The organism is Cellulomonas jepli, from assembly GCF_047229345.1.
Lineage (GTDB): Bacteria > Actinomycetota > Actinomycetes > Actinomycetales > Cellulomonadaceae > Cellulomonas_A.
In genome coordinates, this window is record NZ_JBFTER010000015.1 from 1 (window position 1) to 57267 (window position 57267).

The following is a 57267-nucleotide window of genomic DNA, read 5'->3' on the forward strand; positions in this document are numbered from 1 at the left end:
GCGTCGGCCCGGCGCACCGACGGCCCGGGCGCCGACGGCCCGGGCGCCGGTGGCCCGACCGGCTCCGCGAACGGGACCACCTCCGGCACGGTGCCCCGTGCGTCGTCGGGCGCCTCGCCCACCGCCGCTGCGTCCACCAGCCACGCGCCGGCGACCGAGCCCGCGCCCGCCCCCGAGGGAACAGCCGACCCCGCGACCGCGTTGGGCATCTTGCGCGAGGCGGTCGCCGACCGGGCGCAGGTGTGGCTCGAGCTCGTCGACCACCACGGGGTCCCGCAGCGCCGGCTCGTGCGGCCGCTCCGGGTCGACGCAGGCCGCCTGCGTGCGGTGGACCCGGCGAGGGACGCCGAGCTGACCGTCGCGGTGCACCGCATCGCCTCCGTGACCCGGGTGCCGACCGCCCCCGAGCCACCCGCCGCCTCCGACCAGGCGGAGCACGACGAGCACGACCCGCCGGCCCCGCCCGGCACCCCGACCGAGGAGACGCATGACTGACGGCCCCCTGATCGTGCAGAGCGACAAGACGCTGCTGCTCGAGGTCGACCACGACCAGGCCGAGGCGTGCCGCCGGGCGATCGCGCCGTTCGCCGAGCTCGAGCGCGCGCCCGAGCACGTGCACACCTACCGGCTCACGCCGCTGGGCCTGTGGAACGCGCGCGCCGCCGGCCACGACGCCGAGCAGGTCGTCAACGTCCTGCTCGACTACTCGCGCTACCCGGTGCCGCACGCGCTCCTCGTCGACATCGCCGAGACCATGGCGCGCTACGGGCGGCTCCAGCTCATCCAGCACCCGGTGCACGGGCTCGTCCTGCACGCGCTCGACCGCGCCGTGATGGCCGAGGTGCTGCGCTCCAAGCGCACCGCCGGGCTCGTCGGGACGCGCATCGACGACACCGACGTCGTCGTCCACCCGAGCGAGCGCGGCCACCTCAAGCAGGTGCTGCTCAAGCTCGGCTGGCCCGCGGAGGACCTTGCGGGGTACGTCGACGGCGAGGCGCACGCGATCGCGCTCGACACCTTGGGCGAGTCGAACCTCGGCCCGGACGGCCAACCGAAGCCGTGGGACCTGCGCCCGTACCAGAAGCAGGCCGTCGAGGGGTTCTGGCACGGCGGCTCGGGCGTCGTCGTGCTCCCCTGCGGCGCGGGCAAGACGCTCGTCGGTGCCGGGGCCATGGCGCGCTCGCAGACGACGACGCTCATCCTCGTGACCAACACGGTCAGCGCGCGGCAGTGGCGCGACGAGCTGGTCAAGCGCACCACGCTCACCGCCGACGAGATCGGCGAGTACTCGGGCGCCCGCAAGGAGATCAAGCCCGTCACCATCGCCACGTACCAGGTGCTGACGACCAAGCGGAAGGGCGTCTACACGCACCTCGAGCTGCTCGACGCCCGCGACTGGGGCCTCGTGCTCTACGACGAGGTCCACCTGCTGCCCGCGCCGATCTTCCGCATGACCGCGGACCTGCAGGCGCGCCGCCGCCTCGGGCTGACCGCGACGCTCGTGCGCGAGGACGGCCGGGAGGACGAGGTGTTCAGCCTCATCGGCCCCAAGCGGTTCGACGCGCCGTGGAAGGACATCGAGGCGCAGGGCTACATCGCGCCCGCCGACTGCGTCGAGGTCCGCCTCACGCTGCCCGAGCGCGACCGCATGCTCTACGCGACCGCCGAGCCCGAGGACAAGTACCGCCTCGCGGCGACGGCCCCGGGCAAGAACCGGGTGGTCGAGCAGCTCGTCGCGAAGCACGAGGGCGAGCCGACGCTCGTGATCGGCCAGTACCTCGACCAGCTCGAGGAGCTCGCCGACCACATCCAGGCCGACGTCATCACGGGCGCGACCTCCGTCACCGAGCGGCAGCGCCTGTACGACGCCTTCCGCTCGGGCGAGATCACGAAGCTCGTGGTCAGCAAGGTCGCGAACTTCTCGATCGACCTGCCCGAGGCGTCGGTCGCGATCCAGGTGTCGGGGTCGTTCGGCTCCCGCCAGGAGGAGGCGCAGCGGCTCGGCCGGCTCCTGCGGCCCAAGGGCGACGGGCGGACGGCGCACTTCTACGCGGTCGTCGCGCGCGACACGGTCGACCAGGACTTCGCGGCGCACCGCCAGCGCTTCCTCGCGGAGCAGGGCTACGCGTACACGATCCTCGACGCCGAGGACCTCGCGGCGGGCGAGCCCGCGGCGGACTGACGCCGCTCGGGCTGCCGGGCGCGGCCGCCCCGGTGCAACCGCACCGGGGCGGACGCGCGTCACCGCTGCCGCGCGTCACCGCCTCCCGCACCTCACCGCTGCCGCGCCACCGCTCTCACCCTCCGGCGCGCGCTCCGGCGACGCTCGCGACCAGCTTGTCGAGGGTCTGCTCGAGGCCGGCGAGGGACATCTGCTGGGGCACCTCGGACGTGTAGCCGTGCTCGGTGACGGTCAGGCGCGTGAGGCCCGAGGGCAGCGCCTCGAACGTCAGCACGTGCGGCACCGGCACCGGGATGCCCGGCGGGAGGCCGAGCTCCGTGGGGTCGACGACCCGGCCCGTCGCGTCGCAGAACTCGAGCGCGAAGTCGAGCCGGTGCGGGGCGTCGACGGCCGAGTACGTCCACAGGTTGTGCATGTCCTGCCCGTCGGGCGACCGCATCGTCACCCGCGACGAGCCGCCGACCCGCACGTCCATGACGGCCTCGGGGCACGTCCAGCCCGCCGGCCCCCACCAGGCCCGGACGCCCTCGGGCTCGGTCCAGGCGGCCCAGACCCGCTCGAGCGGCGCGTCGACCGTGCGGCTCGCGACGACGTCGAGCGGCGGCGACGCGTGCGCCGGTGCCGCCGGTGCCGACGCCCGCCGCACCACGGCGTCGAGCCGGTCCGTCGCGTCCCGGATCCCGGACTCCATGTCGGTCGGCACCCACCCGTCACGGTCCTCGACGGACTGGAACAGCACCACGCTCGTGAGGGTCGTCGCGCCGTCGTGCTCGGCGAAGGTGTCGGTCGTGAGCTGGAGGTAGCCGGGGCCGCCCTGCTCGAGCTCGAAGGTCGCGACGATGCGCTCCCCCGGCACGACGTCGTGGTAGACGCCGCGGAACGCGTACTCGGTGCCGTCGGTGCGGTGGGTCGTCACGAAGCGCCAGCTGCCACCCCGGCGCACGTCCATCTCGTCGACGCGGGTGTCGAACCGGGAGCCGCCCCACCACGCGGGGACGCGCACGGGGTCGGTGTACGTGGCCCAGACCAGGTCGGCGGGTGCGTCGAACGTCCTGCGGATGACGAGGTCCTGCCGGCCGGGCTCGACGATCAGCTCGGTGTCAGTCATGGTCTGCCCCTGTCGTGTCGCTCTTCAGTCGTCGGATCTCGCGGTCGAGCAGGTCGAGCCGCTCGGCGAAGGCGTTCCGGTACCGGTCGAGCCACTCCGACGCGGTGTCGAGCTGCGCCGGCTCGAGCCGGCACGGTCGCCACTGCGCCTCGCGGCTGCGGCTGATGAGGCCCGCCTGCTCGAGGACCTTGAGGTGCTTGGACACGGCGGGGAGCGTCAGGTCGAACGGCTCGGCGAGCTGGTTGACGGTCGCCTCCCCCTCGGCGAGCCGGGCGAGGATCGCGCGGCGCACCGGGCTGGCGAGCGCGGCGAACGTCTGACTGAGCGGATCGGTGGGCACGACCCCACTATACCGCTCGGTTAATTATCTACTATGGAAAGTACGCGCGCTGCGTCCCGTGTGTCAACGGTCCCGGACGCGGGACGACCGCCTCGGCGCGCGCACGACCTGCCCGCGCCGCCCGAGGAGTCAGGGCGCGTCGCCCCCGCTGGTCGAGCAGGGCGGCGGGCCACACGCGCTCCGGGGGCGCGTCGAACGTGCGGCGTGCGACCACGTCCAGCAGGTCGACCATGACGACTCCCTCGTTCCCCGGACCCACGTGCCGGGCGCGGGTTCGGCGCGTGCGCGCGTCCGCGTCACGACCGCGGACCGGGACCAGCACCTCCGGACAGCTGCCCGGGACCGGGCTCCCTGCTGCACCCGAACCCGGCGTGGAACGAGAGCACGCGCCGCTGCGACTCCCCGACCGGAGCCCGCGCGAGGAGCTCGGCGATGCGCGCCCGCTGCTCGTCGGGCAGCACCGCCCAGGTCGTGGCCGCGCCGTGCTCGAGCCAGGCCCGGATCCCCCGGAGCCCTGCCCCGGCGAGCGCGGGGTCGGCGTCGGTCGCTGCGCGCAGGTCGGCCTCGACCCGGTGCCAGCTCCCCCGCCCGCGGCTCAGCCGCCACGCGGCCCGCCGGCTCCACGGTTGCGGGGACGCCCACGCGGCTTCCCCGACCGCCGTCGGCGCGCCGAGCCGGCCAAGCGCCCGTGCTGCGGCGAGCGCGACGCGGGCGCCCGTGTCGAGCAGAAGCGGCCGGAGCATCGTCACCGCCTCGGCGCGCCCCGTCCGCCGCGCGACACCGTCGACCGCTGCCGCACGGACGCGCGCGCTGTCGTGGCGCAGCGCGGTCACGAGGAGGTCGAGGTCACGGGCGTCGCCCACGGCGGTCAGGCCGTCGACGCACGCCACGACGCTCCGTGCCGGCACGTCGGGTCCAGCGACGATCGCGCGGTAGCGGCCGGCGACGTCGATACCCCGTGTCGTCGCACGACGCCGCGCGAGGTCGCGCACGCGCGGCGCTGCGTCTGTCAGCAGGGCGAGCACCTCACGGTCCGCCAGCGCCTCGTCCGGGAGGTGCGTGAGGGCCACGAGCCGCACGTCGGCCGCGCGCGACGTCAGCAGGGGGCGCAGCCGGGCGGCGTCCGCGAGCTCGGCGAGCCACCGGGCGAACGCCCGGCGCACCCACTGGTCGCGCTCGACCGCGATGTCGGCGAGGAGCCGGTCCACGGACAGGTCGCCCTGCTCGTGCGCGAGGGCCAGCGCCCACCGTCGGGCCCGCGGGCGGTCCGCCTGCTGCAGGGCAGACGCCAGACCCGTCGACGCACCGGCGTCGACGAGCGAGCGGACGAGCACCAGGGTCTCGGGTGCGCGCCACCGCCGACGCGCCGCGAGGACGACGTCGATCACCGCTGCGACGTCGGCGGGGTCTCGCCTGCGCAGCAGCCCGCGCTCGGCCTCCTGCCGGACCTGCGGCGCGTGGTCGAGCAGCCGGGCCGCGAGCGCGAGCGACGCGAGCGGTCCCTCGACGTCTGCGAGCGCCCGGGTCGCCCGCTGCCGGACCCGGCCGTCCGTGTGCATGCTCGTGACGGCCGCGACGAAGCCGCTCGGCTCTGCGAGCGACGGACCGAGCCAGTCCGCGGCCCCGGACACCGCTGCCCCCTGCTCGGGCTGCCACGCGCGCGCCGCCTGGTCGAGCAGCAACCACGCACGACCGTCGAGGGCGGCGAGCCCCGGCGCCTCGGCGGCCCAGGCGTCGCGATCCCCGTGCGTCGCCGCGGCGGCGAGCCGCACGACACGTGCCCGGGCCTGCAGGAAGTCCTTCATGGCCGCCATCCTGTCGCCCCGCCCCGCGGGCGTCGCCGTCTTTCGCCGCGCGCCGCGACGAGACGCGCCAGACGCGCGCACCCCCGGCCCACGAGGGACCGGGGGTGCGCGACCTGCGTGCGGGGACGGTCAGACGAGCTCGGGCATCGTGTCGGCACGCTCGTTGACGAGCGCCGCGAACGCCTGCGCGACGGCCCGGCCGCCCGCGGCGACGTCCTCCGCACGGCGCGCGTACTCGGCGCGCACGGCGTCCACGTCCACGTCGTCGTGCGTCGCGGCCCACGCGGCGAGCAGCTCCGGGCCCGCCTCGGGGTGGAACTGCACACCCCAGGCCGAGCCGACGCGGAACGCCTGGTACGGGTACGTGGCGGACGACGCGAGCCAGGTGGCACCGCGCGGCAGGTCGACGACGGCGTCCGCGTGCATGCTCGGCTGCGGGGTCGTGCGCCGGTCGTCGGCGAGGTCGAGGTCCTGGAGCCCGTCGAGGATCGGGTCGCCGACGGCCTCGGGGCGCCACTGGACGTCGATCACGCCGGCCTCGCGCCCGGGAGGGGCCGCGACCTGGAGGCGGCCGCCGCGCGCGACCGCGAGGAGCTGCGCGCCGAGGCAGATGCCGAGCGTCGGGACGCCCGAGGTCGACGCGTCCGCGAGCAGCGCCCGGACGGCGGGGAGCCACGGGGCGACCTGGTCGTCGACGGCCGACATCTGGCCGCCGAGGACGACGAGACCGTCGCCCACCTCGTCGGCGGAGGCCGGGACGCTCTCGCCCGCGTACGCGTGGACGGTCCGCAGCTCGACACCGGTCAGCCACTCGGTGAAGCGGTCGAGCGGGACGTCCGGGCTGTTCTGGATGACGGTGACGACACGGGCGCCAGAAGTGGCGGGGACACCGGGAGTCTGGTAGGTCACGGCGCGACGGTACTCCCGGCCTCCGCCGGAACGTAAACCCGCACGTCATGCGGTGCACCGATCGTGTGACCCGGCTCACGGGCGCCCGGCTTGCCCGGCTTCGTCCGGGCGCGGGGCCGCGGCTGCGCGGTGGTGGCCCCCGCGGGTGGACTCCCCGCCGGGGTGCGTGGGGTCCGCGCAGGTCGTCGACCGGCTCCCGACCAGCACCGACACCTCCGGGCGAACCGGCGGGCCCACGTTTGCACGCCCGCGTCGCCCGGTCGAGGATCGACGGGTGAGCCACCCCCGCGTCCCGGCCCCGTCCGCCCCCACGTCCGTGCTCACCCGTGCGACGCCCGCCTCCCGGTTCACCCGGGCGGCCGTCGCCGTCGCCGTGCTGCTCACGTCCCTCGGGATCGCGCTGCCCGCCGCCGCGGTCGAGCCGCTGGACGTGCCGGGCCAGATCACCGACCAGGTCGGTGCGCTCGACGGCAGCACCGCGGAGGTCCAGGCGAGCCTGGACCGCCTGTCCGACGACACGGCCTACGACCTCTTCGTCGTCTACGTCGAGGACTTCTCGGGGCGCGACGGCGAGCAGTGGGCGCGCGAGACGGCGGTCGCGTCGGGCCTCGGCGCCGAGGACGTGATCCTCGCGGTCGCGGTCGGCGAGCGCCGCTACGGCATGTGGGTGCAGAGCGCGGGCGAGATCACCGAGGAGGAGGCCACGAGCGTCCGGGTGGACCTCGTCGAGCCGCGCCTGGCGGAGGACGACTGGGCCGGCGCGGCGATCGCCGCCGCGGACGGGCTGCGCGACGCCGCGCTCGGGACCGGCACCGCGGCGTCCGGCGGTGGCGGCGGCTTCGGCACGCTGCTGGTGGTCGGCCTCGTCGTGCTGCTCGTGGTCCTCGTGGTCCGGTCGCTGCTGCGCCGCAGGAAGGGCGCCGGCCAGGCCGGTGCGCAGCCCGCCGGCGCCGCGCCGCAGGGGCTCGCCGCGCTGCCGACCCCCGAGCTGAACCGCCGCGCGAGCCAGGCGCTCGTCGCGATCGACGACGCGCTCACGACCTCGGCGCAGGAGCTCGGGTTCGCGCAGGCGCAGTTCGGGCTGGAGGCCACCCGCCGGTTCGGCGCCGCGCTCGAGGAGGCGCGGGCGCGGGTGTCCGAGGCGTTCCGGTGGCGCCAGCAGCTCGACGACTCGACGCCCGAGACCGAGCCCCAGGCGCGGCAGATCATGATCGCGATCATCGAGACGTGCCAGGTCGCCGCCGACACCCTCGACGCGCACACCGAGGAGTTCGAGCAGATGCGCGACCTGCAGGCGCGCGCCCCCGAGGTGCTCGACGACGCCGAGCAGCGCGCGACCGAGGTGGCCGCCCGCGTCGAGCCCGCGCGGGCGACCGTCGCACAGCTCGCGACCACGTACCCGGCCGCGGCGCTCGCGTCGGTCACCCCGAACCCCGACCAGGCGGCCGCCCTGCTCACCGGGGCCCACGAGTCCGTCGCGCGGGGTCGCGAGACCCTGGTGGCCGACGACCGCGGTGCCGCCGTCGGCGCCGCCCGCGCCGCCCAGGACGCCGTCGCGCAGGCCGTCACGCTGCTCGACGCGGTCGAGCGCGCCGGCCAGGACCTCGCCCGGGCGGGCGCCGACCTCACCGCCGCCATCGCCTCGATCAGCGCGGACTTCGCCGACGCCGACCGCCTCGCGCCGCGCGAGCCCGCGGTGCAGGCCGCCGTCCAGGTGGGCCGGGCGGCGGCCGCGGCGGCGGAGGCGGCCCGCTCGGGCGGCGACCCGCTCGCCGCGCTGCGGGACGTGCGTGCCGCCGAGGCGCGGCTCGACGAGACCCTCGAGCCGTTCCGCGAGCGCGCCGAGCACGACGCCCGGGCGCGCGCGCAGCTCGACGACCTCCTCGGTCGGCTCGCCTCGCACATCCGCGCGGTGCACGACTACATCGAGACCCGCCGCGGCGCCGTCGGCCCCGAGGCCCGCACCCGGCTCTCGGAGGCCGCCCGGCTCGCGCAGCAGGCGCACCGCGACGCCGCGACCGACGCGACGGGCGCGCTCGCGCTCGCGCACCGGGCCGGCGAGCTCGCGGGCGAGGCCCAGCAGCTCGCGCAGCTCGACGTGCAGGACTGGGAGGACCAGCGCCGCCAGCGTTCCGGGTACGGCGGGCTCGGCGGTGGCGGCTCGAACGTCGGCGGCATGGTGCTCGGCGGGATCCTGCTCGACTCGCTCCTGCGCGGTGGCGGCGGCGGCTTCGGCGGAGGGGGCTTCGGCGGGGGTGGTGGCGGAGGCGACGGCGGGGGCTTCGGCGGGGGCGGGCGCTTCTGACAGAGCCCCTCGACCGACCGCAGGACACGGACGACGCAGGAGCAGGCGCGACGACGGCCCACCCGGGCGCGTCGCACGACGAGAGGGACGCACGATGACCGAGAAGCAGACGATCCTGGGCCGCATCACGACGCTGGCCCGCGCCAACATCAACTCGATGCTCGACCGGGCCGAGGACCCCGCGAAGATGATCGACCAGCTGATCCGCGACTACACGAACAACATCGCCGAGGCCGAGGAGGCGGTCGCGCAGACGATCGGCAACCTGCGCCTCGCGGAGGCGGACCACCGCGAGGACGTCGCGTCGGCGGCGAGCTGGGGCCAGAAGGCGCTCGCCGCGTCCTCGAAGGCCGACCAGCTCCGCACGAGCGGCGACACCGCGGGCGCCGACAAGTTCGACAACCTCGCCAAGGTCGCGCTCGGCAAGCAGATCGCCGCGGAGCAGGAAGCCAAGGACGCCGAGCCGCTCATCGCGTCGCAGACGGAGACGGTCGAGAAGCTCAAGGCCGGGCTCGCCGCCTCGAAGGAGCGCCTCGCGGACCTCAGGAACCGCCGCGACAACCTCGTCGCGCGGCAGAAGAGCGCCCAGGCGCAGTCGCAGCTGCAGGACGCGCTCGGCTCGATCAACGTGCTCGACCCGACGAGCGAGCTCTCGCGCTTCGAGGACAAGGTGCGCCGCGAGGAGGCCCGCGTCCAGGGCCACGCCGAGCTCGCCGCGTCGTCGATCGACGCGCAGTTCGAGGAGCTCGAGGCGTCGGGCCAGAACCTCGAGGTCGAGGCCCGGCTCGCCGCGCTCAAGCGCGGGTCCGCCCCGGCCTGACGCACCGCCGCTCCCCCGCCGACGCCCGCGCGTCCGGACGCTCCCGCAGCGACCGGGCCGCGGGCGTCGGCGTGCCCGACGAGGTGCCGGACGCGCAGGTTCCCCGGCTCGTCCCCGCGGACGGGCCGGTGCGCTCACCGACGTGCGCCACGCCGTCCGCAGCGTCCTCCCAGGCCGCTCCCAGCCCCGCGACGCACACTGAGGGCATGACGGGGACCCCTGTGCAGCCCGAGGCGCGCCTGCTCGTCGTCGACGACGAGCCGAACATCCGCGAGCTGCTCGCGACGTCGCTGCGCTTCGCGGGCTTCGAGGTCCACGCCGCGGCCGACGGCGCCTCCGCGCTGCGGCTCGCGCGGCAGGTCGAGCCGGACCTCGTCGTCCTCGACGTGATGCTCCCCGACATGGACGGCTTCACCGTGACGCGGCGGCTGCGCGAGAAGGGGCAGCACGTCCCCGTGCTCTTCCTGACGGCGCGCGACGACACGTCGGACAAGGTCACGGGCCTGACGGTCGGCGGCGACGACTACGTGACCAAGCCGTTCAGCCTCGAGGAGGTCGTCGCGCGGATCCGTGCGGTGCTGCGCCGGACCCACCCGGGCGACGCCGACGAGTCGAGCATCCTGCGCGTCGGCGACCTCGAGCTCGACGAGGACAGCCACGAGGTGCGCCGCGCCGGCCAGGTCGTCGACCTCTCGCCGACCGAGTTCAAGCTGCTGCGGTACCTCATGCTCAACCCGGGCCGGGTCCTGTCGAAGTCGCAGATCCTCGACCACGTGTGGCAGTACGACTGGGGCGGCGACGCCAACATCGTCGAGTCCTACATCTCCTACCTGCGTCGCAAGGTGGACCAGGTGACCGGGCCCGGCGGCCAGCCCGTCGAGCCCCTCATCCAGACCAAGCGCGGCGTCGGGTACCTGCTGCGCCGCGTCGCGAACCCGTGAGCGCGACGCCCGCCGGCGCTCCTGCTCCCGACCGGCAGGACGCCGCCGACGAGCCGCGGGACTCGGTGCGCGGCCCTGCGGCGGACGAGCCGGCCACCGGTCCGACGCCCAGCGCAGGGCGCGAGTCCGGGGCGGCGCCGAGCGCCGGGCGGGCGACCGGACCTGCGCCGGCGGAGAGCGACGGACCGACGGCGGGCGACGCCGCGCCCTCCCGCGCCGCCCTCCTGGCCGACCGTGCCCGCGGCGCGTGGGCCGGCGTCCCGCTCCGCGCGCGACTGGTCGGGATCATCACGGCCCTGCTCGCGGTCGGCCTGCTCATCGCCGGGCTGACGACCGCGACCCTGCTCGAGCGCTACCTCGTCGGGCAGGTCGACCGGCGCCTCGAGACGGAGGCCGCGTACCTCGCGCAGCGCGAGGCCGACAGCCTGTTCGGCGACAGCCGCCCCGGCGACTCCTCGTTCGTGCCGACCGACTACGTGCTCGTGGTGACGGACGTGCTCGGCGGCCGCAAGACGTCCGGCCGGGACACGACGTACCGGGAGTACGGCGTCCCCGCACCGCCGGACCTGACGCCCGCCGAGGCGCGCGCGACCGACCGCCGGCCGTTCGACGTCCCGAGCAACCGCCCGGGGTCGTCGTGGCGCTTCGTCGCCTTCTCGATGTCGAGCGGCGGCGAGCCCATCGGCACGGTCAGCGTCGGCCTGCCGCTCGGCGACGTCCAGCGCACGGTCAAGCGCATCACGCTCCTGCTGCTCACGAGCGGGCTCGGCATCGTCGTGCTCGGTGCGCTCGCCGGCAGCTGGGCGGTCCGGCGGTCGCTGCGCCCCCTGCGCGAGATCGAGTCGACCGCCGCGTCGATCGCCGCGGGCGACCTGTCCCGCCGCGTCCCGACCGCTCCGGAGACCACCGAGGTCGGCCGGCTAGGGGCGGCCCTCAACGGGATGCTCGCGCAGATCGAGAAGGCGTTCGCGGACCGCACGGCGTCCGAGGCGCGCATGCGGCGGTTCGTGGCGGACGCCTCGCACGAGCTGCGCACCCCGCTCGCGGCGATCCGCGGGTACGGCGAGCTGTACCGGATGGGCGCACTCACCGAGAAGGACCAGGTCGACGACACGTTCCGGCGCGTCGAGGAGTCCGCGACCCGGATGGGCGGGCTCGTCGAGGACCTGCTCGCGCTCGCCCGGCTCGACGACGGCCGACCGATGCGCCTCGACGACGTCGACCTCGCGGTCCTCGCCGCCGACGCGCTGAGCGACCTGCACGCGCTCGACCCGTCGCGCGCGACCGCCCTGCTCGGCCCGGACGGCGCCCCGCTGCGCTCGTGCGTCGTGGCGGGCGACGAGCGGATGCTGCGCCAGGTCGTGTCGAACCTCGTCGGGAACGTCGTGCAGCACACCCCGGCGGGGACCCCCGTCGAGCTGTCCGTGGGGGTCGTCGCCGACCGCCCGGGCGAGGGGGTGCTCGAGGTGCGCGACCACGGGCCCGGCATCGACCCGGAGCACGCGGCGCGCGTCTTCGAGCGGTTCTACCGGGTCGACGCGAGCCGCTCGCGCGGCGGCACGGCAGGGGGTGGCACGGGCGGCGGCGCGGGGCTCGGCATGGCGATCGTCGCGGCGATCGTCACGGCGCACCGCGGCGACGTGAGCCTCACGCAGACCCCGGGCGGCGGGACGACCGTGCGGGTGGCCCTCCCCCTCGCGAGGCCGGGGCACGTCGAGGACGAGGCCGCGGACGACGCCGACGAGGCAGGCACGGAGGTCGACGACACCCGTACGACGGTCGCCTCAGCCGAGGATGAACTCTGACCTCGACGCGTAGGTGCTCGCGCGGCACCGTGGTTACGATGTCGGGTCCGAAGCAAGGGTCACCGTTCGTGAGGCTGGTCATGGGCGTCTACGACGCACCGCAGTGGTTGCTCTCCGCGTTCGTCCGCAGCGCACTCGGGGCCGGGGCCACCGCTCCGCCCGAGGAGATCAAGGCAGCAGGGGTCGCCCTGGTGGACCGCTGGTCCGCCAAGGGACGCGACTTCCACAACCTCAAGCACCTCGTGGACGTCCTCGCCCGGGTCGACGAGCTCGCGGCCGAGACCCACGAGCCGGACCTCGTGCGGCTCGCAGCCTGGTACCACGGGGCGATCTTCGACTCGGCGGACGCCGCCGCGTACGCGAACCGGGGCGGCGAGGACGAGCTCGCGAGCGCGCGCCTCGCGCTCGAGGAGCTCACGGCGCTCGGGGTGTCCGAGAAGCGCGCCCGCCGCGTGCACGACCTCGTGGTAGCGCTCCGACGCCACAACACCGACGCGTCCGACTTCGACTGCGCCGTCCTGTGCGACGCCGACCTCGCGATGCTGGCCGCGGAGCCGCAGCGCTACAAGTCCTACCTGCACGACATCCGCGCCGAGTACGCGCACCTGCCCGTCGAGCACTACGTGCGGGCCCGCGTGAACATCGTCCGCAAGCTCCTCGGCCGCACGAGCCTCTTCGTCAGCCCGCTCGGGGCGGCGTGGGAGGAGGCCGCGCGCCAGAACCTCGGCGCCGAGCTGCAGCGGCTCGAGAAGGAGCTCGCGAAGATCGACGCGGCGAACGCGGAGTCGGGCACGGCCTCCTCGGACGGGCACGAGACGGTGGCCGACGAGAACGCCACGGAGCCGGCCGCAGACGCGCAGACCTCGCTCGCCGCTCAGCCGCCCACAGCCCGCCGCTGACGCGCGGCGCCGACGACCTCCGCGACCGGGCACTCGACCGCGCCGACGCCTGCGTAGCGTCCGGACCTCCACGAGCACAGGAGGACGAGATGAGCAGGTACGAGGTCGACAGCGCGCTGGTCGCCCAGGCTGCGGCCGGGGTCCAGGCCCGTACGGCGGCGGTCCGCAGCGAGGTCGCGGCCATGCAGCGCCAGCTCGCCGAGCTGCAGGGCGCCTGGCGCGGCGGTGCCGCCACTGCGTTCGCCGGCGTCATGACCGAGTGGTCCGCGACGCAGGCCCGCGTCGAGCAGTCGCTCGACCACATCACCGCGGCGCTCTCCGCCGCCGCGCGCACGTACTCCGACGCGGAGGACCAGGCGTCGCGGCTGTTCCTCCGCTGACGTCGCGGCGGCTCGCCGGCTGGCACGGCCGCACCGCATGCCGGTCGCGGCGGCGGCGCAGCACGGCGGTCGCGGCGGCGGCGCGGCACGGCGGTCGCGGCGGTCGCGCGGCCGCGCTTCATCGCGGTCGCGGCGGTCGCGCGGCTGCTGACACGGTGGTGGAGCGGCGGGAGGATGCACCGGTGCCTCCCGCCCTCCACCCCCCGGCCCTTCGGCTCCCGCGCATCGCGAACGACACGCTCACGCTGCGCGCGTTCGAGGACCGCGACGCGCCCGCCGTCATGTCAGCGTCCACCGACCCGTTGATCCCCCTGATCACCACCGTGCCGCCCGCGTGCGGCCTGGCCGGAGCGCTCGCGTTCGTCGGCCGGCAGCACGAGCGGGCCGCGACCGGCACCGGGTACTCGCTCGCGATCGCCCTGGCGCGCGACGACCGGGCCGTCGGTCAGATCGGGCTGTGGCCCGGGCAGGACGGGCGCGCGAGCGTCGGCTACTGGGTCGAGCCCGGGAGCCGCGGGCTCGGCGTCGCCACAGGAGCCCTGCGGCTGCTGAGCGCCTGGGGCCTGCAGCTCCCGGGCGTCGAGCGCCTCGAGCTCTACGTCGAGCCGTGGAACGAGGGCTCGTGGCGGGCCGCCGAACGCGCCGGGTACCAGCGCGAGGGACTGCTGCGCAGCTGGCAGACCGTGGGCGACGAGCGCCGGGACATGCTGATGTACTCGCTGCTGCCCACCGACGACGTCTGACATCGGCGCCTGTCCACAGATGGCGGCTGTCCACAGATGTCGGACCGGCCGTGACCGGCTCGCCCCGGTTTCGCTAGGTTCGCGGACATGCCTTCGCCTCGTGCGGCCGACGACGCCCGCCGCCCTGCTCGACGCCGTGACCGGTACCGTCCGGTGCGCGCCGCGGCGGGGGCGGTGGCGGTCCTGGCGGCGCTGCTGACCGGGTGCACCGGCGAGCCGACCGCCGAGCCGAGCCCGACGCGCACCGCGACGGCGAGCCCGACAGCGTCGCCGACACCCACCCCGACCACCACACCTGAGCCGGAGCGGCCTGCGGCGATGGACGACCCGGGCGTCGACGGGGCGGTCGCCGCGGCGACGTACTTCTTGTCCTTGTATCCCTACGTTCACGCCACGGGGGATCTCGCTGCCTGGAAGGCGATGAGCCACCCGGAGTGCGGCTTTTGCGCGAGTGTGACCGAGGGCGTCTCGGCGATGCACGCCCTCGGGAACAAGCAGACCGGGGGCGTCTTCACGGTTCGATCGAGCCAGCCGACGGAAGTGGAGGCAGCAAGATTTTTCGCGGTCGTGCTCGACGTCGAGCAGGCGGAGTCCGTCGAGACTGACGAACGCGGCACAGTCACTTCCACGGTCCCGGGCGGGCGCTACACAATGACGATCCTTGTCATCCGTGAGGGCGACGCCTGGCTCATTCGAGCTAGTGAGGCGAAGAGTGCGTGAGCGGGCGTGGGACACGCTCGGCCGCGCTGGCGTCATTGCAGCAGCAACGCTGCTGACCTGCTGCGTCGGCGTCGCTCCAGCAGCATCGGACGGTAAGCCCGGCGGCGTTGACGGCTATCTGCAAGACGATGTCGCACAGGTATGGAACGAGGCGGCCGAAGACACGATGCGATCGGATCTCGGCGGCGGAGCGAACGACGGCGCCGCTTCCCTCGTGCAGTACCAGCGCGGCCGTCAGTGCAACGTCGGTAACGCCACGCCCATCACCGAGCTGACTGCGCCGTGCCCGGACGCGGACGGATACGTCGACCCACCGCTCTGCGGTGACGGCGTCGCGCACCTCGAAGCACTGTGGCGCAGGAACCGGGACGCTCCGACGAGCATCAGCTGGGAACCGTGGACCTTCGTCGCTCCGGCGATCTGCCCCCAGGACGTGCTCCCGGAGTTCACCGCCGAGGACTTCCGCCGCTTGCCCCTCACCCCGTCCCCGGTCACCCCACAACCCCCGAACCCGCACCTGCTCACCGGACTCGGCCTCGTCGTGCACACCACCGCCGACCCCCAAGACCACCCCACCACCCTCCTGGGCTTCCCCCTCACCGTGCGCGCCACCCCCACCGAGTACACCTGGGACTTCGGCGACGGCACCCGCACCACCACCACCCACCCCGGCACCCCCTACCCGACCGGCCACGACCACCACCCCGGTGACCCCGTCTACCCCCACGGCGTCATCGGCCACCCCTACCCACACCTGGGCACCTACACCCCCACCCTCACCACCACCTGGACCGGCCAGTACCTCCTCGCCGGAACCACCGACTGGCGCCCCATCGACGGCACCGCCACCACCACCACCGCCCTGCCCACCGTCACCATCCACGACGCCACCAGCCACCTCGTCGCCGACAACTGCCACACCAACCCCCACGGCCCCGGCTGCTGACCACGCACGTGAACGACGAACCCGGCCGCCGGTGGGGACGACCGGCGCCGAACGGCGAACGACGCGGCCGCCGGGGGTCCGGCGACCGCGTCCTAGGTCGTGCGCCACGCGACGTGGGTGCTGCGTTGTGCGCCGCGAGTCCCGCGCTGTCCGCACGTGGGCGCCAGACCTCAGAGCGCCAGGATCTCCCGCACCTCCGGGTCCACCTCCGCGAGGCACGCGGCCCGTGCGTCGGCTGCGGTGCGAGCCGCCCGGGCCACCTTCGCCAGAGCGCGGCAGGCGTCGAGCGAGTGCCGGCTGAGGGCGAAGCGAACCCCGGGGACGGCGGCGGGCGACATCGACAGGCTCGTGACGCCCATGCCGGTGAGGACCAGCGCCATGAGCGGGTCGGCCGCCGATTCGCCGCAGACGCCCACGGGCTTCCCGGCGGAGGTGCCTGCCGCGGCGGCGGTCGCCACGAGGTCGAGCACCGCGGGCTGCCACGGGTCGAGCAGGTCGACGAGCTCACCGAGGAGCCGGTCGGTCGCCATCGTGTACTGCGCGAGGTCGTTGGTGCCGATCGAGATGAAGTCGACCTCGGCGAGCAGGTCGGCGGCCCGCAGCGCCGCGGACGGCACCTCGACCATGACCCCGACGGTGCGGACCCCGGCGTCCCGCGCGAGCGCCGCGAACTGGGCTGCCTCCTCGACGGTCGCGACCATGGGCGCCATGACCCACGGCTCGCCGCCGGTGCTCTCGGCCGCGCGCGCGACGGCCCGGAGCTGGGTGAGCAGCAGGTCCTCGGCGGCCCGCACGAGGCGGAAGCCGCGGACACCGAGCGCCGGGTTCTCCTCGCCGTCGCGGGTGACGAACGCGAGCGGCTTGTCGGCGCCCGCGTCGAGCGTGCGGATGACGACCTTGCGGCCCTCGAGCCCTCGCAGCGCCCGGGCGTACTGCTCGGCCTGCTCGTCCTCGGTGGGCGCGGTGGTCCGGCCCAGGTAGAGGACCTCGGTGCGGAACAGCCCGACGCCCTCGACGGCTGCGCCGGTCAGCCGCTCGGCGTCCTCCGCGGTGCCGATGTTGGCGAGGAGCGCGACGCCGTGGCCGTCGGAGGTGCGGCCGGCGTCGGTCGTCTCGGCGAGGGTCGCGAGGCCGCGCCGGCGCACCTCGACCCGGGCGCGGACCTCGTCGTCGGGGTCGACGACGATCGTGCCGGCCGCGGCGTCGACGGCGACGACCGTGCCGTCGGTCAGCGCGGAGGCGCCGACGACCCGCACGACGCACGGGATCCCGAGCTGCCCGGCGATGATCGCGGTGTGCCCGGTCGGGCCGCCGCGCTCGATGACGATCGCGAGCACCTTGTCGAGCTCGAGGGCGGCGGTGTCGGCGGGCGAGAGGTCGTCGGCGACGACGACCGCGGGCTCGGTGAGCGCCGGCACGCCCGGCTCCGGCTGACCGGTGAGCAGCGCGACGACGCGGTCGCGCACGCTGAGCAGGTCCGTGACGCGCTCGGCGAGGTAGCCGCCGGCCTGCGTGAACAGGTCGACGAACTCGGCGACGGCCCGGTCCACGGCGAACGGCGCGGACTGCCCGGCGTCGATCCGGACGGCGACCTGGTCGGTGAGCTCGGTGTCGCGCGCCATCGCGGCCGTCGCGGTGAGGACGTTCGCGACCGTCCCGCTCGACCGCTCGGCGCGGGCCTCGAGCGTGTCGGCGACGGACGCGAACGCCGCGACGACCGACGCCGTCGCGGCCGCACGGTCCTCCTCGGCCGGGGCCGACGCGTCCACCACCGGCGCGGCGTGGGCGCGCGCGACCGGGCCGACCACCGCGCCGCGGCCGACGCCGGCTCCCCGCAGCGTGGTCACTCCGCCACCGCGTCCAGGTCGGAGGCGAGCATCTCCGCGAGCCCGTCGAGCGCCGCGTCGGCGCCCTCGCCCTCGGCGGTCAGCGTGACCTCCTCGCCGAACTTGGCGCCGAGGGTCATGACGCGCAGGATGCTCGACGCGTCGACCGGCGTGCCGCCGTTCTTGGCGATGAGCACCTTGGTGCCCGTCGCGGCGGCGGCGGTCGTGAAGAGCTTCGCGGGCCGCGCATGCAGGCCGACCTTCGATCCGATGGTGACGGTGCGCTGGGACATCGGGAGTTCCTCTCTGGGTGCCGCCGCGACGGTGCGGCGGGCGGGGTAGGGCGAGCGGGGTGCGGCGGGCGGGGTGCGGCACCCGGGGTACGGCGGGCGGGTGCGGCGGACAGGACGCGGGTGTCACAGCTCCTTGAGCGCGACGTCCGGGTGGGGAGACTCGACGACGCGGACCTCGTGGAGGCGCACGTCGGCGGGCGTGGGCACGGCGGTGCCCGGGAGCAGGACGGCGGCGCGCCCCCAGGCGACGGCGGTCGCGAGCCGGGTCGCGGGCTCCTCGTCGACCGCCGCGAGGAAGCCCGCGAGGGTCGCGTCGCCGGCCCCGACCGTCGAGGCGGGCACGAGCGGCGCACCGCCGGCCCACCAGACGGACGTCGCGTCGACGAGCAGCGCCCCGTGCGCCCCGAGGCTCACGAGCACCTGCCGCGTGCCCCGCCCGACGACGGACCGGGCGGCGTCGACCACGTCGCCGACCACCACCATCTCCTGCCCCACGAGCGCGCCGAGCTCCTCGTCGTTGGGCTTGACGACGTCGAGCCCGCCCGACCCGACGGCGGCGACGAGCGGCTCCCCCGACGTGTCGAGCGCGCACGGGACGCCGTGCCGCCCGGCGAGGGCCGCGAGCCGGACGAAGAAGTCCGCCCCCGCGCCGGCGGGCAGGCTCCCGGCGCCCACGACGAGCCGCGCACCGGCGGAGACCTCGGCCTCGACCGCGTCGAGCAGCGCCGTGACGTCGTCGTGTCCGAGCGCCGGCCCGGGGGCGTTGACCTTGGTCGTGACGCCCGTGCGCTCGACGAGCGTGATGTTCGACCGGGTCTCCCCGGTCACCGGCACGGCGTGCGCGGGCACGCCCTGCTCCTCGAGCAGCCGGACCAGGAGCTCGCCGTCGGGGCCGCCGGCCGGGAGGACCGCCCGGGTCGGGTACCCGTGAGCCACGAGCGCCCGCGACACGTTGATGCCCTTGCCGCCCGCGTGCACGTGAGTCTCGTGCGCCCGGTTGACCTCGCCCACCGCGAGGTGGTCCAGGTCCAGCGCACGATCGACGCTGGGGTTGGGGGTGACCGTGACGATCATCGGTGTCTCCTGGTTGCTGTCCGGGTGCGGCGGGTCGGGGCGACGGCCCTCGGTGGCGTCGTGCGCACCACCGAGGGCCGCGCCCTCACTCCTCGTTCACCTGCTGGAGGACGGCGTACAGATCGGCCGCGGTCGGCGCGTCGAGCACGCGCTGGACCTGCTCCGTGTCGGCGAAGACGAGCGCGATCCTCGACAGGATCTCCAGGTGCTCGTCCCCGACCCCGGCGATGCCGACGACGACGCGGACGGGTTCGCCGTCCCACTCGACCGGCTCGTCGTAGCGCACGAGGCACAGCGCCGAGCGCGTGATGGTGCTCTTCGCCTCCTCGGTGCCGTGGGGGATGGCGAGGAAGTTGCCCATGTACGTGGACATGGACCGCTCGCGCTCGAGCATCGCGTCGACGTACGCCGGCTCGACGGCACCGGCCCGGACGAGCACCGCGCCCGCCTCCCGGACGGCGTCGGCCTTGCCGGCGGCGGAGGCCGCGAGGACGACGTCCCCGGGCGCGAGGATCTCGGTCATGCCGTCGCCCCTTCGCTGTCGGTGGAGAGCTCGCGCACGATGTCGTCGTACACGGGGCTCGAGAGGAAGTTCTCGACCGAGAGGTGGCGCGCGGTCGGCGCGTGGCCCCGGGCCCGGTCGGTGAGCTCACGGTGCGTGATCACGAGGTCGGCGGAGTCGTCGAGCTTCGCGACCGCGCGGTTCACCACGGTGACGTCGGTGCGGCCGGCCTTCTTGAGCTTGTCCCGCAGGATGCTCGCTCCCATCGCGGACGAGCCCATGCCCGCGTCGCACGCGAACACGATGGAGCGGACGGGCCGCGCCGCGCCGGTCGCGGTGGCACCGTCGCCGCCGGCGAGCACCTCGAGCGCCTCGAGCGCCGAGCTCGACTTCCCCTTGTTGGCCTCGGTCTGCGCGATCGCGGCCTGCAGGTCCCCGCCGCCGCTCGCCAGGTCCCGCTTGCGCGAGGCCCGCAGGATGATCGCGGCGATGAGGAACGTGACGACGAACGACAGGACGACCGACAGCGTCACGCCGAGGAACGAGCCGCGGGCGGTCGTCGCGTACACGGCGAAGATCGACCCCGGGGCGGCCGGCCCGCGCAGACCGCTGCCGAACGCGGCGTTCGTGGCGACACCGGTCGCACCGCCGGCGATCGCGGCGATGATGAGCGCCGGCTTCATGAGGACGAACGGGAAGTAGACCTCGTGGATGCCGCCGAAGAACTGGATGATGGCGGCACCCGGCGCGCTGCTCCTCGCCATGCCGAGCCCGAAGAACGTGTACGCCATGAGGATCCCGAGCCCGGGGCCGGGGTTGGCCTCGACGAGGAACAGCAGCGACTTCCCGGTCTCCGCGACCTCCTGCGCCCCGAGCGGCACGAGCGCGCCGTTGCCGATGGCGTTGTTGAGGAAGAGCACCTTGGCCGGCTCGACGATGATGCTCATGACGGGCAGCAGGCCGTTGTCGGCGAGCCAGCCCACACCGTCCCCCAGCCACTCGGAGACTCGCGTGATGAGCGGCGCGAACCCGAAGAACGCGACGACCGCCATGGCCGCGCCGGCGATGCCCGCGGCGAACATGTTGACGAGCATCTCGAAGCCGGCCCGGATCTTGCCCTCCCAGAGGGAGTCGATCTTCTTCATGACCCACGCCGAGAGCGGGCCGACGATCATCGCGCCCAGGAACATCGGGATGGTGCTGCCCGTGATCATGCCGATCGCGACGATCGACGCCACGACGGCGCCGCGCTCGCCGTAGACCACCCGGCCGCCGGCGTTCGCGATGAGCAGCGGCAGGAGGTAGGTGATCATCGGCCCGACGAGTCCCACGTACTGGCGGAACGTGGTGCCGTCCTCGGCCTGGGCGAGCGCGGTGGCGGCGCCCTGCCAGCTCATGACGTCGGCGTTGCCGAACCCACCGAGGATCCCGTTGGGCCACCAGCCCACGGCGATGAACAGGGTGGTGATCAGTCCCCAGGCCAGGAAGGCCGGGAGGTTGGGCATGATCATGCTGCTGGCGAAGGCGCCGAACTTCTGGAGCTTGACCTGGATGGCCTTGCCCCGGGTGGCGGTGCCGGCGGCCGGTGCCGTCGTAGCGGACACGGGCTCACACTCCCATCGTGATGGTGCGCGTCCGGGCGTCGGTGCCCGGGGCGGCGCTGATCGTCGTTGACCTTGTCTCGCCCCTGCGCCCGGCCCGCCGCGTGGCGGGCCGGGACCTCACTGGTCGCCGGCCGGAGGGTGGTGGCCGGCGTCGTGCGTCACGGCTCGACCGTGACCTTGATGCCAGCGCCCGACCGCACGATCTCGATGCCCTCGACGATCTGGTCGAGCGGCAGGCGGTGGGTGATGAGATCCGCGACGGGCACGCTGCCGTCGGCGATGTAGGCGAGCGCCTGGCGGTTGTGCGCCGGGCTCGACCCGTTGGCGCCCACGATCGTGAGCTCCTTGTAGTGCACGAGGTTCGAGTCGAGCGTGATCGTCGGCTTGTCCTTGGGCAGCCCGCCGAAGAAGCTGATGCGACCCTGCGGCGCGAGCATGAGCAGCCCCTGCTCCTGCGCGGCGCCCGACGCGGCGGCGGTGATGACGACCGTCGCGCCCTTGCCGTCGAAGAACGCCTTCACGGCCTCGACCGGGTCCTCCTCTGCCGAGCACACGGCCAGGTCGGGCTGGACGACGGCCGACGCGAGGTCGAGCCGCGACCGGCTCAGCTCGACGAGCACGACCCGCTTGGCGCCGCGGGCACGGGCCAGGCGCACGTGCAGGCAGCCGATCGGGCCCGAGCCGACGACGACGACGTCGTCACCCTCGTGCACGTCCACGATCTCCTGGGCGTTGATCGCGCACGCGAACGGCTCCGCGACGCTGGCCTCCGCGAACGAGACGTTCTCGGGGATCCGGTTGAGGCCGTCGACCGCGAGGACCTCCTTGGGGACGATCGTGTACGGGGCGAAGCCGCCCTCGAAGTCGTAGCCCATCGAGACCTGGTTGGGGCAGATCGTCTCGGCGCCCGCGGCGCAGAAGTCGCAGCGGCCGCACGGGATCGCGGCGATGACCTGGACGCGGTCCCCCGGGGCCCAGCCCTCGACGCCGTCGCCGACCTCGACGACCTCGCCCGCGATCTCGTGGCCCATGATGCGCGGCGGCACGATGCGCTGGTGGCCGGCGGTCGAGATCTTGACGTCCGTGCCGCACATCGAGCAGGCGCGTACGCGGAGCTTGACCTCGCCGGGACCGACCTGCGGCTCCGGCGCGTCCTCGAGGCGGACGTCGCCGGGGGCGTAGAAGCGGAAGACGTTCATCGTTCTCCTTCGTGTGACGTCCGCGGACGTCGTGGTGGGGTCGGTCGCCGGGGGCGCCGACGGACCGGCGGCGGCGCTCATGCGCGCACCACCCGGGGTCCGGCGGCCTCGATCTCCTCGGCGAGGTCGGGCTCGAGCTGGGAGTCGGTGATGAGGGTGTCGACGGCGGACAGCGGCGCGACCTGCGCGAAGTCGACGCGGCCGAACTTGGTGTGGTCGGTGAGGACGACGGTGCGGCGCGCGGCAGCGACGAGGGCGCGCTTGACCCGGGCCTCGACGAGGTCGGGGGTCGTGAGGCCGCGCTCCGTCGTGATGCCGTTGGTGCCGAGGAACGCGACGTCCGCGTAGACGTCGGCCATCGCGCTCTCGGCCCAGGGGCCGACGGCGGCGAGGGTGCGCCCGCGGACCGTGCCACCGAGCAGGTGCAGCGTGATGTGGGGGCGGGCCGCGAGCAGCATCGCGACGGGCAGGCTGTGCGTGACGACGGTGAGCTCCCGCTCGGCGGGCAGCATCTCGGCGAGGCGGATGGTCGTGGTGCCGGCGTCGAGGATGATCGAGCCGCCGTCCGGCAGCTCGTCGAGCGCGGCCTTGGCGATGCGCTCCTTCTGGCCGGCCATGCGGGACTCGCGGTCCGCGACGGCGGGCTCGATGCCCAGCCGCTCGACCGGGATGGCCCCGCCGTGCACCCGGCGCAGGAGGCCGCGCCGCTCGAGCGCGGTCAGGTCGCGGCGCACCGTCTCCGGCGTGACGTCCAGCGCGTCCGCGAGGTCCTTGACCTCCGCCCGGCCGTCACGGCGTGCCCAGGCCAGGATCTCCTGCTGACGCTCCGTCGCGTACACGAGTGCCCCTCACAGCGGTGTGCGATGGTCCGTTTCCGCCGGATCCATCTGTGTAAGGGCTTGTCTAGTTCCGTTTGAGCCCGAAGTCAACATCCGATCCACTCCGTTTCGGCTTGGCTCTGCCCGGTTGAGTGGCTCGTGCGTACGTCGGGGCCGTCCCGTCGGGACGAAGGGCCCAGGAGAGGGCTCGCGCCGCGCTACTCCACCGAGCGGCTGCTGCGCCCCGCGCGGCCTCGACGTCCGAGGCGCCGACGTAGGCTCGGACGCGTGACCGTGCTCCTCGACCCGCCCCTGTGGCCGCAGCACGGCCGTCTCTGGTCGCACCTCGTGAGCGACGTCTCGCTCGACGAGCTCCACGCGTTCGCCGAGCGCGCCGGCATCCCCCGCCGCGCGTTCGACCGCGACCACTACGACGTCCCCGACGAGCGCCACGACGAGCTCGTCCGGCTCGGCGCCGAGCCCGTCGACGCCCGCGACCTCGTCCGGCGGCTGCGCGCGTCGGGCCTGCGCGTCACCGCACGCGAGCGCCGCGCCTGACCGACAGGACCCGCGTCGGTCGTGCGGCCGACGCGGTCCGGTGGCGACGCGCCACGGCGTGCCGATGAGTCACGAGAGCACGCCGTGTCCTCGGTCACGACGGCGAACCGCACGAACAGCACAGGTGCAGCCGCGACCCTCGCCAGACGACACGAGTGGCGAGATGGTGAGAGGACGTGGGTCGTCCCGCAACCCGAGCGGACGGCCGACTCGGTCGAGGAGGATCGACGTGTCAGGAAACAGAGCTGTCGCGTACAAGGGCCCGGGCAAGGTCGAGGTCATCGACATCGACTACCCGACGTTCGAGCTGAAGGACGGACCCGGCGTGAACCCCGCCAACGTCGGGCGCGAGGTGCACCACGGCGCGATCCTGAAGACGGTCGCCACCAACATCTGCGGCTCGGACCAGCACATGGTCCGCGGTCGTACCACCGCGCCGGCGAACCTCGTCCTCGGCCACGAGATCACCGGTGAGGTGGTCGAGGTGGGCCGCGACGTGGAGTTCGTCAAGGTGGGCGACCTCGTGTCGGTGCCCTTCAACATCGCGTGCGGACGCTGTCGCAACTGCAAGGAGCGCAAGACGGGCATCTGTCTCAACGTCAACCCCGACCGCCCGGGCAGCGCCTACGGCTACGTGGACATGGGTGGGTGGGTGGGGGGTCAGGCCGAGTACGTGCTCGTGCCCTACGCGGACTGGAACCTGCTGACGTTCCCCGACAAGGACCGGGCGATGGAGAAGATCCTCGACCTGGCCATGCTGTCGGACATCTTCCCCACGGGCTTCCACGGTGCGGTCACCGCTGGCGTGGGGGTCGGCGCGACCGTCTACGTGGCCGGGGCCGGACCGGTCGGCCTCGCGGCCGCCACCGGTGCCCAGCTGCTGGGTGCGGCGGTCGTCATCGTCGGCGACATGGTCGAGGACCGGCTCGCTCAGGCACGGAGCTTCGGCTGCGAGACGATCGACGTCTCGAAGGGTGACCCCGCGGAGCAGATCGAGCAGATCCTCGGTGTGCCCGAGGTGGACTGCGGTGTGGACGCCGTCGGCTTCGAGGCCCGCGGTCACGGCCAGGACGCGAGCCACGAGGCACCCGCCACGGTGCTCAACTCACTCATGGACATCACCAAGGCGGGCGGGGCGCTCGGCATCCCCGGCCTGTACGTGACAGGCGACCCGGGTGGTATCGACGAGGCTGCGCAGAAGGGTTCGCTCTCCCTCAGCCTGGGGACGGGCTGGGCCAAGTCGCTGTCCTTCACCACCGGCCAGTGCCCGGTGATGAAGTACAACCGTGACCTGATGAACGCGATCCTGCACGACCGGGTGAGCATCGCGAAGAACGTCAACGCCACGCCGATCACGCTCGAGACGGCCCCGCAGGGCTACGCCGAGTTCGACGCGGGTGCGGCTCAGAAGTACGTGCTCGACCCGAACGGGTACCTCGGCGCGGCGTGACGCCCACGCAGCGAGCCCGGGCCACGCGCGGGTCCGGGCTCGCTGTCCGTCACGCCGTCACGCCGCCGCGCGTTCCAGCCGGATGACGATGCTCTTGCTCGTGGGGGTGTTGGAGTCGTCGGCGGTGGAGTCGAGCGGGACCAGCACGTTGGTCTCGGGGAAGTACGACGCCGCACACCCCTTCGCGGTGTCGTACGCGACGACGCGGAAGCCCTCGGCCCGCCGCTCCACCCCGTCGGTGAACTCGGAGACGAGGTCCACCACGTCGCCGTCGGCGAACCCGAGCTCGAGGAGGTCCCCCGCGTTGACCATGACGACACGGCGCCCGCCGGAGATGCCGCGGTAGCGGTCGTCCGGGCCGTAGACCGTGGTGTTGTACTGGTCGTGCGACCGCATGGTCTGCAGGAGCAGACGACCGGGCGGCACGGTCGGCCACCACAGCGGGGTCCGGGTGAAGTGCGCCTTGGTGCTGGTCGTCTCGAAGGTCCGGACGTCGTGCGGCCCGTGCGGCAGCCGGAAGCCCCCGGGCGCGTCGATCCGCCGCTCGTAGTCGACGAACCCGGGCACGACGGCCTCGATGTGCCGGCGGATCACCCGGTAGTCGTCCTCCATCGCCTGCCAGTCCGCCTGCGGGCTGCCGGGGCGTGCCCGGCCCTGCTCGTCGTGGAAGACCGCCCGGGCGAGCCGGCACACGATCGCGATCTCGGAGAGCAGATCCGGCGCGGGAGGCGGGAGGTGCCCCGACGAGGCGTGGACCATCGACATGGAGTCCTCGACCGTGACCCGCTGCCGGCCGGTCCGCTGCGCGTCGAGGTCCGAGCGTCCGAGGGTCGGCAGGATGATCGCGGTGCGCCCCGGCGCGAGATGGGAGTGGTTGAGCTTGGTGCTGACCTGCACGGTCATGGCGCAGGAGCGCAGCGCCGCCTCGGTCACGGCCGTGTCCGGCGCGGCCTTGAGGAAGTTGCCGCCCATCCCCATGAAGAAGCGCACCCGTCCGTCCCTCATGGCACGGATGGTGTTGACGGTGTCATGTCCCGCCTCGCGGGGGCTCGCGAACGAGAACTCCGCCTCCAGCCGGTCGAGGAACGGCTGCGGCATCTTCTCGAAGATGCCCATCGTCCGGTCGCCCTGGACGTTGGAGTGCCCGCGCACGGGCAGCAGCCCCGCCCCGGGCTTCCCGAGGTTCCCCTGCAGCAGGACGAGGTTGACGATCTCCTTGATCGTCGCGACGGCGTGCTTGTGCTGGGTCAGACCCATGGCCCACGCGACGACTGTGCGGTCCGAGTCGAGCAGCAGCTCACCCACCTCGCGGAGGGCGGTCTCGGTGAGTCCCGTCGCCTCCTCGATGTCGCTCCACGGGGTGGCCCGCACCCCGTCGAGGTACTCCTCAAGGCCGGCGGTGTGCCGCTCGAGGAAGGCATGGTCGAGCACGCTGGTCATCCCGATGGTCCGCCGCCCGGCCTCCTCGGCCTCCAGGAGAAGCTTTCCCAGCCCTTGGAAGACGCCGAGGTCGCCGCCGAGGCGGACCTGCAGGTGGACGTCGGCGATGCGCGTCCCGCGTCCGACCATGCCGTGCACCGTCTGCGGGTTGCGGTAGCGGGTGAGTCCCGCCTCGGGCAGCGGGTTCACCGCCACGATCACGGCTCCCTGCTGCTTGGCCTTCTCGAGCGAGGTGAGCATCCGCGGGTGGTTGGTGCCGGGGTTCTGCCCCGCGATGATGATGAGCTTGGCGGTCTCGACGTCGTGCAGCGTCACGGACCCCTTGCCGATGCCGATCGTCGTGCCGAGCGCCTCGCCGGACGACTCGTGGCACATGTTGGAGCAGTCCGGCAGGTTGTTCGTCCCCAGTCCTCGCACCATGAGCTGGTAGAGGAAGGCGGCCTCGTTCGACGTGCGGCCGGACGTGTAGAAGGCAGCCTGGTCGGGGCTGTCGAGCCCGTGCAGCTCGCGGGCGATGCGCTCGAACGCCGCCTCCCACGAGATCGGGCTGTAGTGGCTCGCCCCGTCCTCACGGATCATGGGAGTCGTCAGGCGTCCCTGCCGGTTGAGCCAGTAGTCGTCGCGGGCAGCGAGGTCGTCGATCGAGTGCTCGGCGAAGAGCTCGGGCCGGACGCGCTTGCGGGTCGCCTCGGAGGCGAGGGCCTTGGCGCCGTTCTCGCAGAACTCGGCGTGGCTGCGGTCCGGGGCGTTCGGGTCGGGCCAGGCACAGCTCATGCAGTCGAAGCCGCCGGGCTGGTTCATCCTCAGCAGACCGCTGGCGGAGCGCACCGGGCCCATCTCCCGGACGGCGTGCCGCATGGCCGTCGTCACGCCGGGCAGCCCCGCGGCCGTGCGCTTGGGCGGGCTCACCTTCACCGCCGGCTGGTCGATGTCGTCCGAGGGCGTCGTTGCCATCTCGTCATGCTACGACCGGGGCTGGGGAGTCCGGTGCCAGGCCTGCGCGTCGGGCCGACGCGCGAGAGGGTGTGGCCATGCGGCTGACCAAGCGGTGGCGGGTGCAGCGGATGACGGCCTCGGGGCTGGTGCGCGAGCGTGCGGACGAGCTCGCAGGTGAGGAGCCGCTCGAGGTCCGCATCCACGGCACCCCGTTCACGATCACGATGCGCACGCCCGGCAACGACGTCGACCTCGTCGCCGGCTTCCTCGTCTCCGAGGGGGTGGTCCGCTCCGAGAGGGACATCGCGACGATCAGCCACCGCGGAGGCATCGGTGCCACGGGCGAACGGGACTACAACGTCGTGGACGTGCGCCTCGCCGCCGGCGTCGACCTCCCCGACACCTCGCTGCAGCGGCACGTGTACACGTCGAGCAGCTGCGGCGTGTGCGGCACCGCCTCGATCGAGGCCGTGCGCAAGGTGAGCGCGTTCGACGTGCCCGGCGACGGGGCCACCGTGCGGCTGGACCATCTCCTGGCCCTCCCGGAGCGGCTGCGGGCGCAGCAGGCGGTGTTCGGCCGGACCGGTGGGGTGCACGCTGCGGCGTTGTTCGTCCCGGTCGGTGGCCCCACCGACCGGTCGGAACCCCGGCTCGCCTGCGTGCGGGAGGACGTCGGCCGGCACAACGCCGTGGACAAGGTGATCGGGTGGGCCCTCCGAGGCGGCCTGCTCCCCCTGCGCGGCGCCGTCCTCCAGGTGTCGGGGCGGGCGTCGTTCGAGCTGGTCCAGAAGGCCGCGATGGCCGGTGTCCCGGTCCTCTCGGCGGTCTCGGCGCCCTCAGCGCTCGCTGTCGAGCTCGCCGAGGAGCTCGGGCTCACCGTCGTGGCCTTCAACCGCGGCGAGACGCTCAACGCGTACACGCACACGTATCGCCTCCAACCTGCTCCGACGGCTCCGGGACTCTGACGGCGGGGCCTCGGGGAGCCGTTGCTCGGTGCCGTGATCGGCGCGGGCGACCCTCCCGACGACCGTGCGAGATCCGTCCGGCGCGGGCCGCCGGCTCAGCGCACGGCCACCGCGGGCCCGGCCGCGGGCGTCCCGCTCCTGAGGTAGGCCGGCCAGCTCGCGTGCACGGTGATGTCGTCGCCGGCGGCGGCGGCGTCGAGCGCGCACCCGAAGCCGACGACCCACGTGCCGTCGGCGAGCTCGACGGGCCCCAGGAGCATCGGGGCGGGCAGCGTCGCGAGCAGGCGCCCGAGGCCGGCGAGCGAGACGAGCCACGCCTCCCCGGCGATCGACGCGCCCTCGCCGGGCCCCGCGCGGACGAGCCCGGGCTTGGGCGGGGTCGTCCCGAGCGCCGTGAGGCGGTACGCGTCCGACGTCGCGACGGTCCGCACGAAGCGGGCGCCGAGGTCGTGGAGCTGGCCGTTGAGCGGCTGGCCGCGCAGGTGGGCCCCGAAGACCGCGATCTCGACGCCGCCGTCCACCACGAGCGCACCGCCGGTACCGCCCGACGACACGACCGTCGGGCGGGCCGTCGCATCCCGCTCCTGCACGTCGCGGAGCCGCGCCGCGAGGTCGAGCGCGAGCTGGTCGTCGAAGGCGCGAGCGAGCACGGTGACGCCGAACGGTCCGCCGTCTGCCTCCCCGGCGGGGACGGCGACCGCCGCGAGGTCCAGGAGGTTGACGAAGTTCGTGTACGTGCCGAGGCGCCGGTTGATCGCGACGGGGTCGGCCTGCACCGCGGCGATCGTCGGGTGCTCGGTCGTCGTGGGCAGGAGCAGCAGGTCGGCGCCGGCGAGCGTGCGGAGCGCGTCGGCGCGCGCCCGGTCGAGGGCCTCGCGGTCCTGCACGTACGCGGCGGCGGTCACGTCCCGCCCACCGAGCACGATGCCCGCGACGACCGGGTCGACGCCCGCGTCACCGGCCGCGTGCGCGTGCGCGAGGAACTCGCCGACGGCGGCGTACCGCTCCGCGACGATCGCGCCGTCGTACAGCAGCCGCGCCGCCTCGAGCATCGGCGAGACGTCGACCTCCACGACCCGCGCGCCCGTGCGCCCGACGGCGTCCACCGCGTCCGCGAACGCCGCGCGCCAGCCCGCGGACAGCGGCGCGAGGTCGGCCGCGCGCGGGACCGCCACCACGGGGTCGGGCCGCAGCCCGAGCCGGACGTCGGGCGGCCACACGCGGCCGGTGGGGTCGGCGGCGTCGGGCCCGGTCATGAGGCGCGTGGCGAGCACGCCCAGGTCGAGGTCCCGCGTGAACGTGGTCACGACGTCGTAGGAGCGGCACGCGGGCACCACGCCGGGGGTCGGGACCAGCCCGAGCGTCGTCTTGATGCCGACGATCCCGTGGAACGCCGCGGGGACGCGCCCCGAGCCGGCCGTGTCTGTGCCGATGCCGACGTCCGCGATCCCGAGCGCCACCGCGACCGCCGACCCCGAGCTCGACCCGCCCGAGACCCGCTCGGGCAGCGTCGCGTGCCGGACCGCGCCGTACGGCGAGCGGGTCCCGACGAGCCCGGTCGCGAACTGGTCGAGGTTCGTCTTGCCGAGCACGACGGCGCCCGCGTCGACGAGCCGCTGGACGGCGGGGGCGGTCCGCGTCGCGGGCGTGACGCCGTACGACGGGCAGCCCGCGGTCGTCGGGAAGCCCGCGACGTCGACGTTGTCCTTGACCGCGAGCGTCGTCCCGGCGAGCGGGAGGTCCTCGCCCGCGGCGACCCGGGCGTCGACGTCCGCCGCCGCCGCGAGCGCCTCCGGCTCGGGCCGCACCGCGATCCACACCTCGGGACGGTCCACCTCGGCGATCCGGCGGTAGGCCGCCCGGACCCGCTCGACGGCGCTCATGCCCCCACCTCCACGACGACGAGCGGCGCACCGGGAGCCACGTGCTGACCCGGTTCGACGAGCACCTGCCGGACGCGCCCGTCCGCCGGGGCGTCGACCGCGAGCTCGAGCTTCATGGCCTCGAGCGCGACCAGCGGGTCGCCCGCGCGGACCTGCTCGCCCTCGCGCACCTCGACGCGCCACACGCTGCCGACCATGGGGGCCTCGACGAGCACGCAGCCCGGCGGCACCTCGACCGCCGGGCCGCCCGCCGCGCCACCCGGTGCGTGCGCTCCCCCGGCCGCGTCGTCGTCCGCGGGCTCCTCGACCGCGAACTCCCCCGCGGCCTCCCACGCGGCGCGCTCGGCGGCGAACGCCTCGGCCTGCCGGGACTGGAACGCGGCGATGGCGTCGTGCTCGGACGCGAGCATCGCGAGGTGCTCGGCGTAGGAGAACGTGCCGTGCTCGACCTCGACGTCGAGCCGCCCGGCGGCGAACGCGGCGCGCTGCTCGACGAGCTCCTCCGCGCTCACCGGGTGCCACACGATGCGGTCGAAGAACCGCAGCAGCCACGGGGTGCCCGGCTCGAAGACCCCGCGCTGGCGGTGCCCGGACCAGATCGGCACGGTCCGCCCCACGAGCTGGTAGCCGCCCGGGGAGTCCATGCCGTAGACGCACAGGTACGTGCCGCCGAGCCCGACGGTGTCCGCCGCGGTCCACGTGCGCGCCGGGTTGTACTTGGTGGTCAGGAGCCGGTGCCGCGGGTCGAGCGGCACGGCGAGCGGCGCCCCGAGGTACACGTCGCCGAGCCCGAGGACGAGGTACTCGGCGTCGAACATCGTGGCGTGCACGTCGTCGGTCGAGTCGAGGCCGTTGACGCGGCGGATGAACTCGATGTTCGAGGGCAGCCACGGCGCCTCGGCGCGGACCCCCGCGGCGTAGCGGGACGTGGCCTCGGCGATGCACGGGTCGTCGAACGACATCGGCAGGTGGATGCGCCGGCTGGGGACGACGAGGTCCGCCGTGGGCGGCAGCGTCGCCTCGAGCTCGGCCAGCACGGCGACGAGCGCACGGACGCCGAGCACGTCCGGGTCGACGTGGACGTGCAGGCTGCGGACCCCGGGCGTGACGTCCACGACGCCGGCGAGCCCGGCGTCGGTGCGCGCCCGGAGCGCCTCGCCGAGCGCGTGCACCCGCAGCCGCAGCCCCAGGTCGAGCGTCATGGGGCCGTACTCGACGAGCACGTTGTCGTCGGCGCCGCGCAGGTAGACGACCTCGGGGCGGCCGAGCGGGTCAACCGGGTCGGCGGGGATGCGGTGCAGCACGCCGTCGTCGCCGTCGGGCCCGGTGGCCAGCGCGACGCCGGCGGCCGCGGTTCCCGGTCCGTCGGGCGCCGCGCCCGCCTCCGCGCCGATGCGGTCGAGCCCGCGCAGCGCGTCCGACCCCCGCAGCGCGTCCGCGGTCGCCTCGGGCACCGGCACGAGCCGCACGGTGTCGCCGGGCCGGATCTGGCCCATCTTCCAGCGGTGCCCCGCGACCACGGTCACCGGGCACGCGAAGCCGCCGAGGCTCGGCCCGTCGGGCCCGAGCAGGATCGGGGTGTCGCCGCTGACGTTGAGCGCGCCGACCGAGTACGGGTTGTCGTGCAGGTTCGACGGGTGCAGGCCGGCCTCGCCGCCGTCGGGCCGCGCCCACTGCGGCTTCGGCCCGGTGAGCCGGATGCCGGTGCGGTTCGCGTGCGTCTGCACGTGCCAGGTCGCGGCGTAGAGCATCGCCATGTCCTCGGGCGTGAAGTACGACGGCGCGGGCTGCGGGCCCTCCTGCACCGCGACGTGCCACTCGTGCACGAGCTCGGGCCGCAGCTCCTCGGCGACGGGGACCGCAGGCGGCGCCTCGTCGGCCGCGGGGGCGGGGACCAGGACGTCGCCGACGACGAGAGCGCGCCCGGTGTACCCGCCGAACCCGCCGAGCGAGAACGTCGACGCCGACCCCAGGTACAGCGGCACGTCGAGGCCGCCGCGCAGCAGCACGTACGTCCGCAGGCCCGCGCCGTGCGGCGCGCCGACGTCGAGCACCGCGCCCGCCGGGACGGTCACGGGCTCCCACTGCGGGACGGGCTCGCCGTCGACCGTGACCGGCGCCCGCGCGCCGGTCACGCACACGACCGCCTCGTGGCTGAACCGCAGGCGCGGGCCCACGAGCGTGCACTCGAGCCCCGGCGCGCCCTCGGGGTTGCCGAGCGCGCGGTTGCCGAGCCGGAACGACAGGTCGTCCATCGGGCCCGACGGCGAGATGCCGACGTCCCAGTGCCCGAGCCGCCCGGGCCAGTCCTGCACCGTGGTCATGACCCCGCCGCGCAGGACCTCGACGTGCGGCTCGTCGTCCGTGACGCCCCCGAGGGTCGCGGTCGTGTGCGTCGCCGCGACGACCTCGGGGACGGCGACGGCGGCCCGCAGCAGCGGCAGGTTCGTCTGCACGCCGGTCACGCGGGTCCCGGCGAGCGCGTCGGTGGCGGCCGCGAGCGCGGCGGCCCGGTCGGCGCCGTGCACGACGACCTTGGCGAGCATCGGGTCGTAATGGGTCGTGACCTCCTGACCGGTCTCGGCCCACGCGTCGACGCGCACGCCCTCGGGGTACCGGACGTCGGTGAGCAGCCCGGCGCTGGGCCGGTAGTCGTGCCGCGGGTCCTCGGCGTACACCCGTGCCTCGACGGCGTGCCCGCGCAGCGCCGGGCCCGAGTCCGGCAGCGCGGCGAGCTCGTCGCGCAGGTCGGCGTCGCCCTGCGCGAGCCGCAGCATCCACGCGACGAGGTCGACGCCGGTGACCTCCTCCGTCACGGGGTGCTCGACCTGGAGGCGCGTGTTGACCTCGAGGAACGACACCTCGGCCCGGTCGACGTCGTAGACGTACTCGACGGTGCCGGCGGAGCGGTACGCGACCGACGCGGTGAGCGCGCGCGCCGAGGCCTGCATCCGCTCCCGGACGTCGTCGGGCAGGTTCGGGGCCGGGGCCTCCTCGAGCACCTTCTGGTTGCGGCGCTGCAGCGAGCAGTCGCGGTCCCCGAGGCTCACGACGCGCCCCTCGCCGTCGCCGAACACCTGGACCTCGAGGTGCCGGGCCCGCGCGACGAACCGCTCGAGGAAGACCCCGGCGCTGCCGAAGTTGGCGGCCGCGATGCGCTGCACCTTCTCGTACGCGCCCGCGAGCTCGGTCGCGTCGGCGCACGCCTGCATCCCGATCCCGCCACCGCCGCCCACGGCCTTGAGCATCACCGGGTACCCGACGGCGTCGGCCGCGGCGAGCGCGTCGGGGAGCGAGTCGAGCAGCCCGCTGCCGGGCACGAGCGGGACGCCGGCCGCCTCGGCCGCGACGCGCGCGCGGTGCTTGTCGCCGAAGACGTGCAGGTGCGCGGGGGTCGGGCCCACGAAAGCGAGCCCGGCCGCCTCGACCTCGGCGGCGAAGACCTCGTTCTCGGAGAGGAACCCGTAGCCGGGGTGGATCGCGCCGGCGCCGGTCGTCATCGCGGCGTCGAGCACGAGCTCGGAGCGCAGGTAGCTCTCGGCCGCGGGGGCGGGCCCGAGGCGCACCGCGACGTCGGCCATCCGGACGTGCGGGGCCGCGGCGTCGGCGTCCGAGTAGACCGCGACGGTCTTGAGGCCCAGGTCTGCGGCGGTGCGCAGGATCCGGCAGGCGATCTCGCCTCGGTTGGCGACGAGCAGCGTCTCGAACACGGGGGCTCCCACGGGCGTGAGGGGCGGTCGGACGGCGGGTGCCGCTCCGCCGCCGAGCCGTCCGGCCCGGGTCGTCGTGGCGCTCCACCGCCGGATGCGGGGGTGTATACACCTCCGTATCCGCCCTCGAACCGTAGGGAGACGGTGTTTCCCGCAGCGGGTGCGGGCGTAAACGCTGAGTTACGCGGGCGTCAGCCCGCGAGCGCCATCCGGGTCATCGCGCCCGTGGCGCGCTCCATGACGACCTCGAGCGACTCCCCCACGTGCCTGTGCAGCGCCGTGAGCGCCGCGGCGAGGTCGCGCGCGAGCACGAGGTCGAGGATCTCGATGTGCTCGTCGATCGTCGTGACGATGCGGCCGGTCTCCACGAAGTCGTGCATGCGGACCGCGCGGATCTTCTGGTTGACGGTCACCAGCGCGTCGGTGAGCTGGGCGTTGCCCGACGAGCGGGACAGCGCGAGGTGGAAGCCCTCGTCGAGCAGCACGAACGCCGGGTCGGGCTCGGGCGGGGTGTCGCGCAGCTCCTGCCAACGGGTCAGCTCGGCCCGGACCTGGTCCTCGTCGTGCCGCACGCCCGGGTTCTCGATGGCCCGCGCGATGCCGCGCAGCTCGAGCGTGATGCGCAGCTCGTAGAGGTTGCGCAGGTCCTCGAGGCTCGGCACGACGACCGCGTAGCCGTAGTCGGTGCGCTCGACGAGCCCGTCGGACAGGAGGCGGGACAGCGCCTCGCGGACCGGCGTGCGCGAGACCTCGAACGCCTTGCCGAGCTTGGGCTCGGTGAGGCGCTCGCGCGGCGACACCCGGCCGTTGAGGATGTCGTCGCGCAGGCGCTCGTAGACCACGTCGCGCAGCGACCGCGACGTGCTCGCCGACCCCGTCGCGGTGCCCGCGTCCACCTCAGCGCTCATACCCACGGAGCGTATCCCTCCGGGTGGCGCGTCCCGGGCGGCAGCGTCCGCACCGGACCGCGCCCGGCGCGCGCCGTCAGAGCGCCATCGCGGCACGGACCTGCGCCTCCTGCTCGATCCCGCCCTCGCCGGACGCGACGACCCGCCCGGACTCGAGCACCGCGTAGTGCGACGCCGCCCCGAGGGCGAACCCGACGTGCTGCTCGACGAGCAGCACCGCGAGCCCGCCCGCGGCGGTGAGCGCGAGCACCGCGTCCTCGATCTCGGCGACGACCGACGGCTGGATGCCCTCGGTCGGCTCGTCGAGGACCAGCACCTTCGGGCCCGTGATGAGGGCGCGCGCGATCGCGAGCTGCTGGCGCTGGCCGCCCGAGAGCAGCCCGGCGCGCCGGCCGAGCAGCCCGCGCAGCGCCGGGAACAGGTCGAGCGCCTCGTCGGTACGCCGCGCGCCCGCGGAGCCCTGGCCGTCGGCGACGAGCTGGAGGTTCTCCCGCGCGGTGAGCTGCCCGAACGACTGCTGCCCCTGCGGCACGTACGCGAGCCCGCGCCGCACCCGCTCGTGCGGGCGCAGCCGGGTGATGTCCTCCCCCGCGAGCCGGACGGCCCCCGACCGGACCTTGAGCAGCCCGACCGCGGCGCGCAGCAGCGTCGTCTTCCCCGCGCCGTTGTGGCCCATCACGGCGGCGATCCCGCCGTCGGGCACCCGCACGTCGACGCCGTGGACCACGGACGTGCGCCCGTACCCGACGTGCACGCCCTCGAGCTCGAGCATCACCGCTCCTTCCGTCCGCTGCCCAGGTACACCTCGACGACGCGCGGGTCCGCCTGGACCTGCGCGACCGTCCCCTCGCTCAGCACGCGTCCCTGGTGCAGCACCGTGACCGACGACGCGAACGAGCGCAGGAACTCCATGTCGTGCTCGACGACCACGACCGTGCGCTGCGCCCCGATCCGCTGCAGCAGGAGCCCGGTCTGCTCCCGCTCGGCGTGGCTCATCCCGGCGACGGGCTCGTCGAGCAGCAGCAGCCGCGAGTCCTGCACCAGGAGCATCCCGATCTCGAGCCACTGCTTCTGCCCGTGCGCGAGCACACCCGCGGGCGCGTCGCGCAGCGCGGTCAGCCCGACGGTCTCCAGCGCCTGCTCGACGACCTCGGGGACGACCGACCGGCGCCGCAGCAGGGCGCGGGCCCCCCGGCGGGACCCGACAGCGATGTCGAGGTTCTGCAGCACGCTGAGCTCGTCGAACACGCTCGCGGTCTGGAACGTGCGCCCGACGCCGGCCCGGGCGACCCGGTGGGACGCCCTGCCGAGCAGCTCGACGCCGCCGAACCGCACCGACCCGGTCGCCCGCGCGAGGCCGGTGATCGCGTCGACGATCGTCGTCTTGCCGGCGCCGTTCGGGCCGATGAGGAAGCGCAGGTCGCCCTGCGTGACGGTGAGGTCGACGCCGTCGACGGCCACGAAGCCGTCGAACTCGACGCGCAGGCCGCGGACCTCGAGGTAGTCGTGCCGGAACCGGTCGTCAGGCCCGGCGAGCACCTGCTCGAGCGCGTCGGGGTCGAGCACCTGCTCCGGCTGGGGGATGTCGGTCATGGGGTGCTCCCGGACGTGACGGTCTCGGACGTCGTGGTGGGGGTCGGCGCCGCCGGTGCCGGGACCTCGTCGGGCACGTCGTCCCGCCCGGCCCGGCCGGCACGCCACCGCCGCCACACGCCCCCGAGCGACGCGAGGCCGCCCGGCAGGAACGCGACGACGAGGATGAACAGGGCCCCCTGGAAGTAGGTCCAGAAGGACGGGAACTGCTCGGACAGCGACGTCTGCGCCCAGGACACGGCGAGCGCCCCGAGCACCGGCCCGAGCAGCGTCGCGCGCCCGCCGATCGCCACGCCGACGAGGAACCCGATCGACGGCACGACGCCGACGTCCGCGGGCGAGATGATCCCCACGATCGGCACGAACAGCGCGCCGCCGATCCCGGCGAACGCCGCCGCGACCGCGTACGCGACGACCTTGACGACCGCCGGGTCGTACCCGAGGAACCGGACGCGGTTCTCCTGGTCGCGCACCGCCACGAGCAGCTCCCCGAAGCGCGAGCGCATCAGGAGCCGCACGATCGCGACCATCGCGAGCAGCGTCCCGGCGGCGATGAGGTAGAGCATCTCCTTGTTGACCGGGTCCGCGAGGTCGTAGCCGAAGAACGACCGGAAGCCGTTGAGCCCGTTCGTGCCGCCGGTGACCTTCTGCTGCCCGACGAGCAGGATGGCGAACGCCGCCGCGAGCGCCTGCGACAGGATCGCGAAGTACGCCCCGCGCACCCGCCGCGTGAAGACCGCGAACCCGAGCACCGAGGCCAGCGCGACCGGGACCAGCACGATCGCGACGACCGTCACGACAGGGCTGCGGAACGGCTCCCACCAGCCCGGCACGGTCCCGTCGCCGTACAGCAGCATGAAGTCGGGCACGCCGCCCGGCCCGGCGTCGGCGAGCTTGAGGTGCATCGCCATGAGGTAGCCGCCGAGCCCGAAGTACACGCCCTGGCCCAGCGTGAGCATCCCGCCGCGGCCCCACGCGAGCCCGATGCCGACCGCGACCATCGCGAGGCAGCAGAACTTCGCGAGCAGCCCGAGCCGGAAGTCCGACAGCAGCGCAGGGGCGACGCCGAACAGCGCGACGGCGGCGACGGCGAACCCGGCGAGCGTGCGCACGCGCTCACCGGTGAGGAACCGGGCGGCGCCCGAGGGGCGCGAGGCCCGGGCTGCACCCGGCTGCGCGTCGGCGCGCGTCACGCGAGGCTCCGCGTGCGCAGCGACACGAGCCCCTGCGGCCGCACCTGCAGGAACGCGACGATCACCACGAACAGCAGCACCTTCGCGATGCTGGCCGTGGTCGAGTACTCGAACGTGGCCTGCAGCATGCCGAGCGAGAGCGCCGCGATCACGGTGCCCTTGAGCTGCCCGATGCCGCCCACGACGACGACGAGGAACGCGTCGACGATGTAGCTCGTGCCGAGCGTCGGGCCGATGGACCCGAGCAGCGTGAGCGCGACGCCCGCGACCCCGGCGATCCCCGAGCCGACGAAGAACGTGAGCCGGTCGGTCGCGCGCGTCGAGATCCCCGACGTCTCCGCGAGGTCGCGGTTCTGCACGGTCGCGCGGATCCGGCGGCCGAGCGGCGTGAACCTCAGGAGGAGCGCGAGCGCCGTGATGCACACGACCGCGAGGAGCAGGATGAACAGCCGCGTCTTCGGGACCCCGAGCCCGAACAGCTCGACCGCCCCGGACAGCCACGCCGGCGCCCGCACGTCGACGTTCGGTGCGCCGAAGACGTCGCGCGCCGCCTGCTGGAGCACGAGCGCGACGCCCCAGGTCACGAGCAGCGTGTCGAGCGGCCGGCGGTACATCCGCGAGATCAGCGTGACCTCGAGCACGAGCCCGAGCAGCCCGCCCACGAGGAAGCCGACGACGAGCGAGACGAGCAGCGAGACCCCCGCGTCGGCGATCACGCCCTGCACGACGTACGCCGTGTAGGCGCCCGCCATCATGAACTCCCCGTGCGCCATGTTGATGACGCCCATCTGACCGAACGTGAGCGCGAGCCCGAGCGCCGCGAGCAGCAGCACCGACCCGAGGCTCAGCCCGGCGAAGAGCTGCGAGAACAGGGCATCCATCCCGGCCCCCTTTCCGTGCGGCCCCGCGGGCGGCCGGCGCTCCGACTCCGGAGCGCCGGCCACCGTGCGGGGCGGGCTGGTCGTGCCGCGTCGTCCGCCTCCGGCGGTGACGCGGCCCGCTGATCAGGTCAGGACAGGCCTTCGGCCCAGTCGTAGCCCTCGAGGAACGGGTCGGGCTCGATCGCCTCGTCCGAGCTCCACTCGGTGTAGATGAGGCCGTCGGCGCCGATCTTGCCGATGAGGGCCGTCTTGGCGATGTGGTGGTTCTCGCCGTTCACCGTCACGGTGCCCTCGGGCGCCTCGAACGAGACGCCGTCGGCCGCGTCCTGCACGTCCGCGACGTCGAACGACTCGGCCTTCTCGACCATGCCCTTCCACAGGTAGAGCGACGTGTACGCGGCCTCCATCGGGTCGGACGTCACGCGGTCCTCGCCGTACTTCGCCTTGAACGCCTCGACGAACGTCGTGTTCGCGGGGCTCTCGACCGTCTGGTAGTAGTTCCACGCGGTGAGCTGGCCCTCGATGTTCTCGACGCCGATGCCGCCGACCTCCTCCTCGGCGATCGACACCGAGACGACCGGCGTGGTGTCGACGCCGAGCCCGACGTTCTTGTACTCCTTGAAGAACGCCACGTTGGAGTCGCCGTTGAGCGTGTTGAACACCGCGTCGGCGCCCGACGCCTTGAGCTTGTTGACGATCGTGGAGAAGTCGGTGTGCCCGAGCGGCGCGTACTCCTCGCCGACGATCTCGATGCCGTTCGCCTCGGCGTAGGCGTTGATGATCTTGTTCGCGGTCCGCGGGAAGACGTAGTCGGAGCCGACGAGGAAGACCTTCGTCTTGCCCTGCTCCTTGAGGTAGTCCATGCCCGGGACGATCTGCTGGTTCGTCGTCGCGCCCGTGTAGAAGATGTTGGGCGACGCCTCGAGCCCCTCGTACTGCACGGGGTAGAACAGCAGCGCGTCCTTGCTCTCGAACACCGGGAGCATCGCCTTGCGGGACGACGAGGTCCACCCGCCGAACACCGCGGCGACGCAGTCGGACGAGATGAGCTTCTCGGCCTTCTCCGCGAAGACCGTCGGCTCGGAGGCGCCGTCCTCGCCGACGATCTCGAGCTGCTTGCCGAGCACGCCGCCGTCCGCGTTGATCTCCTCGGCGGCGAGGTCGAGCGCGTCACGGACCGTCTGCTCCGAGATCGCCATGGTCCCGGACAGCGAGTTGAGGAAGCCGATCTTCACGGCGTCGCCCGAGGTGTCGACGCACGAGGCGGCGGCCCCGCCGGACGACGTGCTCCCGCCGGAGGACCCGGCGTCGGTGCGCGCTCCGCCGCAGCCCGTGAGGCCGAGGGCGACGGCGAGGGCCGCCACGGGCAGAGCGAGTGCGCGCGTGCGTGATGTGGTCAACGGGGTGCCTTTCGCAGCGGGTCGCGGGAGTCCCTCGGGGGGAGCCTCCCCTGGTCCGGGCTCCGGATCGCGCGACACCGCACTGTGTCCCGCTGTGTATACATCCCTGTGCCCATGACCGAGGACGCTAGGGACCGGGTGTTTCCACGACGCACGCGCGGCGGTGAACGGTGTGTTTCGCCTCGGTCTCGATCACGCCTCGGCGGGCGCACGAACGGCGACGGGCCGGCCACCCGAAGGTGACCGGCCCGTCGCCGTGTGCTGTCGGCGGCTCAGGGCCGCCGGGTGAGGCTCAGCGGATCAGAACCCGCCGCCGAAGTCCTCGCCGCCACCGCCGGCGGGCGCAGCGGCCTTCTCCGGCTTGTCGGCCACGACGGCCTCGGTGGTGAGGAACAGCGCCGCGATCGACGCCGCGTTCTGCAGCGCGGAGCGCGTGACCTTGACCGGGTCGTTGACGCCCGCGAGGAGCAGGTCCTCGTAGGTGTTCGTCGCGGCGTTCAGGCCGTGACCGGTCGGGAGGTTGCGCACCTTCTCGGCGACGACGCCACCCTCGAGGCCCGCGTTGATCGCGATCTGCTTGAGCGGCGCGTCGAGCGCGATGCGGACGATGTTCGCACCGGTCGCCTCGTCACCCTCGAGCTTGAGGCCCTCGAACGCGAGCTTGCCGGCCTGGATGAGCGCGACGCCACCACCGGCGACGATGCCCTCCTCGACGGCGGCCTTCGCGTTGCGGACGGCGTCCTCGATGCGGTGCTTGCGCTCCTTGAGCTCGACCTCGGTCGCCGCGCCGGCCTTGATGACGGCCACGCCGCCGGCCAGCTTCGCGAGGCGCTCCTGGAGCTTCTCGCGGTCGTAGTCCGAGTCCGAGTTCTCGATCTCGGCGCGGATCTGGGCCACGCGGCCCGCGATCTGCGACGCGTCGCCCGCACCCTCGACGATCGTGGTCTCGTCCTTCGTCACGACGATCTTGCGCGCCGTGCCGAGGACCTCGAGGCCCACCGTGTCGAGCTTGAGGCCGACGGTCTCCGAGACGACCTGACCGCCCGTGAGGATGGCCATGTCCTGCAGCATCGCCTTGCGGCGGTCGCCGAAGCCGGGCGCCTTGACGGCGATCGACTTGAACGTGCCGCGGATCTTGTTGACGACGAGCGTGGCCAGGGCCTCGCCCTCGACGTCCTCGGCGACGATGAACAGCGGCTTGCCGGACTGGATGACCTTCTCCAGCAGCGGCAGCAGGTCCTTGACGTTCGAGATCTTCGACTCGACGAGCAGCACGTAGGCGTCCTCGAGGACCGCCTCCTGGCGCTCGGGGTCCGTGACCATGTACGCCGACAGGTAGCCCTTGTCGAAGCGCATGCCCTCGGTCAGCTCGAGCTCGAGGCCCAGCGCGCTGGACTCCTCGACCGTGATGACGCCTTCCTTGCCGACCTTGTCGAGCGCCTCGGCGATGAGCTCGCCGATCGCCGTGTCGCCGGCCGAGATCGAGGCGGTCGCGGCGATCTGCTCCTTCGTCTCGACCTCCTTGGCCTGCGAGAGGAGCTGGGCCGTGACGGCCTCGACGGCGGCCTCGATGCCCTTCTTCAGGGCGATCGGGTTGGCGCCGGCGGCGACGTTGCGCAGACCCTCGCGCACGAGCGCCTGGGCGAGCACGGTGGCGGTCGTGGTGCCGTCACCCGCGACGTCGTCGGTCTTCTTGGCGACCTCCTTGACGAGCTCGGCACCGATCTTCTCGAACGGGTCCTCGAGCTCGATCTCCTTGGCGATGGAGACGCCGTCGTTCGTGATCGTGGGGGCACCCCACTTCTTGTCGAGGACGACGTTGCGGCCCTTCGGGCCGAGCGTGACCTTGACGGTGTCGGCGAGGACGTTGAGTCCGCGCTCGATACCGCGACGGGCCTCCTCGTTGAAGGCAATGATCTTGGCCATGGGGCGGTGATCCTTCACTGTGCTCGTGGGTGGCCGCTCGGTGCCCGCGACGGACGGACCACCTCCCGCGGTCATGTCCCGCGCGTGGTGGACCTCACCGGTCGGCCGGTTGATCCTGTCACTCTCCACCGGAGAGTGCTAAGTCAATGGTTAGCACTCGACCCCCGAGAGTGCAAGACGCGGTCCGCCCGCACGACGCCGCCTCAGGGCGTGTAGTCCGCCTCCAGGACGACCGCGATGCCGTCCGCCGCCTCGGTCGCGGACGGCAGCACCTTCGTGATCCCGAGCGCCTGGGCGACGGCGTCGGCCGTCGGGCGCTGCGCCTCGACGGCGTAGAAGACGGTGGTGCCGTCGACGCCGGCGCCGGTGTGGTTGCCGGTGTCGACGTTGGTGAACCCGGCGGACGTGAGCGTCTCCGCGGTCTCGCCCGCGAGGCCCGCGACCTTGGCCGCGTTGAACACCGTGACCGCAGCCCCGAGGTCCGGGGCGGGGGCGACCGGCTCGGTCGGCGGCGGCTCGACGGCGGCGTCGCCCTCGGCCGGGTCGGTGGCCTCGCCCCCCTCCTCCGCGGCGGCGTCGCCCTCACCCTCGGCCGCGCCGTCACCGGCGTCGTCCCCCGCGGTCGTGCCGCTGCCGAGGCCGGCGGGCAGCGTGACGTCCGAGTTCGCGAGGTAGAGCAGGACACCCGCACCGAGCCCCGCGAACACGACGAGGACGATCGCGAACGGCAGCAGCGCCCGCCACCGTGAGCGGGGAGCACGGTGCACGCCGCGGGGGCCGTCGAGGTCCTCCGCAGCGTCGAACTCGTCCTCGGGGTACGGGTAGCTGCCCTTGCTCACGGCGGACAGGCTAACGGCTGCGACTGGGCGCGACGGCCGGTTGACCCGCGTGCCGCTCGAAAGGTGCGATCAGCACCCGCTCGGCAGCGCAGGCCCGGAGGCGTGCGTCAGGCGTCGCTGCCGAGACGGCGGGCCGTGCGCGCGCGCTGGCGCGTCGAGCGCATCCGCCGCAGGCGCTTGATGAGCATGGGGTCGTGCGCGAGGGCGTCCGGGGAGTCGATCAGGCTGTTGAGCACCTGGTAGTACCGCGTCGCCGACATGTCGAACAGCTCGCGGATCGCCTGCTCCTTGGCGCCCGCGTACTTCCACCACTGGCGCTCGAACGCGAGGACCTGCTGGTCGCGCTCGGAGAGACCGGCAGCGCCGGCGTCGGCCTCGAGGGGGGCCGTCTCGGGGGCGTCCTGCGTCGAGGAGCCGGTGAGCATGGCGGCGTCCATGGCGTCCTCCTGGGGGCTCGGGCTCCGGCGCGGGGAGGGCTCGGGGCGGGCTGGGGGTGCTGCGCGAACCACGCCATCGTAGGCGCGAATGACACGCGTGTCATTCAGCAGGCGGCCGCACGGAGCACCCGGCGCCGGCCTTCACCCGCCCTCGGCGCACGCTCGGTACCCTCGCCCCCGTGAACCCCGCTCCCCTGGACCAGCTCGTCGCACCGGACTGGGCGCAGGCCCTCGCCCCCGTGGAGCCGCAGCTCCGCGCCGCCGGCGACTTCCTGCGCGCCGAGGTCGCCGCCGGGCGAGGCTACCTGCCCGACGGGGGCTCGGTGCTGCGCGCGTTCCAGCGCCCGCTCGCGGACGTGCGCGTGCTCGTCGTCGGGCAGGACCCGTACCCCACGCCCGGTCACGCGATGGGGCTGTCGTTCTCCGTGCAGCCCGACGTGCGGCCCGTGCCGCGCTCGCTCGCGAACATCTTCGCCGAGCTCGTCGCCGACACCGGCGTCACGCCCCCGACGTCCGGGGACCTCTCTCCGTGGGCGGACCAGGGCGTCATGCTGCTCAACCGGGTCCTGACCGTCCGCCCGGGCGCGCCCGCGTCGCACCGCGGCAAGGGGTGGGAGGCCGTGACCGACCGGGCCATCGAGGCGCTCGTCGAGCGCGGCGGGCCGCTCGTCGCGGTGCTGTGGGGGCGCGACGCGCAGTCCTTGCGCGGCGCCCTCGGCAGCGTCCCCCGCGTCGAGAGCGTGCACCCGAGCCCGCTGTCCGCGCACCGCGGCTTCCTCGGCTCGCGCCCGTTCTCGACCGTCAACGCGCTGCTCGTCGAGCAGGGGGCCGAGCCCGTCGACTGGTCGCTGCCCTGAGCCCGGGCGGCGGGCGGGGACGCGGCGCCGGGCACCGGCCGGTCCCGCGCGCGCACCGCGCCACGGGTGGCTCGCCGGGCCCGGGCGTGCGACCCGGCGGCCTGGACTCGTGGGGGCGCGACGGCACAATGGGACGGTGAGCACCCCCGCGCAGAGCCCCTCACCCGACTCCCCCACCACCGCGGCGCCGGTCACGTGGCGGAGCTACGTCGCGATCGGCGACTCGTTCACGGAGGGTCTGTGGGACCAGCCCGCACCCGACGGCGAGTGCCGCGGCTGGGCGGACGTGCTCGCGCTGCACCTCTCGACCCGGCGCACCGCCGCGGGCGACGACCCGCTCGTGTACGCGAACCTCGCGATCCGTGGCCGCCTGCTGCGCTCGATCCTCGCCGAGCAGCTGCCCGAGGCGCTCGCGATGCAGCCGGACCTCGTGAGCCTCGTCGGCGGCGGCAACGACATCCTGCGGCCGCAGGCCGACGTCGACGCGCTGGCCGGCTCGCTCGAGGACGCCGTGGTGAAGGTCCGGGCCACCGGCGCCGACGTGCTGCTCGCGACCGGCGTCGACTCGACCGACAGCCCGATCGTGCGCCGCACCCGCGGGCGCGTCGGGATCTACAACGCGCACGTGTGGTCGATCGCGCGGCGCCACGGCGGGCACGTGGTCGACCTCTGGGGCATGCGGTCGCTGCGGGACTGGCGCATGTGGGCGCCCGACCGGATCCACCTCACCGAGGACGGCCACGCCCGGGTCGCGCAGGCCGCGCTCGTCGCGCTCGGGCTCGCCCCCGACGACGCCGCGTGGGACGACCCGCTGACGCCGCTGCCGACGCCGCCGCGCCTGCAGAAGGCCCGCGAGGACGCGCAGTGGCTGCGCGAGCACGTCTACCCGTGGGCGACGCGGCGGCTGCGCGGACGGTCGTCGGGCGACATGCGCGTCGCGAAGCGCCCGCACCTCGAGCCCGTCGAGGTGGGCGGCGGGCAGCAGGGCGAGTAACGCCGCGCGGCAGCACGCGGCGGGGCTCGAAGCTCGCCGCCCCGCCTCGTGAGCCCGCTCGGGTGAACCGCGCACGGACCGCCCACGCCCGGGGCCCGGCGCTGTCACCATGTCGAGCCGGACGGCCGTCATCCCGAGCCGGGCCGCCGCGTCGACGAGGAGGAGACCGTGGGCTACTTCGGCGTGCACCTGCACACCGACGGCGCGTGGCGCGACGACGCCGCGCCGCTCGCGCCGTTCCTGCGCGTCGAGATCCACGACTCGGACCTCGCGATCGTGTCGTTCTGGAGCACCGGCGCCGCGGGCCTGTTCTACCTCGGCTACCAGCCGCGCGACTACTTCGACGACCCCGTCGCGAGCCGGGCGGTCGACAACGACACCGAGACGGCGGCGTTCGTCGTGTGGGCGCGCGACGTGCTCGGCGTGACGCTCGACGCCGGAGCGGTCCGGCCCCTGCTCGCGGACGCGGGCACCGACGGGGAGCCCGTCGACGTGTTCGTCGAGGCGACGCTCGCGCGCCTGCTCCAGCAGCTGCGCCTGCCGCTGCCGTCGGAGCTCGCGGACGACTGAGACGGCACGAGCGCGACCGCGCCGGCACCCGGACCGCGCGGCGAGCTCACGAGCAGCGCGGCGCCGGCTGGTCGATGCGCCCGACGGTGCTCGCCGTCGGGTAGATCCGCGTGATCGACAGCACCGCGTCGACCTCGCCCGCGTTGCTCACGTGGTGCAGCCCGGTCTCGGTGAACGACTGGCCCTCGCCGAAGACCTCGCCGGCGCCGCACCCGGTGCGCCGCTCGACGACGCCCTCCTTGACCACGGCCACCACGATCCCGGGGTGCGAGTGCCACCCGGAGTACGAGCCGACGGGATACGTGAGCTCGAACGTCGTGACGGTCGTCTCGGTCTTCGTCTTCAGCTCGACACCGTCCTGCGACACCTTGCCGGGCCCGTTCTCGGAGCCGACGAGCACGCCGCTCACCAGGTTCGCGGAGCTCGGCGCGGACGGGCTGGGCGCGGGCGGCGTCGCGACGGCCGTCGAGCCGGCCGAGGCGAGGTAGGCGCCGGTCGCCAGCACGGCGAGGGCGAGCGGGACGCCGAGCGTCAGGCGGGTTCTCTTCATGACAGCCTCCCCCAGGGTCAGGCTGCCATCGTCGCGCGCACCGCCCGCGGCGGATCGGCCGGGGCCACGGGGCTGCACGATCGTGCACGGGGTGCACGGCGGGGACGGGCACCGCGGCGCTGGGAGCCCCCTATCGGATTCGAACCGATGACCCCCTGTTTACAAGACAGGTGCTCTGGCCAGCTGAGCTAAGGAGGCGCGGCGCCGGGGTCTCCCCCAGCGCCGCGCCCAGCCTAGCGTCAGCCCTTCGCGGCGGTCACCGCCTGCGTGAGGGCACCCGGCTGCTGCCAGTCCTCCTCCCACCGCTCGCCGTCGATCACGATGGCGGGGGTGGTGAACTCGCCGCTGCCGCCGGCCGACGCGAGCGTCGTGCCGGCGTTGTCGGTCAGGCTCGCGACGTACGGGGCGAACACGCGCCACTCCTCGTCGCCGTCGGCCGCGGTGAACCGCGAGACGACCTCCGCGGGCACGCCCGCGTCACGGCCGATCTGGGCGATCTCCTCGTCGGAGAGGCCCTCGCTGTTCTCGGCCGGCTGGTTGGCGAAGAGCTCCGCCGTGAAGTCGAGGAACTGCTCGGGCGCCTCGTCGGCGACGACCGCCGCCGCGACCGCCGCACGCGTCGAGTACTCGGTGCCCTGAGAGAGGCGGTCGAGGATCGACGTCGGGTGGTAGACGACGGTCACGTCGCCGGACGCCCGCAGCGCGGCGAGCTCGGGCTCGTTGGACTCCTCGAACTGGGCGCAGTACGGGCACATGAAGTCGAGGTACACGTCGACGACGATCGCGTCGTCGGCGGGCTCCTCGCCCGCGACGCCCTCGGCGCCGACGGGGATGCCGCCCGACTCGAGCGCGGTCGTCGGGGCCTCGACCTCGGTGATCGCCACCGGGTCGCCCGTGTAGGCGGCGCCGGCGGCGACCTCCTTGCCCTGGCTGAGGATGAGCGTCACGACGACGGCGAGCACCGCGACCGCGGCGACGAGGCCGCTGATCGCGACGATCCGGTTGCGCTTCTCGCGCTTCTTCTGCTCCGCCTGCAGCTGGAGCGCCTTCTGGCGTGCCTCGTCGCGGCGCTCGGCCTTCGACTGGCGGGGTTCGTTGGGCATGGTCCTGCTCTCGTGGTCCGGGGTGGTGGGTGGGCTGCTCACGCGGGCGCGAGCGGCGGACCCCGGTGCGGGTGCAGCCGCAGACCTCGGCTCCCCGGCGGACGGACGTCGGGGCCGCCGACGACGACGAGGCGCCGCAGCGGGGTCGACGCGCCGTGCGGACGGGCCGGCAGCCGCACGAGGACCACGCGGAGCAGGGCCCCGGCGGACGACGCGGCGCGCACCACGAGCGCGGTCAGCCCCGCACCGAACGCCGCGACGACGACGTGCGCGACGAGCACCGGGGCGGCGACGCTGAGCACGAGGATCGCGCCGTGCGTCGCGGCGTCGCTCACGGCGAGGGTGCCCTCGGGGCAGTCGTTCGCGCTGCTGAGGAGCGCGAGGCGCACACCGAGCTGGCCGAGCGCCCCGTCGGCGCTCACGCACGGGTGCAGCAGCAGGCGGCCCTGGAGGACCAGGACGCCGAGCGCGACCGCGAGCAGGCCGACGCCCGCGAGCAGGAGGGCGAGGGACCGGTCGAGCGACGACCGACCGGCGTGGCCGGCGGCGGGCGTGCGGCCACGCGGCGACCACGGGCGGCGCCGCGCGGGCACCGCCGCACGCGCGCGTGGGCCGGTCATGGGGTCAGGGTACGGGTCGGGGCTGTGCGTCGCGGGCGGTCCGGCGAGCGGCGCCCCGCGGGCGCTCCGGTCAGGGCAGGCGCGGCTGCGGCAGCGGCGACCACACGACCTGCGGGTCGCCGAGCGTCTCGAGCACCAGGACCCCGGCGACCGCGAGCGCGACGAGGCTCAGGAGGAACGCCCCCGCACGTCCCGGCGCGACGACCGACAGCACGCGACGGGCGCCGATGCGGGTCGTGTGCGCGATCGGCCCCCACCACAGCGTGACGAGCCCGAGCAGGAAGACCCCGGCGACGATCGCCGAGGCGATGATCCCGGTCGGCTCACCGCCCCGGACGCCGTCGGGCGACCAGTACCCGCCGGTCAGCAGCCACCACAGGACGGCGAGCACGAGCAGCACGAGGCAGCCGGCCACGAGAGCCGCGGGCACGAGCCCGAGGACGGCGAGGGCGAGGTGCCAGGGCGTCGACACCACGGCGCGCAGCGTGTCGGTGCGCCGCACGCCGTTGCGCTCGCGCCGCGTGTACATCGCCTCGACCGTCGAGCCGGCGGTCCGCACGAGGACGAGCACGACGCCGAGCACGATCAGCGTCCAGCCCGGGTACAGCGCCGCGGAGGCGGTCGCGAGGAGGGCCAGGGCCAGCAGGCTGCCCCACCGGCGGCGTGCGAACGGGCGCTCGTAGCCGAGGTCGTCGTCCTCCGGGTACGCGTCGTCGCCCGCCGGGTCGGCCCAGGCGTCGTGGCCGGCGTCGTCGCCCTTGCCGTAGCCGTAGCCGCTCCCGTCGTGGGCCCCGCCGTCGTCGGGACCACCGTCGTGCGCCCGGTCGTCGACGACCGTGTCGTGGTGGTCGGCACGGGAGCCCACCGGGACGGACGGCGGCGCGGCGACCGGCGCCCGCAGCACCTGGGTGTGGCCGTCGTTGGTCAGGACGGTCGAGCTCGCGACCGCGCCGACCGCGGTCCCGGCCGCGCCGAGCAGCACGGTGTCCTGCGCGTCGTCGGCGTACGGCTCGGGCTCCCCGTCGTCGCCCGGCTCGTCGTCGCCGTCGTCCGGGTCGTGCTCCGTGTCGTGGTGCGACGCGAGGGCGGCAGCACCGGCCAGCCCCGCCGCTGCCGCGGCAGCACCCGTGCCGGCGGCACCGACCGGCGCGGGCACGCGCTTGGTCAGCAGCACCGTCGCGACGGCGTCCTCGGCGTCGTCGTCCCGGTCGCCGTCGTCACCGTCTGCGTCGTCACCCCCGGCGTCGTCGGCCAGGTCGTCCGCGCCGGATCGCTGCGCGCCGTCGTCGTCCGCGTCGTCGTCCCCCACCACCCCGCCCACGGGGGCGACGGCAGGGCCCACGGGGTCCCCGTCGACGACCGCGACCTGCAGCGCCGCGACCACGTCGGCCGCCGAGAGCCGCGCCTCCGGGTCGGCCGCGAGCGCGCCACGCAGCGCCCCCGCGGTCAGCGGGCCGATCCCCGCGACGTCCGGGTCGCCCGAGCGCGCCTTCGCGAGCACCTGCTCGAGCGGCCGCAGCCCGAACGGCGCACGGCCGGTCGCGGCGAACGCGAGCAGCGCCGCCCAGCCCCACCAGTCGCTCCGCGCGGTCGGCTCGGCGCCGTCGAGCAGCTCGGGCGCGAGGTACCCGGGCGTGCCGATCACGAGGCCCGTCGAGGTGACGCGTGCGTCGTCGGCCGCGTGCGCGATCCCGAAGTCGATGAGCACCGGCCCGTGCTCGGTGACGAGGACGTTGCTCGGCTTGAGGTCGCGGTGCACCACGCCGGCCTCGTGCACCGCGGTCAGCGCGCTGCGCAGGCCCTCGGCCACCTCGTGCAGCGTCGCGGCGTCGAGCGGACCGTGCTCGCGCACGTGCTCCTCGAGGTTCACGCCGTCGACGAGCTCGGTGACGATGAACGCCTCGGTGGAGTCGGCCTCGGCGTCGAGCACCGCCGCGACCGCGGGGTGGCGCAGCCGCTGCAGCGCGAGGACCTCGCGGCGCAGGCGCTCCCGGGCCTCGGTGTCGGTGTCGTCGGCGCCGTGCAGCAGCTTGAGCGCGACCGCGGCGCCGCCCCCGTCGAGGGCCCGGTACACCGTCCCCATGCCGCCCGACCCGAGCGGTGCGACGATCGAGTACCCACCGACCTCTGACCCCGGGGTCAGGCCCTTGCGCTCCATGCCCGGACAGTAGCGGGACGCGAGCGCCTCCGTGGCGCAGCGCGCTCGTGGGCACGCCGCCTGCACGACCGCCTCACGGTATGGTCGAAAAAACCCCAAGGAGCTGATCGACGGTGGGAACTGCCGGTTATGACCTCGTGGTGGTCGCGAACCGACTGCCCGTGGACGTCTCGCTCGGCGAGGACGGTGAGCCGACGTGGACCCGGTCGCCGGGTGGCCTCGTCACTGCGCTCGAGCCCGTGATGAAGGACGCCGACGGCGCGTGGGTGGGCTGGGGCGGCTCGCCGGACCTCGAGCTCGACCCTTTCGACGCCGACGGCATGCGCCTCGTGCCGGTGCCCCTGTCCGAGCGTGAGCTCGAGGACTACTACGAGGGCTTCTCGAACGACACCCTGTGGCCGCTCTACCACGACGTGATCGAGCCGCCGCAGTTCCACCGCCAGTGGTGGGAGTCGTACCGCAAGGTCAACTGGCGGTTCGCGACGGCCGCCGCGGAGCAGGCCGCGCACGGCGCGACGGTGTGGGTGCACGACTACCAGCTCCAGCTGGTCCCGGCGATGCTGCGCCAGCTGCGGGCGGACGTGCGGATCGGCTACTTCCACCACATCCCGTTCCCGGCGCTCGAGATCTTCGCGCAGCTGCCGTGGCGCAAGCAGGTCGTCGAGGGTCTGCTCGGCGCGGACCTGATCGGCTTCCAGCGCGCGGGCGACGCGTCGAACTTCGTGCGCGTCGTACGCCGGTTCACGGACCTGACGACGCGCGGCCAGGTCGTCACGATCACGAAGCACGGCAAGGTCGAGCGGCACGTGCGCGCGGCGGCGTTCCCGATCTCGATCGACTCGAAGAGGTTCGACGCGCTGGCCCGCACCCCCGAGGTGCAGCAGCGCGCCAAGGAGATCCGCACCGAGCTCGGCGACCCCAAGGTGCTCCTGCTCGGCTGCGACCGGCTCGACTACACCAAGGGCATCCGGCACCGCATCAAGGCGTACGGCGAGCTGCTCGAGGACGAGCGCCTCTCGGTCGCGGACACCACGCTCGTGCAGATCGCGAGCCCCAGCCGGGAGAACGTCGGCGCGTACCAGCAGCTGCGCGACGACGTCGAGCTGCTCGTCGGGCGGATCAACGGCGACTACGGCGAGCTCGGCCACGCGGCGGTCCACTACATGCACCACTCCTACCCGATGGAGGAGATGGCGGCGCTGTACCTCGCGGCCGACGTCATGCTCGTGACCGCGCTGCGGGACGGCATGAACCTCGTCGCGAAGGAGTACGTCGCCGCCCGGTCCGACGACCGCGGCGCGCTCGTGCTGAGCGAGTTCACGGGCGCCGCGGACGAGCTCACGGGCGCGATCCTGGTCAACCCGCACGACATCGCGGGCCTCAAGGACGCGATCACCTACGCGGTGCACCTCGACCCGCGCGAGGCCCGCAAGCGGATGCGCCGGCTGCGCAAGCGCGTGCTCGAGAACGACGTCGCGCAGTGGTCGGACTCGTTCCTCGCGGTGCTGACCGCCGTCCCGGTCCGCGGGGAGAGCGACACGACGACGCACGGGGAGTCGTCCGACTCGGTCCACGCCGGCTCGGCGGGGCGGGGCGACGATGTCTGAGCCGCGCACGGCGACCTCCGCCGCGACCGGCCCCGGCGCGGCCGACGACCGGTCCACGACGCTCGCTACTCTCGCCGGGCTCGCGGGCGACACGACGCGCCGCCCGCTGCTCGTCGCGCTCGACTTCGACGGCGTGCTGGCGCCGCTGCAGGACGACCCCTCGGCGTCGCGCATCCTGCCGCGCGGCGTCACGGCGCTCGAGGCGCTCGGCGGGCTGCCCGACGACGCCCGGGTGCGCATCGCGCTCGTCTCGGGGCGTGCGATGGCCGACCTGCACGCGCTCGCGCAGGTGCCGCCCGGGACGTTCCTCGTCGGGAGCCACGGGGCCGAGCGCGCGCGCGTCACGACGTTCGGCCTGGATCGGGACGTCGTGCAGCTGAGCGACGAGCAGGCGGACCGCCTCGCGGCCCTCGGCGCGCAGACCGCGTCCGTGGCCCGCGGGCGGGACGGCGTGTGGGTCGAGACCAAGCCGACCGCGGTCGTCGTGCACACCCGGCTCGCGGAGCGGGACGTGGCCGCGGCGGCGGAGCGTGAGGCGCTCGAGATCGGCGCGGAGCTGGGCTCGGGCGTGCTGCACGGCAAGGACGTCGTCGAGATCTCGGTGCTGCACGCGAGCAAGGGCGAGGCCATCACGGCGCTGCGGACCGAGCTCGGCGCGGCCGTCGTCGTCTACGCGGGCGACGACGTGACCGACGAGCACGCGTTCGCGGCGCTCGGTCCGGACGACGTGACGATCAAGGTGGGGGCGGGCGAGACGGTCGCCCGGTTCCGCCTCGCCGCGCCGGACGACGTGGTCGAGGCGCTCGACCTGCTCGCGACGGACCTCGGGGCGCCGCAGGGCTGACGGACGTCGGAGGCGGCGGACGCGCACGCGCGCGTCCGTCGCCTTCGTCGCTCTCCTCGCCCGTCGGGCCGGACCGCGTACCGCGGCGTAGGTTGCGGGGCATGGGCCGTGGCGACATGCAGGCGGTCGAGCTCGTCCCCGGGGACGCCCCGGACCCGGTCCCGGCCGCACCTCCCGAGGCGGACCGTCCGCGCCTCGGCCGCCGTGCGCGCCGCACGCTCGTCGTGGTCGCCCTCGTGCTGTGCGCGGTCCTGGTCGGGACGCAGCTCGTGCTCGACGCCCGCGAGCGCACGCGGCTCGCCCGCCTGGCGACCGTGCCGCACGTGCTCGCGCCGCTCGGCGACACCCTCGACGTGCGGTGGGCCTCCGACGGGGTCGCGGGGCACCTCGTGCGCACCGGCGTGCGGTCGGGGGACCTCCTGGTCGGCACGTTCGTCGGCGACGACGGCGTCCCGACCGTGCGGGCGGTCCGGTCGTCGACCGGCGAGGTGGTGTGGTCGACGGCCGTGGGTGCGTCGCCGTCCGGTCCGGTGCTCGACCCCGGCGTCGGGCCGGCGTGCCAGGCCGACGACGACCGCCCGGGCAGTCTCGTCGTGTGCCTCGTCACGGGCGTCGCGGACACCGACACGAGCGCGCGGCCCGGGGTCCCCACCTGGGCCGAGGTCCTCGTCCTCGAGCCCGCGACGGGCGAGGTCGTCGCGCGCCGGCCGACGGAGCCGAGCACCCGGCTCGCGGTGCTCGGCGGCGCCCTGGTCCGGGCGCGCGGCGACGACTCGGGCCGGCTCCTGGTGACCGCCGAGGACCCGCGCACCGGCACCGAACGGTGGCGCTTCTCGGTGCCCGAGCCGCTCGCCGTCGACCGCAGCTTCGGGGTCCTCCTCTCGGTGTGGGTCACCGGCGGGCACCTGCAGATCGCCGAGACGCAGGGCCGCACGTGGCTCCTGTCCCCCGACGGCCGGCTGCTGCACGCGACGACGACAGGCTCGGAGGTCGTCGCGTGGCCCGAGGCGCTGCGCGGCGGACGCGTCGGGCTCGTGTCGTACGAGGGCTCGGGGTCGACGCGGCTGCTGCTCGAGGACGGCTCGCCCGGACCGCTGCTGCCCGGGGTCCCGGCGTTCACGTCGGTCGACGACGGCTCCGCGCCCGGCCTCGTGCTGACCGCGGACGAGCGCTTCCACGCCTGGGACGCGCGCACGGGCACGGCGGTGTGGCAGAGCGAGCGGATCGGCGACGGCGCGGTCCCGTGGACCGACACGATCCTGCTCGACGGCGCGCTGTACGGGGCCGACGCGTCGGGGCGGATCGTCGCGCTCGACGCGGCCACGGGCGCGACGCGCTGGACGGCGACGTTCGCGCCGAGCGCGGACCGCAGTGTCTGGACCGACGGGCGCATGGTCCTCGTGCTCGAGCTCACCGAGGACGGCGGCCGGCGGCTCAGCGGGTTCGCGCTCGCCGACGGCAGCCGCGTGTTCACCGGGAACCTCCCGGACGTCGAGGTGCTGACGTCGAGCGGCCGCCTGCTGTTCGGGATCCCCGACTTCGGCTCGGACCGCGTGCTGGCGCTCGGCTGAGCCCGCGTGCGGGGCGGCGCACACGCCGCGCGCACGTGACCCGCGCGTCGCCTGCACGGAACGGTGCCCGCGGGGGCGGCCCGGGTGAGAACCTGGCGGCAGGGCGCCGGCGCACGGGCGGGCGCCCGCGGAGGAGGGGGCACCGTGGCGCGGGACCCGATGGTCGAGGTCGAGCTGGTGGCGGCGCCCGGGTCCCCGTCCGGCGGCACGGCCGACGTCGCCGCCCCGGTCGCGGCAGCGGCCGCCGGACCGGACCCCGCACGCGCGCGCCGCCGCCGACGCCTGCTCGTCGCCGGGGCCGCCACGGTCGTCGCCGGCCTGGTCGCGACGCAGGCGGTCCTGGACGCGCGCGAGCGCGCGGCGTACGCGCGTGTCGCCGACGTCCCCGGCGTCCTCCTGCCCGTCGGCGACGCGCTCGAGCCGCTGTGGCCGGCGGACCGCGTCGTCGCGGCCGGCGAGTGGGCCACGACGACGTGGAACAGCCCCCTCACGCGGTCCGACGGCGTCGCGCTCGGCGCCGCCTTCGGCGACGACGGGGTACCGCGTGCCGGGGCCTTCGACGGGACCACCGGCGAGGTCCTGTGGTCCGTCCCGCTCGCCGGTGCCGAGCCGCTCCAGGTGCACGACAGCGGCGGCTGGTGGATCCACTGCGAGGTCACGACCGGGGGGCGCGACCTGCTGGCCTGCCTCGTCCCGCTGCGCCACGTGCCGGCGGAGCCCGTCGAGGACGACGACCCGGCCGTGACCGGCTCCGTCGTCGCCACCGCGGCGGAGCTCGTCGTCCTCGACGCCCACACGCACGCGGAGGTGCTGCGGGTCGAGATGGAGCCGGCGGCGACGTTCACGCTCCTCGGCGACCTCGTCGTGACAGCCCGCGCCGCCCACGACCTGAGCACGACCGTCGCCGCGCGAGACCTGCTCACCGGAGCCGAGGAGTGGTCCCGCACGACCTCGCCGGGCACGGCACGGGCGCCCCGGCACGGCGACCCCCGGGAGTCGACGCCCCGGCTGGCGACGCTGGGCGACACGCTCCTCGTGCAGCACGGGACGTCCGTCGAGCGTCTCGCCGCGGACGGGACCCTCGTGTCCACCGCCCCCGTCGACGTCGGCGAGCAGGACCTCGCCTTCTTCTACGTCGCGCGCGAGCGCCTCCCGGTGCTGCAGGTCTACGCCCCCGGGTCCGGGTCCGGCCGGGCACTGGTGCTCGACCCTGACGGAGCGTGGGTCGAGCTGCCCGACAGCGAGCCGGTCCGGCTGACCGTCGACGACGGCTCCGAGCCGGACCTCCTGCTCCTGTCGGGGCGCGACGGGCCGGGCGGGACCGGCGAGCCCGACGGGATCGGCGGGTCGAGCGGGCTGGTCGCCTGGGACGTCCGCGAGGAGGAGATCCGGTGGTCGCTGCCCTCCGAGCCGGCCGATGCCGCCCTCGTCCTGGACGGCACCGTCTACCTGTCCACCACGCAGGGCACGCTCGTGGCGCTCGACCTCGAGGACGGGACCGAGCTGTGGCGCGCCGAGCCGGGGCCCGACGAGCCGTGGCCCGGCGACTACTCCCCCGGGGTCGCGACCGACGGCAGGATCCTCCTCCTGCTGCGCGACCGGAACGCCGCGGGAGCCGCGCAGGTCCCGACGGCGACCGCGTTCGCGATCGGTGACGGGCGCCGGCTCTGGTCGCAGGCGCTGCCCGACGGCATCGACTGGACCACCTCCGCCGGGCGCGTGCTGCTGGGCCGCGGCGGGGACGAGGGCCTCGTCCGGCAGGCCTTCGGGTAGTGCGGGTGCGATCCTGGGGAGGCGCGGGCCCCGACGGTGCACGGCCCGTCGGGGACGGGGGGACGCGGTGAGCCGGGACCCGATGGTCGAGGTCGAGCTCGTCGGCGGCGACGAGCCGGCACCCGACGCGCCCGCAGACGACGCGCCCTCCGGGCCCGGCACGGCTGCCGCGGACGGCACGCCCGGGACGCCGCCCCGGCGCGTGCGTGCCCGGACTGTGGTCGCCGGTGCGGCGGTCCTCGTTGCCGCGCTCGCCGGAACGCAGGCGGCGCTCGACGCCCGCGAGCGCGCCGAGGTCGCCCGCTACGCGCAGGTCCCCGGGGTCCTGCCGCCGCTCGGCGAGGGCCTTGAGGCGCGCTGGGAGCCAGGGCTCGGCGACGTGCTCGCCATGTACACCGGCGCCGAGGTCGACGGGCTGAGCCTCGGGGCCCGGTTCGAGGACTCGGGCGCGCAGAACGCCGTCGCCCTCGACCCGGCGACGGGCGACGTCCGGTGGTCGACGCAGCTGCGCGGTCCCGAGGAGCTCCTCGTCGACGCCGTGGAGAACCTGCAGGCCGTCCCGTGCGACGCCACGACCGGGGAGGCACCGCTGCTGGTGTGCGTCGTCGGCGGCCGGTACGTGCGCCCGTCGGTGCCGCCGGAGTCCTACGGCGGCGACACCTCGCTCCCCACGCCGGTGCCGCAGGAGGCCGAGCTCGTGGTGCTCGACGCCGCGACGGGCGACGTCGTCCGCCGCACGCCCGAGCAGCCGCCGGCCGGGTTGCTCGTGGTCGGCGGCACGGTCGTGACCGCGAGCTCCGCGACCGACGGGAGCCTCGAGGACCGCGCGCGCGACGTGCGCACGGGCGCGGTGTCGTGGGAGCAGGCCCTGCCCGCGGGGACCGCCGAGCGCGAGTGGGCGCAGGCCGGGCAGACCCCGTACCTCGTGCCGGCCGGCGACACCGTGCTCGTCGTCCTCGGGACGGCCGCGGTGCGGTTCGGCGCCGACGGCACGCTCCTCGGCACGACCCCCGCGAGCTCGGCCGAGGTGGGCGCCGTCGTCGAGCCCGCACGCGGCGACCGGGTCGTGCGGCGCGGCTTCGGGGTCTCGGGCGGCGAGGCCGTCTCGCTGCTCTCCCCGGACGGGACCTCGACGGTCCTGCCCGAGGGCCGGCTGCGGACCCTCAGCGTGGACGACGGCTCCGAGCCCGACGTGCTCCTCCTCACCGGGGCGCCCGACGCGGACGGCGGGCTGCTCGCGTGGGACGCCGGGACCGCGGAGGTGCGCTGGGTCGTCGACGAC

Annotated in this window: 49 protein-coding genes, 1 tRNA gene and 1 pseudogene (1 of these 51 only partly in view); 22 read left to right on the forward strand and 29 right to left on the reverse strand. The window is 74.6% G+C overall.

The genetic code is table 11. The annotated features are described in order from the left end of the window. Together AB6N24_RS05540 and AB6N24_RS05545 are read left to right on the forward strand one after the other, a co-directional pair. Positions 1-495, forward strand: a pseudogene (locus tag AB6N24_RS05540) (hypothetical protein); the annotation flags it as partial. Continuing rightward, positions 488-2182 (forward strand): DNA repair helicase XPB, encoded by a 1695-nt coding sequence (locus tag AB6N24_RS05545; RefSeq protein ID WP_412868426.1) that lies wholly within the window; start codon positions 488-490, stop codon positions 2180-2182. The pseudogene AB6N24_RS05540 and the gene AB6N24_RS05545, both read left to right, overlap by 8 nt. A 115-nt stretch (positions 2183-2297) precedes the next feature. On the opposite strand, the gene AB6N24_RS05550 is transcribed toward AB6N24_RS05545, so the two are convergent. From AB6N24_RS05550 to AB6N24_RS05570, 5 genes are all read right to left on the reverse strand, one after another. Then, positions 2298-3290 (reverse strand): SRPBCC family protein, encoded by a 993-nt coding sequence (locus AB6N24_RS05550; protein WP_412868427.1) that lies wholly within the window; start codon positions 3288-3290, stop codon positions 2298-2300. Then, entirely contained in the window at positions 3283-3630 is a 348-nt protein-coding gene (locus AB6N24_RS05555; protein WP_412868428.1) for an ArsR/SmtB family transcription factor, read from the reverse strand. The genes AB6N24_RS05550 and AB6N24_RS05555 overlap by 8 nt, the downstream gene beginning before the upstream one ends. 31 nt (positions 3631-3661) lie before the next feature. Further along, a complete protein-coding gene (locus AB6N24_RS05560; RefSeq protein ID WP_412868429.1) occupies positions 3662-3862 on the reverse strand; it encodes a hypothetical protein in 201 nt (66 codons plus the stop codon). Between the two features lie 64 nt (positions 3863-3926). Beyond that, the gene (locus tag AB6N24_RS05565) at positions 3927-5435 is read right to left on the reverse strand and encodes a HEAT repeat domain-containing protein (protein WP_412868430.1); all 1509 of its coding nucleotides are present in this window, start codon (positions 5433-5435) and stop codon (positions 3927-3929) included. Between the two features lie 129 nt (positions 5436-5564). Continuing rightward, on the reverse strand, positions 5565-6344 hold the full coding sequence (locus AB6N24_RS05570; RefSeq protein ID WP_412868431.1) for a type 1 glutamine amidotransferase: 780 nt from the start codon (positions 6342-6344) through the stop codon (positions 5565-5567). A gap of 274 nt (positions 6345-6618) precedes the next feature. Between AB6N24_RS05570 and AB6N24_RS05575 the strand changes: the two genes are divergently transcribed. The 9 genes from AB6N24_RS05575 (at position 6619) to AB6N24_RS05615 (ending at position 15903) form a co-directional block, all read left to right on the forward strand. Continuing rightward, positions 6619-8649: a TPM domain-containing protein gene (locus AB6N24_RS05575; RefSeq protein WP_412868432.1), complete on the forward strand. Its 2031-nt coding sequence runs from the start codon at positions 6619-6621 to the stop codon at positions 8647-8649. A gap of 94 nt (positions 8650-8743) precedes the next feature. Then, positions 8744-9469 carry a PspA/IM30 family protein gene (locus AB6N24_RS05580; protein ID WP_412868433.1) on the forward strand — a complete coding sequence of 242 codons (726 nt, stop codon included), beginning with the start codon at positions 8744-8746 and terminating at the stop codon, positions 9467-9469. A 206-nt stretch (positions 9470-9675) separates the two neighbouring features. Beyond that, the gene (locus AB6N24_RS05585; protein ID WP_412868434.1) at positions 9676-10410 is read left to right on the forward strand and encodes a response regulator transcription factor; all 735 of its coding nucleotides are present in this window, start codon (positions 9676-9678) and stop codon (positions 10408-10410) included. Then, positions 10407-12215: a sensor histidine kinase gene (locus AB6N24_RS05590; protein WP_412868435.1), complete on the forward strand. Its 1809-nt coding sequence runs from the start codon at positions 10407-10409 to the stop codon at positions 12213-12215. Before AB6N24_RS05585 ends, AB6N24_RS05590 begins: the two co-directional genes overlap by 4 nt. Before the next feature lie 80 nt (positions 12216-12295). Then, complete coding sequence (locus tag AB6N24_RS05595) at positions 12296-13114, forward strand: HD domain-containing protein (protein WP_412868480.1); 819 nt, start codon at positions 12296-12298, stop codon at positions 13112-13114. 89 nt (positions 13115-13203) lie between these two features. Beyond that, a complete protein-coding gene (locus tag AB6N24_RS05600; RefSeq protein ID WP_412868436.1) occupies positions 13204-13494 on the forward strand; it encodes a WXG100 family type VII secretion target in 291 nt (96 codons plus the stop codon). Positions 13495-13676: 182 nt separating this feature from the next. Then, complete coding sequence (locus AB6N24_RS05605) at positions 13677-14237, forward strand: GNAT family N-acetyltransferase (RefSeq protein WP_412868437.1); 561 nt, start codon at positions 13677-13679, stop codon at positions 14235-14237. Positions 14238-14324: 87 nt separating this feature from the next. Next, positions 14325-14957, forward strand: a complete 633-nt coding sequence (locus AB6N24_RS05610; RefSeq protein WP_412868438.1) for a DUF6318 family protein — start codon at positions 14325-14327, stop codon at positions 14955-14957. Further along, the gene (locus AB6N24_RS05615) at positions 14950-15903 is read left to right on the forward strand and encodes a hypothetical protein (RefSeq protein ID WP_412868439.1); all 954 of its coding nucleotides are present in this window, start codon (positions 14950-14952) and stop codon (positions 15901-15903) included. Before AB6N24_RS05610 ends, AB6N24_RS05615 begins: the two co-directional genes overlap by 8 nt. 170 nt (positions 15904-16073) lie before the next feature. On the opposite strand, the gene ptsP is transcribed toward AB6N24_RS05615, so the two are convergent. The 7 genes from ptsP to AB6N24_RS05650 form a co-directional block, all read right to left on the reverse strand. Then, on the reverse strand, positions 16074-17750 hold the full coding sequence (ptsP, locus tag AB6N24_RS05620) for a phosphoenolpyruvate--protein phosphotransferase (protein ID WP_412868440.1): 1677 nt from the start codon (positions 17748-17750) through the stop codon (positions 16074-16076). Continuing rightward, positions 17747-18022, reverse strand: coding sequence for an HPr family phosphocarrier protein (locus AB6N24_RS05625; protein ID WP_412868441.1), 276 nt, complete (start codon positions 18020-18022; stop codon positions 17747-17749). The genes ptsP and AB6N24_RS05625 overlap by 4 nt, the downstream gene beginning before the upstream one ends. Positions 18023-18145: 123 nt before the next feature. Next, on the reverse strand, positions 18146-19096 hold the full coding sequence (gene pfkB, locus AB6N24_RS05630) for a 1-phosphofructokinase (protein ID WP_412868442.1): 951 nt from the start codon (positions 19094-19096) through the stop codon (positions 18146-18148). Between the two features lie 85 nt (positions 19097-19181). Next, positions 19182-19619: a PTS mannitol transporter subunit IIA gene (locus AB6N24_RS05635; RefSeq protein ID WP_412868443.1), complete on the reverse strand. Its 438-nt coding sequence runs from the start codon at positions 19617-19619 to the stop codon at positions 19182-19184. Further along, a complete protein-coding gene (locus AB6N24_RS05640) occupies positions 19616-21109 on the reverse strand; it encodes a PTS mannitol transporter subunit IIBC (protein WP_412868481.1) in 1494 nt (497 codons plus the stop codon). Before AB6N24_RS05640 ends, AB6N24_RS05635 begins: the two co-directional genes overlap by 4 nt. 251 nt (positions 21110-21360) lie before the next feature. Next, complete coding sequence (locus AB6N24_RS05645; protein ID WP_412868444.1) at positions 21361-22482, reverse strand: zinc-dependent dehydrogenase; 1122 nt, start codon at positions 22480-22482, stop codon at positions 21361-21363. Next, positions 22479-23240 carry a DeoR/GlpR family DNA-binding transcription regulator gene (locus tag AB6N24_RS05650; protein ID WP_412868445.1) on the reverse strand — a complete coding sequence of 254 codons (762 nt, stop codon included), beginning with the start codon at positions 23238-23240 and terminating at the stop codon, positions 22479-22481. The genes AB6N24_RS05645 and AB6N24_RS05650 overlap by 4 nt, the downstream gene beginning before the upstream one ends. A 267-nt stretch (positions 23241-23507) precedes the next feature. Here AB6N24_RS05650 and AB6N24_RS05655 point away from each other — a divergent pair, with 267 nt between their 5' ends. Continuing rightward, entirely contained in the window at positions 23508-23777 is a 270-nt protein-coding gene (locus AB6N24_RS05655; RefSeq protein WP_412868446.1) for a DUF4031 domain-containing protein, read from the forward strand. 229 nt (positions 23778-24006) lie between these two features. Continuing rightward, the gene (gene fdhA / locus AB6N24_RS05660) at positions 24007-25227 is read left to right on the forward strand and encodes a formaldehyde dehydrogenase, glutathione-independent (RefSeq protein WP_412868447.1); all 1221 of its coding nucleotides are present in this window, start codon (positions 24007-24009) and stop codon (positions 25225-25227) included. Positions 25228-25284: 57 nt separating this feature from the next. Here fdhA and AB6N24_RS05665 read toward each other — a convergent pair whose 3' ends face one another. Beyond that, positions 25285-27621 (reverse strand): FdhF/YdeP family oxidoreductase, encoded by a 2337-nt coding sequence (locus AB6N24_RS05665; RefSeq protein WP_412868448.1) that lies wholly within the window; start codon positions 27619-27621, stop codon positions 25285-25287. A 77-nt stretch (positions 27622-27698) separates the two neighbouring features. On the opposite strand from AB6N24_RS05665, the gene fdhD reads away from it, so the two are divergent. Further along, entirely contained in the window at positions 27699-28568 is an 870-nt protein-coding gene (gene fdhD, locus AB6N24_RS05670) for a formate dehydrogenase accessory sulfurtransferase FdhD (protein ID WP_412868449.1), read from the forward strand. Between the two features lie 95 nt (positions 28569-28663). Here the strand turns inward: fdhD and atzF are convergent, their stop codons facing one another. From atzF to napA, 11 genes are all read right to left on the reverse strand, one after another. Next, positions 28664-30451 carry an allophanate hydrolase gene (atzF, locus tag AB6N24_RS05675; RefSeq protein ID WP_412868450.1) on the reverse strand — a complete coding sequence of 596 codons (1788 nt, stop codon included), beginning with the start codon at positions 30449-30451 and terminating at the stop codon, positions 28664-28666. After that, positions 30448-34161 carry an urea carboxylase gene (uca, locus tag AB6N24_RS05680; RefSeq protein WP_412868451.1) on the reverse strand — a complete coding sequence of 1238 codons (3714 nt, stop codon included), beginning with the start codon at positions 34159-34161 and terminating at the stop codon, positions 30448-30450. The genes atzF and uca overlap by 4 nt, the downstream gene beginning before the upstream one ends. Before the next feature lie 191 nt (positions 34162-34352). Further along, complete coding sequence (locus tag AB6N24_RS05685; RefSeq protein ID WP_412868452.1) at positions 34353-35069, reverse strand: GntR family transcriptional regulator; 717 nt, start codon at positions 35067-35069, stop codon at positions 34353-34355. 76 nt (positions 35070-35145) lie between these two features. Next, complete coding sequence (gene urtE, locus AB6N24_RS05690; RefSeq protein WP_412868453.1) at positions 35146-35841, reverse strand: urea ABC transporter ATP-binding subunit UrtE; 696 nt, start codon at positions 35839-35841, stop codon at positions 35146-35148. Then, positions 35841-36662, reverse strand: coding sequence for an urea ABC transporter ATP-binding protein UrtD (urtD, locus tag AB6N24_RS05695; RefSeq protein WP_412868454.1), 822 nt, complete (start codon positions 36660-36662; stop codon positions 35841-35843). Before urtD ends, urtE begins: the two co-directional genes overlap by 1 nt. Then, positions 36659-37855: an urea ABC transporter permease subunit UrtC gene (urtC, locus tag AB6N24_RS05700; RefSeq protein WP_412868455.1), complete on the reverse strand. Its 1197-nt coding sequence runs from the start codon at positions 37853-37855 to the stop codon at positions 36659-36661. Before urtC ends, urtD begins: the two co-directional genes overlap by 4 nt. Continuing rightward, positions 37852-38736, reverse strand: coding sequence for an urea ABC transporter permease subunit UrtB (gene urtB / locus AB6N24_RS05705; RefSeq protein ID WP_412868456.1), 885 nt, complete (start codon positions 38734-38736; stop codon positions 37852-37854). Before urtB ends, urtC begins: the two co-directional genes overlap by 4 nt. Positions 38737-38864: 128 nt before the next feature. Next, positions 38865-40100, reverse strand: a complete 1236-nt coding sequence (urtA, locus tag AB6N24_RS05710; protein WP_412868457.1) for an urea ABC transporter substrate-binding protein — start codon at positions 40098-40100, stop codon at positions 38865-38867. Between the two features lie 336 nt (positions 40101-40436). Further along, positions 40437-42062 (reverse strand): chaperonin GroEL, encoded by a 1626-nt coding sequence (gene groL / locus AB6N24_RS05715; RefSeq protein ID WP_412868458.1) that lies wholly within the window; start codon positions 42060-42062, stop codon positions 40437-40439. Between the two features lie 203 nt (positions 42063-42265). Then, the gene (locus AB6N24_RS05720) at positions 42266-42901 is read right to left on the reverse strand and encodes a LytR C-terminal domain-containing protein (protein ID WP_412868459.1); all 636 of its coding nucleotides are present in this window, start codon (positions 42899-42901) and stop codon (positions 42266-42268) included. Between the two features lie 107 nt (positions 42902-43008). After that, on the reverse strand, positions 43009-43338 hold the full coding sequence (gene napA, locus AB6N24_RS05725) for a nucleoid-associated protein NapA (protein WP_412868460.1): 330 nt from the start codon (positions 43336-43338) through the stop codon (positions 43009-43011). Between the two features lie 179 nt (positions 43339-43517). Between napA and AB6N24_RS05730 the strand changes: the two genes are divergently transcribed. The 3 genes from AB6N24_RS05730 (at position 43518) to AB6N24_RS05740 (ending at position 45759) form a co-directional block, all read left to right on the forward strand. Continuing rightward, positions 43518-44195 carry a uracil-DNA glycosylase gene (locus tag AB6N24_RS05730; RefSeq protein ID WP_412868461.1) on the forward strand — a complete coding sequence of 226 codons (678 nt, stop codon included), beginning with the start codon at positions 43518-43520 and terminating at the stop codon, positions 44193-44195. Between the two features lie 136 nt (positions 44196-44331). Continuing rightward, positions 44332-45189: an SGNH/GDSL hydrolase family protein gene (locus AB6N24_RS05735; RefSeq protein WP_412868462.1), complete on the forward strand. Its 858-nt coding sequence runs from the start codon at positions 44332-44334 to the stop codon at positions 45187-45189. Between the two features lie 168 nt (positions 45190-45357). After that, positions 45358-45759 (forward strand): hypothetical protein, encoded by a 402-nt coding sequence (locus AB6N24_RS05740; protein ID WP_412868463.1) that lies wholly within the window; start codon positions 45358-45360, stop codon positions 45757-45759. A gap of 46 nt (positions 45760-45805) precedes the next feature. On the opposite strand, the gene AB6N24_RS05745 is transcribed toward AB6N24_RS05740, so the two are convergent. The 5 genes from AB6N24_RS05745 to AB6N24_RS05765 form a co-directional block, all read right to left on the reverse strand. After that, positions 45806-46309, reverse strand: a complete 504-nt coding sequence (locus AB6N24_RS05745) for a hypothetical protein (protein ID WP_412868464.1) — start codon at positions 46307-46309, stop codon at positions 45806-45808. Positions 46310-46433: 124 nt separating this feature from the next. Continuing rightward, positions 46434-46507: transfer RNA gene (locus tag AB6N24_RS05750), tRNA-Thr, on the reverse strand. Positions 46508-46548: 41 nt separating this feature from the next. Then, on the reverse strand, positions 46549-47412 hold the full coding sequence (locus AB6N24_RS05755; protein ID WP_412868465.1) for a DsbA family protein: 864 nt from the start codon (positions 47410-47412) through the stop codon (positions 46549-46551). Between the two features lie 38 nt (positions 47413-47450). After that, entirely contained in the window at positions 47451-48032 is a 582-nt protein-coding gene (locus AB6N24_RS05760) for a hypothetical protein (RefSeq protein ID WP_412868466.1), read from the reverse strand. A gap of 70 nt (positions 48033-48102) precedes the next feature. Then, the gene (locus AB6N24_RS05765; RefSeq protein ID WP_412868467.1) at positions 48103-50190 is read right to left on the reverse strand and encodes a serine/threonine-protein kinase; all 2088 of its coding nucleotides are present in this window, start codon (positions 50188-50190) and stop codon (positions 48103-48105) included. Positions 50191-50330: 140 nt separating this feature from the next. On the opposite strand from AB6N24_RS05765, the gene AB6N24_RS05770 reads away from it, so the two are divergent. The 5 genes from AB6N24_RS05770 to AB6N24_RS05790 form a co-directional block, all read left to right on the forward strand. Beyond that, complete coding sequence (locus tag AB6N24_RS05770) at positions 50331-51797, forward strand: alpha,alpha-trehalose-phosphate synthase (UDP-forming) (RefSeq protein ID WP_412868468.1); 1467 nt, start codon at positions 50331-50333, stop codon at positions 51795-51797. Beyond that, positions 51790-52641, forward strand: a complete 852-nt coding sequence (gene otsB / locus AB6N24_RS05775) for a trehalose-phosphatase (protein ID WP_412868469.1) — start codon at positions 51790-51792, stop codon at positions 52639-52641. The genes AB6N24_RS05770 and otsB overlap by 8 nt, the downstream gene beginning before the upstream one ends. Before the next feature lie 101 nt (positions 52642-52742). Beyond that, positions 52743-54212 carry an outer membrane protein assembly factor BamB family protein gene (locus AB6N24_RS05780; protein ID WP_412868470.1) on the forward strand — a complete coding sequence of 490 codons (1470 nt, stop codon included), beginning with the start codon at positions 52743-52745 and terminating at the stop codon, positions 54210-54212. Positions 54213-54356: 144 nt separating this feature from the next. After that, the gene (locus AB6N24_RS05785; protein ID WP_412868471.1) at positions 54357-55985 is read left to right on the forward strand and encodes an outer membrane protein assembly factor BamB family protein; all 1629 of its coding nucleotides are present in this window, start codon (positions 54357-54359) and stop codon (positions 55983-55985) included. A gap of 67 nt (positions 55986-56052) precedes the next feature. Next, positions 56053-57267, forward strand: the 5' portion of a protein-coding gene (locus AB6N24_RS05790; RefSeq protein WP_412868472.1) for an outer membrane protein assembly factor BamB family protein. The gene runs 354 nt beyond the window's last position; only the first 1215 of its 1569 coding nucleotides appear in the window; the start codon lies at positions 56053-56055; its stop codon lies off the right edge, out of view.

Excerpts from the sequence above, each read along its gene's own strand:
- AB6N24_RS05545 (WP_412868426.1), top strand. The coding sequence starts at position 488 with ATGACTGACGGCCCCCTGATCGTGCAGAGCGACAAGACGCTGCTGCTC.
- AB6N24_RS05550 (WP_412868427.1), bottom strand. The coding sequence starts at position 3,290 with ATGACTGACACCGAGCTGATCGTCGAGCCCGGCCGGCAGGACCTCGTC.
- AB6N24_RS05560 (WP_412868429.1), bottom strand. The coding sequence starts at position 3,862 with ATGGTCGACCTGCTGGACGTGGTCGCACGCCGCACGTTCGACGCGCCC.
- AB6N24_RS05565 (WP_412868430.1), bottom strand. The coding sequence starts at position 5,435 with ATGAAGGACTTCCTGCAGGCCCGGGCACGTGTCGTGCGGCTCGCCGCC.
- AB6N24_RS05580 (WP_412868433.1), top strand. The coding sequence starts at position 8,744 with ATGACCGAGAAGCAGACGATCCTGGGCCGCATCACGACGCTGGCCCGC.
- AB6N24_RS05585 (WP_412868434.1), top strand. The coding sequence starts at position 9,676 with ATGACGGGGACCCCTGTGCAGCCCGAGGCGCGCCTGCTCGTCGTCGAC.
- AB6N24_RS05595 (WP_412868480.1), top strand. The coding sequence starts at position 12,296 with ATGGGCGTCTACGACGCACCGCAGTGGTTGCTCTCCGCGTTCGTCCGC.
- AB6N24_RS05600 (WP_412868436.1), top strand. The coding sequence starts at position 13,204 with ATGAGCAGGTACGAGGTCGACAGCGCGCTGGTCGCCCAGGCTGCGGCC.
- AB6N24_RS05610 (WP_412868438.1), top strand. The coding sequence starts at position 14,325 with ATGCCTTCGCCTCGTGCGGCCGACGACGCCCGCCGCCCTGCTCGACGC.
- AB6N24_RS05625 (WP_412868441.1), bottom strand. The coding sequence starts at position 18,022 with ATGTCCCAGCGCACCGTCACCATCGGATCGAAGGTCGGCCTGCATGCG.
- pfkB (WP_412868442.1), bottom strand. The coding sequence starts at position 19,096 with ATGATCGTCACGGTCACCCCCAACCCCAGCGTCGATCGTGCGCTGGAC.
- AB6N24_RS05635 (WP_412868443.1), bottom strand. The coding sequence starts at position 19,619 with ATGACCGAGATCCTCGCGCCCGGGGACGTCGTCCTCGCGGCCTCCGCC.
- AB6N24_RS05640 (WP_412868481.1), bottom strand. The coding sequence starts at position 21,109 with ATGATCATGCCCAACCTCCCGGCCTTCCTGGCCTGGGGACTGATCACC.
- AB6N24_RS05645 (WP_412868444.1), bottom strand. The coding sequence starts at position 22,482 with ATGAGCGCCGCCGCCGGTCCGTCGGCGCCCCCGGCGACCGACCCCACC.
- AB6N24_RS05665 (WP_412868448.1), bottom strand. The coding sequence starts at position 27,621 with ATGGCAACGACGCCCTCGGACGACATCGACCAGCCGGCGGTGAAGGTG.
- fdhD (WP_412868449.1), top strand. The coding sequence starts at position 27,699 with ATGCGGCTGACCAAGCGGTGGCGGGTGCAGCGGATGACGGCCTCGGGG.
- atzF (WP_412868450.1), bottom strand. The coding sequence starts at position 30,451 with ATGAGCGCCGTCGAGCGGGTCCGGGCGGCCTACCGCCGGATCGCCGAG.
- AB6N24_RS05685 (WP_412868452.1), bottom strand. The coding sequence starts at position 35,069 with ATGAGCGCTGAGGTGGACGCGGGCACCGCGACGGGGTCGGCGAGCACG.
- urtE (WP_412868453.1), bottom strand. The coding sequence starts at position 35,841 with ATGCTCGAGCTCGAGGGCGTGCACGTCGGGTACGGGCGCACGTCCGTG.
- urtD (WP_412868454.1), bottom strand. The coding sequence starts at position 36,662 with ATGACCGACATCCCCCAGCCGGAGCAGGTGCTCGACCCCGACGCGCTC.
- urtB (WP_412868456.1), bottom strand. The coding sequence starts at position 38,736 with ATGGATGCCCTGTTCTCGCAGCTCTTCGCCGGGCTGAGCCTCGGGTCG.
- groL (WP_412868458.1), bottom strand. The coding sequence starts at position 42,062 with ATGGCCAAGATCATTGCCTTCAACGAGGAGGCCCGTCGCGGTATCGAG.
- napA (WP_412868460.1), bottom strand. The coding sequence starts at position 43,338 with ATGGACGCCGCCATGCTCACCGGCTCCTCGACGCAGGACGCCCCCGAG.
- AB6N24_RS05745 (WP_412868464.1), bottom strand. The coding sequence starts at position 46,309 with ATGAAGAGAACCCGCCTGACGCTCGGCGTCCCGCTCGCCCTCGCCGTG.
- AB6N24_RS05755 (WP_412868465.1), bottom strand. The coding sequence starts at position 47,412 with ATGCCCAACGAACCCCGCCAGTCGAAGGCCGAGCGCCGCGACGAGGCA.
- AB6N24_RS05760 (WP_412868466.1), bottom strand. The coding sequence starts at position 48,032 with ATGACCGGCCCACGCGCGCGTGCGGCGGTGCCCGCGCGGCGCCGCCCG.
- AB6N24_RS05765 (WP_412868467.1), bottom strand. The coding sequence starts at position 50,190 with ATGGAGCGCAAGGGCCTGACCCCGGGGTCAGAGGTCGGTGGGTACTCG.
- otsB (WP_412868469.1), top strand. The coding sequence starts at position 51,790 with ATGTCTGAGCCGCGCACGGCGACCTCCGCCGCGACCGGCCCCGGCGCG.
- AB6N24_RS05780 (WP_412868470.1), top strand. The coding sequence starts at position 52,743 with ATGGGCCGTGGCGACATGCAGGCGGTCGAGCTCGTCCCCGGGGACGCC.